We start from the raw sequence: 54,634 nt of genomic DNA on the forward strand, positions 1-54,634 counted from the left end.
CGCGCAGATTCACATCGAGCACGGCGTCGTAGTTGGCGGCCTGGATATCGAGGGTGCATACCGGCTGGGTAATGCCGGCGTTGTTGACCAGCGCGTCGATGCGGCCATAGCGCTGCAACACGGCCTGCGCCGCGCGCTCGCAGGCGGCCTTGTCGGTCACATCGCACGCCAGCCCGAGGTGCTGGTCGCCCAGTTCGCCCGCGGCGGCCTGGGCGTCTTCGAGGCGCAGGTCGAGGATGACCACGGCGGCGCCCTCGGCGGCAAATGCCCTGGCGGTGGCCTTGCCGATGCCGCGTGGCGAGGCGGCGCCGGTGATGATGACTACGTTGTTCTCGACCAGCATCGTTGTCTCCTTTGAGTTTGGAATCGATGGGTCGAGTTTTGTCGCTGGGAGCCTTCCGATCAACGCGGTCTGGCTCAGCCATTGCTGAGAAATTTTCAGGCAATTGCCGGCGCGAACCGCAACCAGGCGGCGCCAGCCGCACTTGCAGTGCCTGCCGGCTTCAGGCAGGCGCCGGCAATTGCCGTTCCATCCAGGCCAGGAAGCGCGCAACCCGCGGCAGCGCCGCGTTCTGTGGCGGATAGACCAGATGGTGGCTGCCGACCTCGATGGCGTGGGCGTCGTCGAACACCGGCACCAGTGCGCCCTTGCGGATCAGGACCGATGCCAGCAGGGTGCTTTCCAGCGCCACCCCCAGCCCCAGCGCCGCGGTCTCGAGCGACATGTAGGAGCGGTCGAAGGTGAAGTCGAAGGTCTTGTGGGCCGCTCCCACGCCGAACCGTGCAAACCATTGCTGCCATTGGACCAGCGGCGACTCCGAATAGATCAGGCGCTGCGCCAGCAGGTCGGCCGGCGACGCGATCGGATGCTTCGCCAGGTAAGCGGGCGCGGCCAGCGGCACAATGGTTTCCCGACGCAGCGTCCTGACCTCGATATCGCGCCAGTGCGCATAGCCGTGGCGGATATCCACGTCGTAATACCCGCTCGTAAACGAAACATCCTCATAGGAACAGGACAGGTTCAACTGGATGTCGCCATTGTCGGCCTGGAACGATTCCAGCCGCGGCAACAGCCACATCAGGCCAAAGCTGGGGCTGGAATGAACCCGCAGGATTTCGATGTTGGCCGGGCTGGAAGCGCGCTCGGTGGCGCGGTTCAGGTCCGCCAGCACACCCGTGACATCGCGCAGGTACTGCGCGCCCACGGGCGTCAGCACCAGCCCGCGCCCCTGCCGGAAAAACAGCGCCTGCCCGAGCGCATCTTCGAGATTGCCGATCTGGTGGCTGACCGCGGACGCGGTCAGGCCCAGCTCCTCCGCGGCACGGCTGACGCTCTTGGTTCTGGCGACGCTTTCGAAGGCAATGATCGCCTTCACGGGTGGGATGCGCATGGACGGAGAGGATCGCAGCGGAGCACGCCGGGACGCGCTCCCGCGCGATCGCGGTCGGGAACATCCGGGGATTCTACTTCGGCTTCGTCAGCGTGCCGGCACGGCTTACAGCGGCCCCGGCAACGTCTTCAGGCCGACCCACAGCACCCCGATGACCACATTGACCGGCACGCACAGCGCGCCGGGCACATAGAACAGCGCCGACAGGGCCGGCGCGGACAGCATCAGCTCCACCGCGCTGCCCAGCCCGTAGAAGAACACGCCGCACCAGAGCCAGCGCCGCATGTAGGTGAGCAGCCAATGCGCGCGCGCCTGGTTGAAGTGCCAGGCGCGCGCGCGTTCGGCGCGGTTGCCCCGGCTCGCGTCCCGGAACAGCCAGCCGAAGAAAAAATAGCGGTATAGCAGGGCGCTAAAGGTCAGCTCTTGCATGGTCACTCCTTTGGCCGCGGCCAGCCGTGGAGTGCAATAGTCACCGGCGCTCAGGTGCATGCAGGGATGGCAGCGGCAGGTATACCGCCAGCGTACCAAAGAAGCGGCGATAACCGGAGCCGCGCGTGCCCCGGCATGACTGGTCGCACTAAGTCAGTGCAACCAGCCGCACGGTGATCACTGGAGACTGATATCCAGTTGCTGCACCACGCGTTTCTCGCGCTCGAACTGTTCGGCCGCGAACCTGGCGTAGTCCGCGCTGTTGAGGTGGACCGGCTCCAGGTCGATGGCCTCGAGCGAGCGCAGATAGGCCGGGTCCTGCGCGGCCCGGAAGAACGCATCGTGCAGCTTCCTGACCACCGCCGGGTCCATGCCGCGGGGACCGACGATGCCCACCAGCGAGCTGGCGCTGATGTCGTAGCCCCGCTCTTTCAGGGTCGGCACCTCCTTGAAGCGGGCAAAGCGCGCGTCGCCGACGATGGCCAGCGGCCGCACCTTGCCGGCCACGGCATATTGCCCCCAGCCCGGATCCAGCACCGCATCGATGTCGCCGCCCAGCAGCGCCATCATTTCCTCGGCGCCGCCCTTGTAGGGCACGAAGGTGAATTTCGCGCCGGCGGCCCGGCCGAGCTTTTCCATCGAGATATGCCCCGAACTGCCGATGCCGACGGCACCGTAGGTCACTTTGCCGGGGTTGGCCTTGGCGTAGGCCAGGAATTCTTCCAGCGTCTTCCAGCGCGCGTCCGCGCGCACCACCAGGCCATAGCGGTAGTTGGTCAGGCCGATGATGTAGGTAAAGTCCTTGAGCGGATCGTATGGCGTTTTCTGCAGGTGCGGCATGCGGAAGATGTTGGCCGCGACCATGGACAGCGTGTAGCCGTTCGGCGCCGCGGTCTGGGACATCACCTGGGCCGCCAGCGTAGCGCCCGCGCCCGGCTTGTTGATCGGCACCACGCGCTGGTCGAGCTCTTTGCCGGCGGCCGCGAGCAGCGTGCGCAGCGAGCCGTCGGTAGGACCGCCGGGCGGGAACGGAATCCAGAACTCGATCGGCTTGGCCGGGAAATCCCCTGCCGCGATCGCGGCCGGCACCGCCGCCGCGGCGATCGCCACTGCCACCATGGCCCTTGCCACGGCGGATAGCACGCGCCTGCACCTGCCTTGCTTTGTGATTGCCATGCGCTGTCTCCTGGTTGTCATTGCCGGTCCTGGCGCACGGTGCGCTGTTGCGCCGGACGCGGCCGTTTTCGACAGACCTTAGAGCGTCGCGCCAGGCGGGCCAATTGCCGTTCTGTTCAATGTCATTGGCAGAAACGCCCGGTGGGCGGGGCTGCGCGCACCGCCCGGTTCACGGCGCCATCGACGCAACCACCGTGGCCAGCGCGCGCACGCCCTGCTCTATCTGCGCCACCGCCAGGCTGGCGTAGCCCAGCACCAGGCCGGCGGCGCGGCGCCGGCCGCGCCCATGCGGCCTGGCGTACAGCGCCGATACCGGGTAAACGCCCACGCCGTGGAGGCGCGCGGCGGCCACCAGCGCCGGCTCGTCCTGTGGCCGCAGCGACGGCAGCCACAGCACCACATGCAGCCCCGCCGCCGTGCCGCTGACCTCGGCATCGCCAGGCAGGTGGCGCGCAATGCCATCCAGCAGGGCCGCGCGGCGGCGCTCGTGCTCGCGGCGCATGCGGCGAACGTGGCGCTCATAGGCGCCGCTGTCGATCAGCGCCGCCAGCACGCGCTGCTCCAGCACGGGGGCGTGGCGGTCGGCGAGCCGCTTGGCCTGCCGGAACACCGGCACCAGCTCCGGCGGCAGCACCAGGTAGCCCAGGCGCAGCTGCGGCGACAGCGCCTTGGAAAAGGTGCCGACATAGATGACGCGGCCATCGGCGTCGATCGCGCGCAGGGTGTCAATCGGGCGCTGGCCGTAGCGGAATTCGCCGTCGTAGTCGTCCTCGACAATCCATGCGTCATGGCGCCGGGCCCATTGCAGCAGGGCCTGGCGCCGGCCGATCGGCAGCACGCCGCCCAGCGGGAACTGGTGCGACGGCGTCACGTAGGCCAGCCGCACCCGCTCGTCCGCGGGAAGGCTGGCGGTATCCATGCCATGCCCATCCACCGGGACCGCCAGGCACCTGGCGCCGGTGGCTTCGAAGCAACGCCGGGCCATCAGGTAGCCCGGGTCTTCAAAGACAAAGCCATCGCCGTCATCCAGCAACAGCCGCGCGCACAGGTCGATGGCCTGCTGCGAGCCATGGACCACCACGATTTGTTCCGCCTCGCAGGCAAGCCCGCGGGCGCGGCGCAGATAGCCCTGCAGCGCGCGCCGCAGCGACGCCTCGCCTTCCGGCGCGGCATAGCACAGCTTGTCCTGCTGGCGCAGCAGCTCGGCCTGCCAGGCGCGCCGCCAGGCCAGCGCCGGAAAGTCCCGCCAGGCCACCGCGCCGTACAGGAAATCGAAGCGAACCGGTTCCGGCGGCGGCGGCGGCAGGGCCAGGCCAGCCACGCGACGGCCGAACTGCGACAGCACCGGCACCGCCCGGGCGCGGCGCGCGACAGCCGGCCTGGCGAGCCTGGGAGCCGCCAGCGGACTGGCAATCCGGGCTGCCCGGCCCCTGGCCGTGACCAGGAAGCCCTCGGCCGCCAGCTGCTCGTAGGCAGCGGTCACGGTGGTGCGCGATACCCCCTGCTCGGCCGCCAGGCCACGTGTGGATGGCGCCGGCGCACCCGGCGGCAGCGTGCCGTCGGCAATCTGGGCACGCAGGAGGTCGTAGATACGGCGTCCCGCGCCTGTGGCGCCGGGCCGGCGGCTGGCTGGCTGGTCAAACTGGCCCATTTAAATTCCCGGAAACTGGTTCTTCCGATTGTGCCAGTTGTCGGCGACAGTATCGAGCATCCGAACGCCCCCAACACCCCGCGATGTACATACCCGAACATTTCGCCGAGCCACGCCCCGAAGCGCTCGCCCGCATCATCCACGCCCACCCGCTGGGCATGCTGGTCACGCACGGCCAGCACGGCCTCGATGCCGACCATATCCCGTTCGAATTCGATCCCGGCGCCGGCGCCGGCGGCGTGCTCACCGCTCATGTGGCGCGGGCCAACCCGGTCTGGCAGCGGTGCCCGACGGGCACGCCCGTGATGGTCGTGTTCCGCGGCGCCGAGGCCTATATCTCGCCGAACTGGTACCCCAGCAAGCATGAGGCGCACCGCCAGGTGCCGACCTGGAACTACGAAGTGGTGCACGCGCACGGCATCCTCACCGTGCGCGACGATGAGCGCTTCGTGCGCGGGCTGGTCGCGCGCCTGACGCGGCGGCATGAGGCGCCCGAACCGCGGCCGTGGAAAATGGGCGACGCTCCGCCCGAGTACCTCGACACCCTGTTGCACGGCATCGTCGGCATCGAGATCGCCGTCACGTCGCTGGTCGGCAAGGTCAAGCTCAGCCAGAACAAGGACGCGCGCGACCGCGTTGCCGCGGCCGACACGCTCGACACGCGCGGCCACCACGACCTGGCCCAGTCGATGCGCAACGCGGTCTGATCCGGTATCGCTGCAATCCTGCTCCGCCATCCAGGAACCCCGAACCATGTCGCTGATCCCCTTCCTGATCGCCGCTGTCGTACTCGCCATTACCCCCGGTCCGGCCATCGCCTATGTCATCGCGCGGACGGTGGCCGGCGGGCGGCCGGAGGGCCTGGCTTCCTGCCTCGGCACCGGCATTGGCGGATTGCTCCATGTATTCGCGGCAGCGGCAGGCCTGTCGCTGCTTATCGCCCGGTCCGCGGTCGCATTCAGCGTGCTCAAGTACCTGGGCGCGGCCTATCTGGTGTACCTGGGCGTGCGACTGCTGTGGCGCAAGGAACCGCCCGCAACGGTCGCGGCAGTGCCGTCGCGAGGCGTGCGCCGCGCGCTGCTCGATGGCGTGATGGTCGAGGTGCTGAACGTCAAGACCGCGTTGTTCTTCCTGGCGTTCCTGCCGCAGTTCGTCGCGCCGGGCCCGGCGGCCGTATCGCAACTGGTGCTGCTGGGCTGCATCTGCGTCACGCTCAACACGCTGGTGGACGTGGTGGTGGTCTTCGCCGCGCATCGGCTGCTCAAGTCGGGTGCCGCGCGCGCGGCGCGCGCACGGCTGATGACCCGTGCTTCGGGTGTCACGATGCTGGGCCTGGGGGCGTTCCTGGCACTGGCGCGGCGCGAGGCATAAAGGCCACGCTCCCGGCCGGCCCGCTGTCAGCCCCTGAAGGGCGGGCCCATCGGCTTGAGCCGGATGTCCGGGGCAAGCCGGGTCCAGGGCAGGTCGGCCGGATCGGCCGTCATCGGGCCCGGCGCCTTGGCCACCAGCACGGCATGCGCAATGCCTTCGAAATCGGCGCGGAAGTGCACCGAGCTCTTGTTGACCAGGATCTTCATCGCCTCGGGCTCGACCCCGCCCACGCGGAACAGGTTGCGGTCGAGCATCTGGGCCTTGCCGGCGCTGACCACCACCTGCACATCGTCGATGCGCAGCAGCGCCACCGGCCCGATATCGGCCTGCATGCCGTGCATCATCGGCCCACCGTAGCGGCAGACGCCGTCGGACAGCTTCAGGACCTCGAAGCGGCCCCGCAGCGGCGCATCGCCGGGCACGCCGGATACGCCGCCGAGCGCGACCTCGATCACCGCACCCACGCCGGCACGGTGCGCCTCGGACGCCACGGCCGGGTCCCAGATCAGGCCGATGGCCGCCTGCCGGGCGCCGTGGCGCAGCAGCGCGCGCAGCATGCCCATGGTGTTCGAATCGCCGCCGGCGCCGGGGTTGTCCTGGGTGTCGGCGATGACCACCGGACGCGTGGCCCCATCGGCCAGCCGCATTGCTTCCAGCACGGCTTCGTCAGGCGATAGGAACGGCACCTCCCAGGCGGGCTCGTCGGCCAGCATGCGCTGGTACAGCGCATGCACCGCCGCTTCGGCCGAATCGGCGTCCTCGCCATAACCCCAGATCACCGGACCGCATTCCGGAAAATCGGCGGCCGGAAAGCCCGGCGCGAACGACAGCGACACCACGGCGCCACGCTCGCGCTGCTGCAACAGCGCATACATGGCGCGCGCCGGCTCCAGCATCGTGCACATGCCGTTGATCGGAATCAGGAACGGCAGCCGGCGCACCGCGCGATGCAGCGGCCCCCTGCCCTGCAGCAGGCGCTGCAGCAATGCCGCGGCGCGTTCGCCAGTCTCGGCCATGTCCACGTGCGGATAGGTGCGGTAGGCCACCAGCGCATCGGCCGCCTGCAGCATGGCCTGCGTGACGTTGGCGTGCAGGTCGAGCGAAGCCACCACCGGCACGCCGGGCCCTACCGCCGCGCGGATGCGCGCGAGCAGCGTGCCCTCGCCGTCGTCGGTATGCTCGGCCACCATGGCACCATGCAGGTCGAGATAGACCGCGTCGAAGCCGCCGGCACGCGCCGCGGCGACGATCTCTCCGGCGATGCGCTCGTACGCGTCCTCGGTCACGTGCGCGGACGGGCTGGCGCCGGCCCAGATCACCGGCAGCAGCGTCCAGCCGTGCCGCGCCGCGGCGGCCATGAAGCCGCCGGCCGGGATGTTGACGTCGCGCAGCGCGCGCATGGCGTCGCCGCGCACCATCGCCGGAAAGCCCTCGCCGCGCTCGAAGCTGGCGTAGGTCGCCTTTGACGGGGCGAAGGTATTGGTCTCGTGCTGGAAGCCCGCGACCAGGATCCGTGTTGCCAAGGTTTTCTCCGTGAAATGAAGGTCCGGCCTCAGGCCGGCGCCACCGCGCCCTCGGGCGACGGCATCCGGTTGGCCACCAGCACCGCCGCGCCGGCCACCAGCAGCGCCACCATCACCAGCAGGCCGGCCTGCATGCTGCCGGTGGCGGTGCGCACGGTGCCGATGATGGTCGGGCTGAGAAAGCCGCCGACCAGGCCGATGGTGTTGATCAGCGCGATGCCGCCGGCCGCGGCATCGCCCTTCAGGTATTGCGACGGAATCGCCCAGAACACGGTGTAGGCGGCCCACATCATCGCCGCGGCAATGGTCATGCACAGCAGCGACACCGGCAGGTTGCCACTCGACAGCGTAGCCCCGGCCAGCGCGACCGCACCGACAAAGGCCGGCACCGCGCTATGCCAGCGGCGCTCGCCGCGGCGATCCGAGCTGCGGCCGATCACGATCATGGCAAGCGCTGCCGCAATATAAGGAATCATCGAATACAGCCCGATCTGCATGGTGTCGGTGACGCCGTCCGCCTTCAGGATAGACGGCAGCCAGAAGCTCACCGCGTAGATGCCGCAGATCATGGTGAAGTAGGCAAAGGCCAGCAGGTAGACGCGTGGATCGCGCGCCACCTGGCCGAACGACTGGTGCCCGCCCGGCGGCGCCTGCAACTCGGCCGCGAGCATGCGCTTCTCCGCGTCGCTGAGCCAGCTGGCCTCGGCCGGCCGGTCGGCCAGCACGCGCAGCGCCAGCGCGCCAAGCAGCACGCAGGGCAGCCCTTCGACCAGGAACATCCATTGCCATCCCGCCAGGCCGTGCGCACCGGACAGGGCTGTCATCAGCCAAGTGGACAGCGGCGAGCCAAAGATGCCGCCGATGGGGCCGGCCAGCATCACCACCGCCATCACCCGGGCCATGCGCCGCTGCCCGTACCAGTAGGTCAGGTAGAAGATCATGCCGGGGGCAAAGCCGGCCTCGAACACGCCCAGCAGGAAGCGCAGCACGTAAAAGGTGGTCTCGTCGCGCACGAACATCATGCCTGCCGAGGTCAGCCCCCACAGCACCAGGATGCGGCTGATGGTCTTGCGTGCGCCAATCCGGGGCAGCAACAGGTTGCTCGGGATCTCGAACAGCACGTAGCCGAAGAAGAAGATGCCGGCGCCCAGTCCGTACACCGCATCGGAAAAGCCGAGCTCGCTCTGCATCTGCAGCTTGGCGAAGCCGATGTTGACGCGATCCAGGTAGGCAAAGGTGTAGCACAGCAGCAGGAACGGCAACAGGCGCCAGTTCAGCTTGCGGTACAGCGCCTGCTGCGCGGCGCTGCCACTTTCCGTCGGGGTGCGTGGGGGCAGGATTGCGGACATGTCGATCTCTCTCCGGTGGTCGGCTCTGGTGGACGCGATGTCTGTCGGTGGCAGCGTTGATCGTCTGGCATCTGAAAAAACAGAGCAAGAGCAACTTAAGTCGGCTATCGTTGCCTGGCCGGCAACACCACGACGCCCGGCGCCTTCCACACCAGACCTTGAGAACCGACATGCGGGAACTGAACCAGCGCAGGCTGCGCTATTTCCACGAGGTACTGACCCACGGCTCGATCCGCGGCGCTGCCGACAGCATCAACACGTCGCCGTCGGTGATCACGCGCCAGATCCGCCTGCTGGAAGAAGAAGTCGGCGCGCCGCTGTTCGACCGCCATGCGCGCGGCGTGCAGCCGACCGAAGCCGCGCTGCACCTGCTGGAGTACTGGCGCGGCTGCCGCGCCCAGCAGGAGCTGTTCGAGGACCGCCTGCAGGCCTTGCGCGGGCTACAGCACGGCCAGGTGCGCATCGCCACCAGCGAGGGCTATGTCGACGGCCTGATGGATGAAGTGCTGACGGATTTCTGCGCGCGCTATCCCCGGCTCGACGTGACCGTCGACATCCTGCCGGTCAACAACGTGCTGCAAGAGGTGGCGGAAAGCCGCGCCCATATCGGCCTGGCCTACAACCCGCCCAGCCATGCCGACATCGCCTGGGTGGCCACGTCATCGCAGCCGGTGGTGCTGCTGGTGCATGCCGGGCATGCGCTGGCACGTCGCGGCGGCAAGGTCGACGTGCATGAGCTGGCGGACTATCCGCTGGCGATGATGCCGCCGGCGTTCGGACTGGGCCAGGTGGTGCAGATGCTGGCGTACGCCGAGAACATCCAGATCCGCCCGACGCTGACCACCAATTCGCTGGCGGTGCTGCGGCACTTCGTCAAGCGCCATGACGGCATCACGCTGATCGGCGGCTTTGCCGCCTACCGCGAACTGCAATCCGGCGAACTGGTGACGCTGCCGATCGCCCATCCGCTGTTCGAAGCCGCCAAGGCGCGCCTGCTGGTGAAAGCGGGCCGGCCGCTGGGCGTGGCGGCCAATACGCTGCTGGACGGCATCCTGCGCGACATGTCGATGTTCGCGGGCGCGCGCCGGCGCAGGAAACGATAGGCCCCCGGCCGGACCGGCTTGCGGCTACTCCGGCACGAAGTGGATCGAGCGCAGCAGTTCCGCCTGCCGCTCGTAGGCCGCGCGCGCTTCCCTGGACAGCGCCTCGCTGCTGAGCGGCTGCCCGTTGTCCATGCCCATGTCTTCCACGTGCTTGCGGTAGCCGGGCTGCTGCACGATGGCCAGCGTGGCGTTGCGGATCTTTTCCTGCACCGCCGCGGGCACGTCCGGCGGCAGCCACACGCCCATCCAGCCGGGCTCCGTCATCGCCGGGAAGCCGACCTCGGCGAAGGTCGGCACATCCGGCAGCGCGGGGATGCGCTTGGGGTAGGCCACGGCATAGGCCTTTAGCTTGCCGGCCTTGATCAGCGGCAGCGAGGTGGCCAGGCCGTCGAACATCAGCGGCACGTGGCCGCCCATCACATCCTGCAACCCCGGCGGCGATCCCTTGTAGCCGACATGGCTCATGTTCACGCCCGCCAGGCGGTTGAACTGGACCCCGAGGGTCTGCCCGCGCATGCCGGCGGCATACGAGGCATAGTCGATCTGCCCCGGCTTGCTCTTGATGTAGGCCAGCAGTTCGCTGAAGTTCTTCGCCGGCAGCCTCGGGTTGCCCACCAGTACCAGGCCGGTGCGCGCCACCTGGGCAATGGGCTTCAGGTCCTTGAACGGATCGAACGAGACCTTCAGCGCCAGCGGCGTCTCGGAGACGATGCCGCCCTGGATCAGCAGCAGCGTATGTCCGTCGTGCGGCGCCGACAGCAGCGTGCTGACCGCGATCGCGCCGGCGCCGCCGGGCTTCTGCTCGACAATCACCGGCTTGCCCAGCGACTGCGTCAGCCCCTCGGCCAGCAGGCGCGCGAGGATGTCGGCGGTGCCGCCGGCGGGGCCGCCCACCACGATCCTGACCACCTTGGCCGGCCACGCCTGGGCATGCGCGCCCGCGGGGAACGCAAGCGGCGCCACGGACAGCGCCAGGCCGATCATGCATGACAGCGTCGCCCTGCGGCGCGCCGACGGTTGTGCTTGCTTCATGGTTGTCTCCGAATATGCGAGGGTGATCCAGGGCCGCGGCCGGCGCCGTCGTGCGCCTTCGTGCGCCGGTCGTTTGCGGCCCTTGCCCTTCTGCCGGCCCATCGCCGGCTTCTGGCCGCTCGGGTCAGGCGGCCTTGCGCAGGAAGCCCTGATTGCCGCCGTTGCGGTTCGGCGCGAAGCCGTTGGCCGCCAGCGTCTCCTCGACCGTGTCGTAGAACACACCGAGCTTCTGGATCTCGCGCGCTTCCTGTGCCGTTGCCACCTTGCGGCCGAATTCGCCCGCGATGCGCACCAGCTGCTCGATCTGCTTGACCGTGCTCATCTTGGCCGTGCGCGACTGGTTCCAGAGGCAGTCCTCGGTCCCGCAGCGCACATGCAGCCCCAGCGCGATGCCCATCATGTTCACCGGCAGCACGTTGCGCACGGAGCTTTCGACGGTCAGCACGGCGCCGTCCGGCACGGCCCGGACGATGTTGGCAAGGTTGAACACGCTCGGCGCATCCATGCCGCCGCTGATCGCGACCCAGTTCATCACCAGCGGCCCCTTGTAGATGCCGCGCCGGATCAGCCGCTCGACGGATTCGAAGCTATTGACGTTGTAGCACTGGAATGCGCTCTGGATGCCGGCCGCGGAAAGACGGCGGATATGCTCTTCGACCCAGCCGGGCTGGGCGGGAACCGTCATTTCCTTGTAGGCGTTGAAGATCGCGGGATTCTCGCGCGAGGTGCCCTTGAAATCCGCCAGTTCGGCATGCTCGGTCACGTTCATCTGCGAGGTGTTCACCGTCACGGTGACCTGGTCCGGCACGGGATCGAGTTCGGCCAGCATGTGGCGCGTGTCGTCGGACAGCCACTTGGCGGCTTCGCCTTCGTTTTCCGGGGCGAAGCTGATCGACCCGCCCACCTGGATGATCATCTCCGGCACGGCCTTGCGCACCCCGGCGATCAGTTCGTTGAACTTGGACAGGCGCTTCGAGCCTTTGCCGTCGAGCTCGCGCACGTGCAGGTGCAGCACCGTCGCGCCCGCGTTGTAGCAGTCAACGGCTTTCTGGACCTGGTCTGCCATCGTCACCGGGATATCTTCCGGAAAATCGGAAGGCAGCCAGCCCGGCGCATACGGTGCCGCGGTGATGATCAGCGGCTGCTGGTTTTCGGGGAACAGGGATCCATCGAGGTAATGCACGGCATGTCTCCATTTGTCATGGCACCGGCCAGGCCTGGCGGCGCTGGCGCGGCTCAGAACGGCTTGTCGCCGATGATGGCGGCGCGCTCCATCTTGCGCGGCGCCGGCCAGTAGTCCTGCACCGCGTAGTGCTGGGTGCAGCGGTTGTCCCAGATGGCCACGCTGTTGGGCTGCCAGCGGAAACGCACCTGGTATTCGGGAATCGCCGCCTGGCTGATCAGGTAGTTCAGCAGATGGCTCGCGCCCGGGGTCTTGTCCTGCCCGTAGCGCACGTTCTCGGGCGTGTGGAAATTGACAAAGTGGGTGGAGAAGCCACAGACATAGAGCACCTTCTCGCCGGTCTCCGGATGCGTGCGCACCACCGGGTGCTCGACCGCGGGGTACTGCGCGGCAAGCCTGGCGCGGTTCTCCGGGCTCATCGCGGCGCCGAAGGAATGCTCGATGCCGTGCTTGGCGCGCAGGCCGGCGATGCGCTGCTTGATTTCGTCGGGCAGGTTCTCGTAGGCCGCGGCCATGTTGACCCAGATGGTGTCGCCGCCGACCGGCGGCGACTCGATGCAACGCAGCACGCAGCCCATGGGCGGGCATTCGCGCCAGCTGCCGTCGGTGTGGTAGCTGTTCTCGTAGTTCTCGCGCTTGTCGCTGCGATAGATCTGGACCAGCCCGGGATGGTCGGGATCGCTCCCCGCCACCGGATGGTCTTCCAGTTCACCGAAGCGCCGCGCGAACGCCACGTGGTCCGCGCGTGAGATGTCCTGGCCGCGCAGGAACAGCACCTTGTGCGCAAGCAGCAGGGACTTGATCTCGGCAAACAGCGTCGCATCGCGCGCGGCGTCGGCCAGGCTGACGCCGCTCACTTCGGCGCCGATGCTGCAGGTAAGTTCTTGGACTCGCATGGGGACGCTCCTTTACAGCGCAAAGATCGAAGAACCGGTGGTCTTGCGCGACTCCAGGTCGCGGTGGGCCTGGACCGCATCCTGCAGCGCATAGCGCTGGTTGATCTCGATGCGGATCCGGCCCGCGGCCACATGGCCGAAGACTTCCGCGGCCAGTTCCGCCTTCTCGGCAGGATCGGCGATGTAGTCGGCCAGCGCCGGGCGGGTCAGGTAGAGCGAGCCCTTTCTTGCCAACCATTGCGGATCGAACGGCGGGATCGTGCCCGAGGCCGTGCCGACGCAGACCATCAGCCCGCGCCGCGTCAGCGAATCCAGCGAGCCCTGGAAGGTGTCCCTGCCGACGCTGTCGAACACCACCGACACGCCCGCGCCGTCGGTCAGCTCGCGCACCCGGCTGGCCACGTCCTCGCGGCTGTAGTCGATGATGTGAGCGCAGCCATGGGCGCGCGCCAGTTCGGCCTTGGCCGCGGTGGACACCGTGCCGATCACGGTCAGGCCGAGCAGCTTGGCCCACTGCGAGACGATCAGCCCCACGCCGCCGGCAGCCGCGTGCAGCAGGATGGTCTCGCCGCCGCTGAAGGGGTAGATGCGGCGCATCAGGTAGGCCGAGGTCAGGCCGCGCATGGTCATCGCGGCGGCGGTCTCGAAGCCGATCGCATCCGGCAGGCGGATCAGCGGCGCGGCGGGCACCAGGCGCTCGGTGCTGTACGCGCCCAGCGTGTTGGTAAAGCCGGTATAGGTGACGCGGTCGCCTTCCGCGATGTGGGTCACGCCGGCACCGACTGCCTGCACCACGCCGGCAGCCTCCACCCCCATGCCGCTGGGCAGCGGCACCGGGTACGTGCCGTTGCGGAAGTAAGTGTCGGCATAGTTCAGCCCGACGGCGACGTGGCGGATCCGTACCTCGCCCGGACCCGGATCGCCGACTTCGGCGTCCTCGTAGCGGAGAACCTCGGGTCCTCCGGTCTCGTACATGCGAATGGCTTTTGCCAAGGCTGTCTCCTGATTGTGGTGTCCTGCCCGCGCCGCTATCATGGGCGCGGCGTGGAACCATTGTCAGACAGCCGCGGCGCAGCACCCTTGACCGGTCGCGCCACGATTTGCCATTTGACGACGGACACGACCGACGCCCCCACCCACCCCCGCGGCAGCCTATGACCGTCCTTGTTCGCAGCGCATCGCTGACCAAATACCTGGCAATTGCCCGGGGCGCGGGCCTGGACCCGGTGCGGATGGTGGCCCAGGCCGGCCTCGACCAGGCCTGCCTGTACACGCCCGACCTGCGCATCCCCGAAGCGCGCCTGGCGGAAGTGCTGGAAGCCTCGGCCCGGGTGACGGGCTGCCATTCGCTTGGCCTGATGGTGGGGGAATCGTGGCGGCTGTCAGACTTCGGTCCGGTCAGCCTGCTGTTGCAGCACCAGCCCACGCTGCGCGACGCGTTGGCCGAGATCGAGCGCTACCGCCACTGGCTCAGCGATTCCATCGCCATCCTGGTCACCGAGTATCCCGGCATCACGGTGCTGCACGTGACCTTGCAGACCGGCCGGCACCAGCCCGGCAGGCAGGCCATGGAACTGACCGTGGCCGCCTTGCAGAGCCTGATCCGCGCCATCCTGGGCGAGTCGTGGATGCCGCACAGCGTGCATTTCGCGCATGCGGCGCCGGCCGACCTGCGGATCCACCGGCGCCTGTTCGGGCAACGCCTCGCATTCGGTTCGGACTTCGACGGGCTGGTGCTCGCCAGCGGCGACCTGGACCGCGTCAACCCGCTGGCCGATGCCAGCCTGGCCGGCTACGCCCGCAGCTTTCTCGACCTGCAGCCGGGGGCCGGCAAGCCTTCCATCGCCGCGGAGGTGCGGCGCACCCTCAACCAGCTGCTGCCGCGCGGACGCGGCGCGGTGGAACAGGTCGCGCAAAGCCTCGGCACCAGCCCGCGCACCCTGCAGCGCCAACTCGAACAGGATGGCATTACCTTCTCCGCGCTGGTCAATGAAGTGCGGCGCGAGCTTGCGCAGCGCCATCTGCAGGATCCGCGGCGGCCGCTGGCGCAGGTCGCCACGCTGCTGGGGTTTTCGGAACCGAGCGCCTTCTCGCGCTGGTTCGCGGCGCAGTTCAGCAAGTCGCCGACGCGCTGGCGCCAGGACGGCGCCTGAGACGGGCCGCCTACTTCAGGTACTTCATCGTGGCAACGCCGGTTGCCACCAGCAGCTCGCCATCCAGCCACACCTCCGCGCGCGAAAAGAAGATCGAGCGCCCGCGGCGGTCGACCATGCCCTTCGCGGTCAGCAGCTTGCCGGTCCCGTTGCTCAGGAAGTTCGAGGTCAGCGACAGCGTGACCGCGTGGCGCGGCGTCTCGCCTGGCGCGGCGTAGAGGCCGGCATAGCCGGTGGCGGCATCGAGCAAGGTGCAGAGCGTGCCGCCATGCACGACGCGGCTGCGGTTGAGCATGTTGGGCGCGAGCGGCAGTTCCAGCTCCACGTAGTCGTCGCGCCAGTGGGTGATCCTGACCCCGATGCTTTCCAGCGCCGGATTGTCGAGGCTGTATGCCCCACCCTGGTGTTCAGCTCTTGCCGCGTCCATCGATTGGATTTCCATTTCACTCGCCAGGCCTCATTTCTGCGCGATGCGCGGGTTTCCGGCAATCTGTATTTCGCAAACCAGACCTTCCGCCTGCATGAATCCCGCCGGCATGGCGGCACGCGCGGCTTTGACTCGGAATTCATAACGACCTAGTCTAGGTAGGCTTCCCGTGCACTCGGCCAGGCGCCAAGTGACGTACCGGCGATGTCGCAGGTCCGGCAGGACCAGGAGGGCTCACCATGAACATGCGGCCAGATCCGACGTTTCACGCCTCGCCGGAGCTTGCGAGCCGTGCCCCCGCGGAATCCTTTGCCTATACGGTGCTGCTCAGCCCCGGCGGGGCGCAGCCCGATGCGCTCGCGGTGATCGACGTCAAGCCCGGATCGCCGACCTACAGCCAGGTGGTGCACACCGTACCGATGACCCACCACGGCGACGAACTCCATCACTTCGGCTGGAACGCCTGTTCGTCGTCGCTGTCGCCGCTGACCGGCCATGCGTTCCTGGAGCGGCGCTACCTGATCATTCCAGGGATGCGCTCGTCGCGCCTGTATATCGTCGACACCAAGCCGCACCCGACCCAGGCGCGTATCCACAAGATCGTCGAGCCGGACGAGATCTTCCGCAAGACCGGCTATTCGCGGCCCCATACCGTGCACTGCGGCCCGGAAGGCATCTATGTCAGCACGCTTGGCGGCGGCGGGACGGACGGCACCGATGGCGCGCCCGGCATCTTCATCATGGACTGCGAGACCTTCGAGGTGCTGGGCCGCTGGGAGATCGACCGCGGCGAGCAGCAGAAGCACTACGATTTCTGGTGGAACCTGCCGCGCGACTACATGGTATCGAGCGAATGGGCCCTGCCGCCGCAGTTCGAGAACGGCCTGGTGCCCGAGGACCTGCTGGGCAACCGCTACGGGCACAAGCTGCATTTCTGGGACCTGCGGGCGCGGCGCAACGTGCAGACCATCGACCTGGGGGCGAATCACCAGATGGCGCTGGAAGTCCGGCCCGCGCATGATCCGGTGCGCGAGTACGGCTTCGTCGGCGTAGTGGTCGACACCACCAACCTGGAAGGCTCGATCTGGACGTGGTGGCGCGAAGACGGCAAGTTCCACGCCGAGAAGACGGCGACGATCCCGGCGGAACCCGCCGATGCCAGCCAGCTGCCGCCGCTGCTGCAAGGCTTCGGCGCGGTGCCGCCGCTGGTGACCGATATCGATCTGTCGCTGGACGACAGGTTCCTCTATGTGTCCTGCTGGGGCACGGGCGAGATGCGCCAGTACGACGTTACCGAGCCGCGCAAGCCCCGGCTCGCCGGCTCGGTCCATCTCGGCGGCATAGTCCGCCGCACCCCCCACCCCAACGGCAAGCCCTTCGCCGGCGGTCCGCAGATGGTCGAGATCAGCCGCGACGGCCAACGCGTCTATTGGACCAACTCGCTATACTCCACCTGGGACCAGCAGTTCTACCCCGGCGGCGTTCCCGGCGCGCAGGTCATGGCGCAGGCCGGGCCGGACGGCGGCCTGACGCTGGCCGACGATTACTGGGTCGAGTTTCCCGAAGGCTATCGCGCGCACCAGATCCGGCTGGAAGGCGGCGACTGCTCGACCGATTCATTTTGCTACCCCTCGGCCAGGGCTTGACCGGTCACGCCTGGGAACAGCTCGGCCTGTGGTCGGCAGTGCTGGCCAGCGGCCTCTACCACGGCATCAATCCCGCGATGGGATGGCCGCTGGCGGTATCGAACGGAATGCTGGCGCACAGCAGCCGCGCCCTGGTGGCCGCGCTGGGGTATCTGGCGGCCGGGCACGCGCTTGCGGTGCTGGCGGTGACGCTGCCGTTCGGCATGCTGGCGGCCCTGGTCGCCTGGCAGGCGCAGATCCGCATCGGCGCCAGCGTGCTGCTGGTCGGCTGCGGCATCGTGCTGCTGCTCAGGCGCGGCCATCCGCGGGCACTGGTGCGCATCGCGCCATCGCGGCTGGCGCTGTGGTCGTTCGCGGTGGCGATCGCGCATGGCGCCGGGCTCATGCTGGTGCCGATCTATCTTGGCCTGTGCCGCGCCGATAACGATCCGGGGCACCAGGCCGCCGCCACGCTCGCCGGTGCCAACCTGGGCATGGCGCTGGTGGTTGCCCTGCTCCATACGCTGGCGATGTTTGCCGTGGGCGGCGCCATGGCGTGGCTGGTCTACCGCTACCTGGGGCTGCGCTTCGTCTCGCGCAGCTGGTTCAACCTGGAGCTGGTCTGGGCACTCAGCCTGATCCTGGTGGGACTGCTGGCGCTGGGCCTGGAAGCCTTCGGCTAGGCGCCGCGCTCAGCCGGCCAGGCGCGCCGCCAGCCGGCCACGGGTGATGGCCGCGATCTGCGCCAGCGCCTCGTCAAGCTCCTGCTGCGTGCTGCGGCCGATGCGGCGCTCGAAGGCGGCGAAGATGCCTTCGCGCGTGTAGTGGCGCACGCAGATGATGAAGGGAAAGCCGTGGCGCGCCTGGTAGTCGGCGTTGAGCTGCTCCAGCGCGGTCTCCTGCTGCACCGACATCGCATCCAGCCCGGCGCTCTTCTGTTCGGCGCTGGAATCCGCCGTCATGGTCCCCGCGCGGATATTGCGCGCCGACAGCTGCGGGTGCAGGTTGAGGAAATCGCGCTGGCGCGGCTCGTCCAGCTTGCGCACCACGTCCATCATGGCGCCATGCAGCGCCGTCACCGAGGCGAACGGCCGCTGCGCCCAGGCGCCCGCCGCGGCCTGCGGAAAGTGTTCGAACACGCTGCCGAAGGCGTCGGCGAAGGCCGCTTCGTCCAGCGCGTTGACCGACGCCAGGTCGAGTGGTTGAGACATGGAGGCTGCTCCCGTAGGGATCCCGCGCAAGGGGGAATCGTTGAATACGGGGCCGAGTATAGGAACGCCCCGCCGCAGCGGCGAGAGCCCGCGCCCTATAGATCGCATAACAGAAACCGATACCGCTAACGATGCATGTCGCGCAGGTCGCGCAGTGCCTGCGAGGCCGCCGTCAGCATGCCGCGCAGCCAGACATGCGCGGCCGAGCGGTGGCGCGACGGATGCCACAGCTGGTAGAAGCGCATGAAGGGGAACTCGATCGGCGGCTCCAGCACCGCCAGCGGCACATGCTGCGCATGGTAGTTGGCGAAGTGGCGTGCCGTGGTCAGGATCAGGTCGGTGCCGGGGATCAGGCTGGGCGCGAGATTGAAGTAAGGACAGCTGACGCGGTTGTCGCGGTGCACGCGCATGGTGCTCAGGCCCGCGTCGACCAGGCCGCGCTGGTCGCGCGAATACGGTGTCGGCACGATATGCGAGGCGCCCAGGTAGGCCTGCGCGGTGAACTTGCCGGGCTGCGCATGCACGCTGTCCTGCGCCACCACGCACACCACCTCGTCTTCCAGCAGCACCGACAGGTGCAGGTGCTCGGGCGGATTGGGCCAGTTGCCGATCACGATATCGACCGCGCCCGCCGACAAAGCCTGCTCATAGTCGAAGCTGGCCCCGAGCGGCAGCGCCGACAGCCGCGCATGCGGCGCGGCGCGGCGCACGGCGCGCACCACGTGCGCGAAGAACGGCGGCGCCAGGTAGTCCGGCATCGCCACCACGAAGCTCTGCTCGGTGGTGGCCGGGTCGAAGCGGTCGTCCGAGACCAGCAGGTTGTCGAGCGCGCTGAGCGCGGCCTGGGCATTGCGCGCCAGCTGCAGCGCGCGCTCGGTCGGCACCATCACGTTTTTCTCGCGCGTCAGCAGCGGGTCGTTGAAGATCGCGCGCAAGCGCTTGAGCGCGGCGCTGATGGCCGGCTGGGACTGGTTCAGGCGGATCGCGGTGCGCGACACGCTCTGCTCGGCGATCAGGATGCACAGCACCCGCAGCAGGTAGGTGTCGAACGGGTCGTCGGCGCGAATCATATTGGGTCCGTGGAAGGAATCGGGAAAGGCCGGGCGCGTGCGGTGGCCGCCGCTACCGGCGGCGCCGGCGCGCCGGCCAATGGCGACTTTGTAGCGTGTCGCGCACCGCACGGCAACCGGTGCAACCCGGACAAGCGCGGCCGGCCAGCCCGCGCGGGTGGTCCCGAACGGCCTGCTCAGGGTAATCCATAGGTCGGGGCAAGGCCGCCGCCGATCGCCGCAAACCCGCGCCAGGCAAGGCATTGCAGCCCATATCGACGCTGCTATGGGGCCTATACCAGCCCCCTCGTTTCGCATCGGCGGGCCATTCATATACTTGCTCCCAACCCGGCGGGCCGCATGCATTTTTGCCGCAAGGCTGGACCTGGCAGAACACACAAGACAGGAGACATCATGTCGATCACGAAACAAGGCGTCCCGGTATTCGCGGGCACCGCCGACGACGCCGAGGACAGCGTCTACCGCAAGGTGACCTGGCGCCTGCTCCCCTTCCTCGGGGTGCTATGGGTGCTGGCCTGGCTGGACCGCGTCAACATCGGCTTCGCCAAGCTGCAGATGCTGGATTCGCTGGGCTTCAGCGAAGCCGTGTATGGGCTGGGCGCCGGCATTTTCTTCCTGGGCTACTTCTTCTTCGAAGTGCCGTCGAACATGCTGCTGCAGAAGATCGGCGCCAAGAAGACGATCATGCGCATCACCATCTGCTGGGGCGTGATCTGCATGCTGCAGACCTTCGTCACCACGCCCACGCAGTTCTACCTCCTGCGCTTCCTGCTGGGCGCATTCGAAGCCGGCTTCTATCCCGGCGTGATCCTGTACCTGACCTACTGGTACCCGTCGCAGCGCCGCGCGCGCGCCTTCGGCACCTTCATGTCGGCGTCGGCCATCGCCGGCGTGCTGGGCGGCCCGCTGGCCGGCTGGATCATGACCAGCATGGGCGGGGTCAACGGCATGCACGGCTGGCAGTGGCTGTTTATCCTGGAAGGCATCCCGTCGGTGCTGGCCGGCATCTTTGCCTGGTTCTACATGACCGACAAGCCCGAGCAGGCGCGCTGGCTGTCCGACGCCGAGAAGCGCGTGGTGCACGACGCGCTCAAGCGCGACCACGCCGCCCAGGGCGAGCGCGGCCACGACTGGCGCACCCTCTTCACCAATCCCAAGGTGTGGCTGCTGATCGCGATCTTCTTCTGCCTGCTATGCGCCAATTCGACGCTGACCTTCTGGATCCCGACCATCATCAAGGACGTGGGCTTCACCACGCCGATGGCGGTGGGCTGGATCGCCGCGGTGGCCTACCTGTGCGGCGCCGCCGGCATGATCCTCAACGGCGCGCATTCCGACCGCCGCAATGAAGTGCGCTGGCATTTCAGCGGCGCGGCGCTGGTCGGCGGCAGCGCCATGGCCGTGCTGGCCGTGCTGCTCGGGGCGCAGGTGCTGTCGCCGGTGATCGCGCTGCTGGCGATGACCGCCGCGCTGGTCGGCACCATGAGCGCGATCCCGGTGTTCTGGCAGCTGCCCAACCGCTACCTGGCCGGCAGCGCCGCCGCGGTGGGCGTGGCGCTGATCAACTCGGTCGCCAACCTGGCCGGCTTCGGCGCGCCGTATGTGATGGGGCTGATCAAGAACACCACCGGCAAGCTCAGCTCCGGGCTGTACCTGGTGGCGGTGATCGAAGTACTGGCCGCGGTACTGGTGCTGGTGGGCATCCGCCAGCTGCGCGGCAAGCCTGCCCGTCAGGGAGCCTGAGATGGACGACCACACCGTTGATCCCGCCCGCCGGCGCTTCGCGCTGCAATCGATCACGCTGGGTGGCGGCGCGCTGCTGGCCAGCGCCAGCTGGGGCGCCACGCCCGACGCGCCGGCCCCCAACCAGACCGCCGCACCGGTGCAGCAAGGCGGCCTGAGCCCGCGCCTGACGCTGCATGCGCTGGACACCTACCACGGCACGCCCGCGGCCGGCATGCGCGTCGAGATGTTCCGCATCGACAATGGCCAGCGCACGCCGCTGCAGTCCGTCACGCTGGCCGCCAACGGCCGCAGCGAACCGCCGCTGCTGATCGGCGACAGCTACCGCACCGGCACCTATGAGCTGATCCTGCACGCCGACGAGTACTTCGCCGCGCGCAAGGCCTGCCTGCCGCAACCGTCGTTCCTGTCGAAGATCCCGCTGCGCGTGCGCGTCACCGACGCCAGCCAGCGCATCCACCTGCCCGTACTGTTCGGGCCGTGGAGCTACAACTACTACCGCGGCAGCTGAGCCCGCCGCCCCACCCGGAGACATCGCATCATGGCAGGTATCAGCACGCATGTGCTCGACGTATCCCTGGGCCGCCCGGTGGCCGGCATGCAGATCGAGCTGTTCGACGTCGCGGTGCAGCCGCCGCGGCTGCTCGCGCGCACCCGCACCAACCACGACGGCCGCACCGACGCGCCGATGCTGCCGCCGGCGCAGGCGCGCACCGGCGAGTTCGAGCTGCGCTTCTGGGTGGCGGACTACTTCCGCACCCCCGACGTCTTTGCCGACATCGTGCCGGTGCGCTTTACCATCGCCGATGCCGCGCAGCACTACCATGTGCCGCTGCTGTGTTCGCCGTGGAGCTTCGGGACGTATCGGGGCAGCTGAAACTCAGGCCCGCTTGCCCGTGCCGCAAGCACGGGCAAACGCACCGCCCCTCAAAGCACAGGCTTGCCTACCGCGGCTTGCGCACCTCCGCGTCCGCGTGCGACAGCACCTCGCCATCGCTGGACCGCGGCATCATCAGCGGCACCGGCTTGCCGGTGCGCTTTTCCACCATCTGCGAGCGGCGCTCGCCGCGCGCGAACAGGTGGCGTTCGCCCCATTGGCGCAACGCCAGCACGATGGGGAACAGGCTCTCGCCCATTTCCGTCAGCACGTACTCCTGATAAGCGCTGCCGTCCGAGGCCGGGCGGGTCGCCAGGATGCCGGCGTCCACCAGCCGGCGCAGGCGGTCCGACAGGATATTGCGCGCCACCGCCAGGCTGCGCTGGAAGTCGCTGAAGCGGTGCATGCCGTCGAAGGCATCGCGCACGATCATCAGCGACCAGCGGTCGCCGACCAGCGCCAGGGTGCGCGCAACGGGGCAGGTATCTTCGCTCGGGTCCTTGCGGGTAACCATGTCTGTTTGCCTTGGGCACATTGCCTTGCCAAAAGTGGTTGCATTTTAAAACCGATAGGCTTACGCTTCAACTGGTTTTATTTTGCAACCACCTGGAAGCGTATGGAAACCTGTTCCTCCACGCCGGACACGGCATCGCCCCCATCCCGCCCCGCCGCAGTGCCAGCACCCATGCCCCGCGCCGCCGTGCTGCTGTTCGCATGCGCCAGCGGCCTGAGCGTGGCTAACGTCTATTACGCGCAGCCGCTGCTGGATGCGCTGATGGCCGATTTCCACATTGGCGCCGCGGCCATCGGCGGCGTGGTCACCGCCACCCAGGCCGGCTGCGCGCTGGCGCTGCTGTTGCTGGTGCCGCTCGGCGACCTGCTGCCGCGCCGCCGCCTGATGCTGGCGCAGGTGCTGGCGCTGGCCAGCGCGCTGGCCGCCGTGGCGCTGGCGCCGTCCGTGACGATGCTGCTGGCGGGAATGCTGCTGACCGGCCTGCTCGGCACGGCCATGACGCAAGGACTGATCGCCTATGCCGCGGCCGCTGCAGCGCCGCGGGAACGCGGGCACGTGGTCGGCACCGCGCAGGGCGGCGTGTTTGCCGGGTTGCTGCTGGCGCGCGTGGTGGCCGGCGGCGTCAGCGACATCGCCGGATGGCGCAGTGTCTATGTCTGCGCCGCCGCCGCAATGCTGGTGCTGGCCTTGCTGCTGTGGCGGTCGCTGCCGGCGTTGCCCGGCCCCGCGCAGCGCATGCGCTATGCCAGCCTGGTGGCATCGATGTTCGCACTGCTGCGCCGCGACCGGGTCTTGCAGATCCGCGGCACGATCGCGCTGCTGATGTTCGCCGCGTTCAACATCTTCTGGAGCGCGCTGGTGCTGCCGCTGAGCGCCCCGCCCTACCAGCTTTCGCACACGGCCATCGGCGCCTTCGGGCTGGTCGGGGCCGCCGGTGCGTTGGCGGCGGCGCGCGCGGGACGCTGGGCGGACCAGGGCTTGGGCCAGCGCACCACGCTCGCGGCCCTGGTGCTGCTGGTGGCCGCCTGGCTGCCGCTGTCATGGCTGGACCACTCGCTGTGGCTGCTGGCTGCCGGCATCGTGCTGCTCGACCTGGGCGGCCAGGCCATCCATGTCACCAACCAGAGCATGATCTTTCGCGCCGATGCCACCGCGCACAGCCGGCTGGTCGGCGCCTACATGCTGTTCTATGCGGCGGGCAGCGGCCTGGGCGCGATCGCCGCCACGGCGACCTACGACGCGGCCGGCTGGCGCGGCGTCTGTACGTTAGGCGCTGGGGTCAGCTTGCTGGCGCTGCTGTTCTGGGCAGGCACGCGGCGATGGATGCCGGCGCCGGCCATGCCATAGCCTAGGCTCACCCATTCAGGCGGCAATGCGGCGGGCCAGCCCATCGCGGGACCAATCGCGGGGCAAGAAAGCCTTAGAATCCTGCCACCAACCCGATTCCTTACCGTGACAGCCCTTTCCCGCCTCAAGATGAAGCCGTTTGCCTTGTTCTGCGCCGCACTGCTGGCCTCCGTTTCCGTCCACGCCGCCACCACCGCTGCCCAGCCAGAGGCGGCCGGCAACACTGCGGCGCCCCTTGGGCTTGAGCTGGGCAAGGCCAGGTGCTCGCGCCTGGCGCCGCCGCAGAATCATGCAAAAACCGGCACGTCCGAGTGGGCCGGTGGCGACACGGTCGAACTGAAGCACCTGGAACGCTTCCATCTGCCGGGCCTGACGCGCGTGGTGCTGAACTGCGACGCCCAGGATGCGGTGGCGCTGATCACCATGACGTTCGAACGCCCGGCACTGGAAGACGTACGCAAAAAGCTGGACGAACGCTATGCCGCCCTGCGCAAGACCGAAGGCGCGGCCGAGAACGGCTACGCCGAATGGAGCGCGGCCAATGGCAGCCTGGAACTGCTCTACGGGCGCGACAGCAAGCACTTCACCGTGGCTTACTGGGCCAGGGGTGCCAAGGCCCGGTACTTCGCTTACAGCGGCGGCGGCAAGAAGCCCGCGGCGCCGCCCCAGCCGGCCCCGCTGTAAGGGCGGGCCTGCGGCGCGGGCTGCCTGGTGCTGTCGCCGCGGGCTTGCGGGAGCCGAGATCATCACTGCCGCGCCTGGTTGCACAGCGCTGGTGATTGTGCCCGGCATGCTGGATTCCTTTGTAAGGACGCCGCCGCGTCGCCTATCCTGTCCAGTGCGGCGAAAGAAAATCCGCGCAGCGTTCAGAACAGACTGAAAAGAAGAAGGGGAAAGTCCCCCAAACGGGTTGCGCCACCCTGCTGGCGCTTCCCGTGCGTTTGCCTTGGCCTAGTCACGGGGTGAGACGATCGCACACGAGCTTGTTGGGGGCTCATGGGCGGGGTACACCGTTGACGACAACATGACAGACGAATTCCTGTTCAGTAAGCCGTTCACGTTTCTCGCCTGCGCCGGCATGACGGAAGTCAGGGACGGCATCGAGGCACTGGAAGCGCTTCCGGGCCATTTGTTCTGGCTCGAGAACGAAGATTTCATACGACGGGTCTATGTGCCCGATTTCCTCGAGCAGAGCCGCGCCGCGCTCGAGGCGGCGATGCCGGGCGGCCAGGCGCTGATCGACGCCATCGCTCCGGAGATGCGGCGCACCGCGGCCGTGTTGCCGGCCCTGCGGCGCCTGTCCGCGGAACAGGCCGCGGCGGCCCACTCATACTGCTACTGGGCCTATTGCGCCGACGTGGTCGGACGCGCCCAGGGCATTCCGCGCAGCGCTATCGCACGCCAGTTCGAGCGCGCCGTGGCGCCGCGCGACGGCGCCCACAAGCTGCAATGGCTGTGCCCATGCTGCGGCGGGCGGGCCCACTACCAGGTCGACGGCCTGCTGGCGACGCAGCGCCCCGTGCGCCAGGGCGGCTTTTCGCTGGAATGCGCGCATTGCGGACACCAGGAACGGCTGTATGCCGGCTTCCTGCACGCCGGCCGGCTTGAGTGCCGCTGCGCCCTGTGCACCGGTTTTGTCCAGTCCCTGGCCGGCCAGCTGGCCCGCGCCGCACGCAAGCTGTGCGCCAGCCTGGAGGACTACGCCTGGATGCACGCGGTGGATACCGCCGCGGAAATCGGCGAACTCAAGGATGCGTCGCTGCAACGGCTGGCACACGGTGACAAGCCGTCCGCCAATGCGATGGCGTTTGCCGCGGCCGTCCAGTCCGGCGAGGCCCGCACCATGCCTGACCTGCTGGCCCGCATCGACCCCACGCTGGAAAGCCGGCTCGACAAGAACCCCCGGGCCTGGGCGCTGCTGTGCGAGCTGCTGGGCGAAGGCGTGGTCGACGGCGAATGCACCATCTATGACCACGACGGCCGCAAGCACGTGGCGCTCGAGATCGCCTTGCTGGAAGACGACCCGACGCTCGACGGCGGCACGGCGCAGGGCTATCTCGAGACGCTGCTGCGCGGCTATCCGCCCACCGAGACGGAGGCCTTCGTCGCCTGGCTGACGGCACTGAAGCGGCTGCGTCTTTGCACCGGCAGGTTCAATGCGGCCGTCGACGTGACGTGGAAGCCCAACCTGGAGCACTGCCGCATCCTGACCGCGCGCTGGCTGCAGGGCACCGCGCCGTCGTCGCCATTGTCCCCATCGGCGCCGCTGGGCGCGCACGGCAGCGGCGGGTGGCCCCCGCCAGCGCAGCGCGCCCGGGCCTCGGAACGGCCGGTGTATCTCGACGCCGAACTGGAAGCCGTGCAGCTGCTCAAGTCGCTGGGCTACATCCTGCTCAGTCCGGAAGACATCCGTTCGCAACGGGATCCCGCCGAGTCCACCGGACTCGATTGAGGCATGGCGGGCGCATGCGGCCCGCCGCGCGTAGCACGCATATCGAATCGCGGATTAATTCGTTGGTGGCCGGGCGCGGGCCGCGTACGTTCGGGGGTCCTGATATCGATCACCCCGTACGCCATGACCGCTTCCCGACGCCAGTTCCTGCGCCGCGGCACCGCCGCCACCGCCGCCCTTGCCTATGGCCCCACCCTTGCCTTCACCACCCTTGCCGCCGGCCATGCGCACGCGCAGGGACGCCAGGTGCTGAAGGCCGGCGACCAGAAGGGCGGCCTGCGCGCCCTGCTCGAATCCGCCAACGCGCTCGAGGGCCTGGGCTACGACATCCAATGGACCGAGTTCCCCGCCGCGGCGCCGCTGGCCGAGGCGCTGAACGCGGGCGCGGTCGACAGCGGCCCGATCGGCGATGCGCCGGCCATCTTCGCGCTGGCGGCGGGCACGCGCATCAGGCTGATCGGTGCGAACCGCTCTGACCCCTACGGCACGGCAGTGCTGGTGCGGCCCGACTCGCCACTGCGGCAGGCAGCCGACCTGAAAGGCAAAAGCATCGGCACCAACCGCGGCTCGATCGGACACCTGATCGCGCTCAAGGCGCTGGAATCCGCGGGGCTGAGGCCTGAGGACGCCAACCTGCGTTTCCTGCCGCCCGCGGATGCCAAGCTGGCGCTCAGCAGCGGCTCGATCGATGCCTGGGCGACGTGGGAACCCTATACCGCGATGGCGGAAACCAGCCAGCACGCACGCGTGCTGGTCAGCGGCCGCGGGCTGTGGTCAGGCCTCAGCTACCTGGCCGCGACCGACACCGCGCTGGCGAGCAAGCGCGCGGTGTTGCAGGATTTCCTGCACCGCGTGGTGCGCGCGCAGCAGTGGTCCTATCAGCATGTGCCGGATTTCTCGGCAGCGCTGGCCCGCATCATCGGCATCTCGCCGCAGGCGGCGCGGCTGCAGTTCGAGCGGCGCCGCACGCAGTGGCGCCCCATCGACGCCGCACTGATCGCCGAGCAGCAGCGTACCGCAGACTTCTACCTGAAGGCCGGCCTGCTGCGGCAGCGGCTCGATGTGCGGCAGACCTTCGACTCCGGGTTCTCCCTGAGCGCCTGAGCGCCGAAGCGCCTCTGGCGCGGCCCCGACGCGCGCCGCAGCCGGTACAGGAATTCCATGATTGACGCCGCCCCGCGCCACCGCTCCCCGCGGCCCGGCGCGGCCTGCGCGCGCGCGGCCGGTTCTGGTCCCAGCGAATCCCGGCAACTGGTCCTATAGGCCCGGAATCGGGCTCACCTATAAAGCCGTGACCCCCAAACCCATTTCTCATCCGAGGAGCACAACCATGCGGTGGATCAAGCAGATCGCGATGTATTTCGCCCTGGCGGCGGCGCTGGCGCCGGCCGCACAGACCGTGCAGGCCCAAAGCAAGAATGTAGTGATTGCTTACCAGGACATGGTGGTGCCCTGGCGCTATGCGCAGGACATGAAGGAACTGGAAAAGCAGACCGGCTATACGGTCTCGTTCCGGCAGTTCGGCGGCGGCGGCGACGTGATCCGGGCCATGGCCTCGGGCCAGATCGCCATCGGCGAAGCGGGCACCTCGCCGATCGCATCCGCCCTGTCGCAAGGCCTGGATGTCGAGCTGTTCTGGATCCTCGACGACATCAACGCGGCTGAAGCCATGGTCGCGCGCAACGGCAGCAAGATCGCCAGCATCGCCGACCTGAAGGGCAAGCGCGTTGGTGTGCCGTTCGTGTCGACCACGCACTACCACACGCTGGTCGCACTGGAGCGCGCCAAGATCAATCCGAAGGACGTGCGTATCGTCAATATGCGCCCGCCCGAGGTGGCGGCCGCATGGGAGCGCGGCGATATCGACGCCACCTTTATCTGGGACCCGGTGCTGGCCAAGCTCAAGCAGTCCGGCACGGTGCTGACCACCTCCGGGCAGATTGCTGCCGACACCGGCAAGGCCACTTTCGACGGCATGATCGCCAACAAGAAGTTTGCGCGCGAGAACCCCGAGTTCATGGTCAAGCTGGTGCGCGTGCTGGCCGCCGCGGACGAGAACTACCGCAAGAACAAGGCAGCCTGGACCGCGGACTCCCCCATGGTGAAGGCCGTGGCCAAGATCTCGGGCGCCAAGCCCGAAACCGTGCCCGCAAGCATGGCGCTGTACAGCTTCCCGACGCTGCAGGAGCAGGTCTCCGAGCGCTGGCTCGGCGGCGGCGCGGCGCGCGCGCTGCAGTCGGCGGCGCAGTTCCTCAAGGAGCAAGGCACCATCCAGGCCGTGCTGCCGGACTATGGTCCGGGCGTCAACGCGGAATGGGCCAAGCGGGCCTTGCGCTGAGACCGCGCCGCGTCACTGAAGCCGGCCGCCGCACGCTGTTTGCAGCGCGGCGGCCCAGCAAGTCCTGTTCGGGGAGCCATCATGTACCAACTCGAAATCGATAATGTCAGCGTCAATTACGGCACGGCGGGCGGCGCGAAGACGCTGGCCCTGTCGCAGGTCAACCTCACCATGGAGCGCGGCGACTTCGTGGTCGCGCTGGGGGCCTCGGGCTGCGGCAAGACCACCTTGCTGTCCTGCATCGCAGGCTTCATGGAGCCGTCGGAAGGCGAGATCCGGCTGAGCGGCAAGCCCGTGCACGGCCCCGGCGCCGAACGCGGCGTGGTGTTCCAGAAGCACGCGCTGATGCCCTGGCTCAGCGTCGAGGACAACGTAGCGCTGGGCCTGCGCCTGCGCGGCGTGGCGCGCGCCGAGCGGCTGCGCATCGCCCATGAAAAGCTGGCGGCGGTCGGGCTGGAAAGCGTCGCCGCCAAGCCGGTCTACCAGTTGTCGGGCGGCATGCAGCAGCGCGTGGGGATTGCGCGCGCGCTCGCCTGTGATCCGGCGGTGATGCTGATGGACGAGCCGCTGGGCGCGCTCGACGCGCTGACGCGCGAGTCGATCCAGGCGCTGATCCTGAAGCTGTGGGCGCGCGAGCAGAAGATCGTCTTCTTCATCACGCACAGCGTGGAAGAAGCGCTGTTCCTGGCCACGCGGCTGATCGTGATGACGCCCTCGCCCGGGCGCATCGCGCATACCTATGAACTGCCGTTCGCACGCCGCTTCATCGAATGCGGCGACGCCCGCGCGGTCAAGTCCGACCCGGAATTCATCCGCTACCGCGAAGAGATCGTCGACCTGATCCATGCCACCGCCTGAGGAGAAGCAGATGTCCGCTACCGTCCAACGCATCGAACCGCCGCCGCATGCGCCCGCCGCGACAGCGGCCGCGCCCGCGCGCCCCATGAAGACCGTGTCGGGCTACCGCCTGCCTGGCGAAGGCTCGAGCTCGCGCATTTCCACCATCACCGTGGTGCTGCTGCTGGCGCTGTGGTGGCTGGCCAGCCATCTGCGCTGGCTGCCGCCGCTGTTCCTGCCCACGCCCGAGTCCATCGTCACCGCCTTCATCGATGCCTGGCAGGGCAACCTGCAGGGCGGCCAGCCGCTGACCGAGCATTTCGCCGCCAGCATGCTGCGCGTGTTCGGCGCCTTTGCGCTGGCGGTCGCCACCGCGGTGCCGATCGGCGTGATGATGGGGGTATCGCGCATCGCCCGCGGCATCTTCGATCCGCCCATCGAGTTCTACCGCCCGCTGCCCCCGCTGGCCTACCTGCCGCTGATCGTGATCTGGTTCGGCATCGACGAGACCTCGAAGGTGCTGCTGATCTTCCTGGCCTGCTTCGCGCCACTGGCGATGTCGGCGCAGGCGGGCGTGCGCTCGGTCACCATCGAGCAGATCAACGCGGCCTATTCGATGGGCGCAAGCCCGTGGCAGGTGGTGCGCCATGTGGTGATTCCGGCGGCGCTGCCCGATATCCTGACCGGCATGCGCATCGCCATCGGCTTCGGCTGGACCACGCTGGTCGCCGCCGAGATGGTCGCGGCCACCGCCGGGCTGGGCCAGATGGTGCTCAATGCCTCCAACTTCCTGCGGACCGACGTGGTGATCATGGGCATCGTGCTGATCGGGCTGATTGCCTATGTGTTCGACCTGCTGATGCGCAAGCTGGCCAAGTGGCTGGTGCCCTGGAAGGGACGGATGTGAAGTTGGCGCCGCCGGTCCCGTTCTGCGGGGCCGGCAGGCGGTAACATGGCGGGACTCTCGCCGGAGCGGATCCGGCATCCCGCCACCTGCCATGACCCGCTGTTCTCCCTTCGCTCGCGCTTGCCTGGTCGCCGCCGGCCTAATCTGCCTTGGCGCCGCCCGGGCCTCCGACATCGACTGCGACCCGGCCGCCACGCCAGCCTCCGCCACCCAGGCGCAGCGGCTGATCTGCGAATCCGCCCTCTTCTCGATGGGCTACCAGCGCATCCACGCCGACCAGCAACGGCTGCTGAAGGCGGGCGCGATCACCGCAGCCGATATCGCGGCGTTCCGCAGCAAGCGGGATCAGTGCGGGACGGCCGCCTGCCTGGATGCGGTGTTCCGCGAGTGGCGCGCCTTCGCCGCCCAGGCCCATGCCCGGCCTTAGGCGCCGCATCCGGCGCATGCGCCCGATGCCGCCGGATGCGCCAGATATGCTTGCGGCCCGGCCTTGATACAATCCCGGTTCACACAACGGCAGACATCATGGGCTTCGAACAACTGGCAGCACTCAGGGACCAACTCGCCAAGAAGGCGGCCGCCGAATCACCGAAGGGCGAACGCAAGGGCCCGCGCAAAGGCGCAGGCAACGGCGCGTCCAAGGGCGCGCCCAACCGCCCTCGTGACGGCGAACGTACCGGCGCGGGTGCAGACGCGCCCACGGGCGCCAAGGGCCGCCGCCCGGCCCCGGCTGCCGCGCAGGGCAAGCCGGTCGATCCGGTGGTGCATTCCATCGCCCGGCTGCAGAAGCACTTCCCCAAGGCCTTCCCGAAAAACCCGGCGCCCAAGGTGCCGCTGAAGATTGGCACCTTCGAAGACCTGACCCAGCATGCGGCCAAACTCGCCCTGAGCGAGGCCGAGCTACGTGAAGCGATCCGCACCTGGTGCAGCGGCACGCGCTACTGGTCATGCATGGTCGAAGGCGCCAAGCGGCTGGATCTGGAAGGCAACGAGGCCGGCATCGTCACCCTGGCCGACGCCAAGCGCGCCCAGCAACTGAAGGCGCGCCGCGCCGGCGGTGCCCGTCCCGCGAAAGCCAAACCGGCCGCGGCGGCCGCCCCTGCCACCGCGGAAACGCCGGTAACGCCTGAAACACCCGAATCGCCTGCAACGTCCGCAATGCCTGCCACGCCTGAAACGCCCGCCACGCCCTGAGTCCCGCAGCCGGCCCCTCTCCGGGGCCAGCACCGCCTTGTGTGCGCCGGTTCGCGGAGGTTAAATAGACTGGCCGCAGGGCAGCGTTGAAGTCGCGCCTGCGTCGCGGGTGCGTCGCGTGTGCCAGCACAGCAGCTTGCCCGGCACGCCCAGGCAATCGATGGCAGGCTTCACGTACTACCGGCCGGGTTGCCGTCGATTCCGGGTGGCACGCCGGCCACTACCGCATGGAGGTGGCATGCCATGAAGCCTCGTCAGGGTCCACGGGAATGGCGCCGCTTCTATATCCTTGACGAGAAGAACCGGCCGATACAGGTGGCCGACCATGATGAATGGTCGCGCTGGATGTCGGAGAACGACCTGGTATTCCGTCGCACGCTGCTGGAGTCATCCGGCGGCATGGTGACAACCCGGTTCCGGGGCGTATCGGAGGCCGCACCGACGGACACGCCCTTGTTCATCACGCGCGTGAGCGGACTGGCCGGGCAGGACAATGCAAGTTATGGCGCGCAGACGCTCGAAGCGGCGCTGGAAGAGCACGAACGGATCGTGCAACAGCTGCTTCGCCAGCTATCCGGCCGCTGACCGGCTGTCCGCACAAACGCGCATCGCTACCTGAGCCCTGGTGCCGGTCGCGCCGCGAATGATCATGCGCCCCTTGCTCGAGGCCCGCCTCGTCAACGATGCTTTCGGCGACCCGGGACTGTTCATAGAATTCGCCGACGAACGGCGCGCGCTGCTGTTCGACCTGGGCGACATCGCCCGGCTGATGCCGCGCGACCTGATGCGCGTGTCGCATGTCTTTGTCACGCATGCGCACATGGATCATTTCTCCGGCTTCGACAAGCTGCTGCGGGTGCTGCTCGGGCGCAAGCCGCGCATCGTGCTGGTCGGCGGGCCGGGCTTCGTGGCACAGGTGGAGCACAAGCTGCTCGCCTATACGTGGAACGTGGTGCATCGCTACACGACCGAACTGGTCATTGAAGCGGTCGAACTTGGACTGGACGGGCAGATGCGGGGCGCCGGCTTTTCCAGCCGCCATGGCTTTGACAGGGAGGACAAGGCACCCGCCGGAATCACCGGCGATATCGTGCACGACGAGGCGACATTTCGGGTGCGTGCCTGCTTTGTCGATCATGGGATTCCATGCCTGGCATACCTGCTGGAAGAAAAGGCCCGGCTCCGCATCGACAAGGAACGCCTGGCCGAATCCGGCCTGACCACCGGCGCCTGGTTGCGCGAACTCAAGCATGCCGTCTTGACCGGGGCAGCCGCCGATGCACCGGTCCTGGTGCAGTGGCGGGACCGCAGCGGCGATCATGCGACGACGCGGACAGTCGGCGAGCTAAGCCGGCTGATCCTGGAGGTCCGGCCAGGCCGGCGCATCGGCTACGTGACCGACCTGCGCTATACCAGCGCCAACGTGCACGCGCTGTCGCAACTGATGCCAAACGTCGACCAGCTTTTCATCGAGAGCGTGTTTCTGGAAGTCGACCGGGCGCACGGCCTGCGCAAGCACCACCTCACTGCTGCCCAGGCCGGCCGGATCGCGCGCCGCATCGGTGCCCGCGCGGTGGTCCCGTTTCATTTCTCGCCCCGCTACCAGGGGCGCGCCGATGAACTGGCTGCCGAAGTGCGGGATGCCTGGGCACCGTGAGCGCCTGCGCCGTTGGCGATCCGGCGGCGCCTAAGCCAGCACCGCGCGCGCGATCACCGTCCGCTGTATTTCCGACGAGCCCTCGTAGATGCGCAGGATGCGCGCATCGCGCACCAGCCGCTCCAGCGGCATTTCACGCGTGAAACCATAGCCGCCGTGGATCTGCAGCGCGGCATCGGTGACAAACCCCACCATCTCGGAGGCATAGAGCTTGGCCATCGACGCCTGCTCGGTAAAGGGTTCGCCATCCCGGCGCCGCGCCGCGGCCTGCAGCGTCAGCAGCCACGCCGCCTCCAGCCGCGTGCGCATGTCCGCGAACATCCATTGCAGGCCTTGCTTGCGCGCCAGCGGCTCGCCGCCCACCTGGCGCTGCCTGGCCCAGTCCACCGCGCACGCCAGCGCGGCCTCGGCGATGCCCAGGCTGGTGGCGGCCACGTCGAGGCGGCTGTTGTCCAGCACCTTCATCGCGGTGCGGAAACCGGTGCCCTCGGGACCGAGCCGGTTGGCGGCCGGCACGAAGCAGTCGAGCGCCACCTCATGCGCCGGGGCGCCGTGGATGCCCATCAGTTTCTCGGCCTGCGCCACTTGCACGCCATCGCTGTGCCGGTCCACCACGAAGGCGCTGATGCCGCGCGTGCCGGCGGCCGGGTCAGTCTTGGCATACACCACGATAAAGTCCGCGGCATCGGCATTGGAGATGAAATGCTTGACCCCGCGCAGCCGGTAGCCATCGCCTTCCGGCGTGGCGCGCGTGGCCATGTCGGCCGGGTTGGAGCCGGCGCGCGGCTCGGTCAGCGCGAAGGCGCCCAGCCGGGTGCCGGCCGCCGCGTCGGGCAGCCAGCGCGCGCGCTGGCTGTCGTCGCCGCCGATCAGGATGGAATCGGTGGCCAGGTAATGCGCGCCGAGCATCGATGAGGTCGAGGCACAGGCCCTGGCGATCTCCGCCAGCGACAGGATCAGCGCCACCGGCGAAGTATCCGTCCCGCCCCAGCGTTCCGGCAGGTTCATCCCCATCAGGCCGAGTTCGGCCAACTGCGGCACATAGCGCGTGGTAGACGTCTCCGCGCGGTCCACTTCGGCCGCCTTCGGCGCCAGTTCGCTCTGCGCGAAGCGGCCGATGGCATCGGCGATCTCCAGGTCGCCCGGCTCGACGCCCAGTCGTTTAAGCATGCTGTGTCTCCTTGGTGAAATCGTGCGCGGCCAGGATGGCCTCGGTGTGCTGCCCCAGCGCCGGCGCGGGCGTGACGCGATTGGGGCCATAGCCCGAGAACTTCACCGGCTGCGACGGCAGCCGCACGGTGCTGCCATCCGGCCCGGCCACTTCGGTCAGCAGGCCGCGATGGACGGCATGCTCGCTTTCCATTGCCTGCCTGACATTGCGGATCGGGGCGACCGGAATGCCCGCGGCGCCCAGCAGGCGGTTCACCTCGGCGACGGAACGGCCCGCCGACCACGCCTCCAGGCCGGCGCGCAGTGCGGGCTCGAAGCGGCAGCGCGATTCGTCATCGGCAAAACGCGGGTCGTGCGCCATCTGCGGGCAGCCGATGGTCTCTGCCAGCGTATGGAACAGCTTGTTGTTGAGCACCGCCACCACGTAGAAGCCGTCCGCGGCGCGGTATACGCCGAACGGCGCGGACGAGGGATGCCGGTTGCCCACCCGTTGCGGCGCCCGCCCGGTGGCGGCATAGCGCGCGACCAGCGTGGCGCTCAGGCTCAGCGTGGCGTCGAACATCGACACATCGACATGCGTGCCCCGGCCGTTCTTCTCGCGCGCCAGCAGCGCGGCCAGCACGCCCCATGAGGCAAAGAGGCCGCTGACCACATCGGACACCGCCTCGCCGAGCATGGTCGGGGCACCGTCCGGCGCGCCAGTGGCGTCCATCAGCCCGCACATCGCCTGCAGGATGATGTCGTAGGCGGGCCGGTGCGATTCCGGCCCGGTCTGGCCAAATCCCGACACGCTCGCATAAACCAGCGACGGATTCAGCGCCCGCAGCGCCTCGTAGCCGATGCCGAGCTTGTCCGCCACGCCCGGACGGAAGTTCTCCACCACCACGTCGGCGCGCGCGCACAGCGTGCGTGCCAGTTCCAGGCCAGCCGCCGTCTTCAGGTCGATCACGATGCTCTGCTTGTTGCGGTTCATCGCCGAGAACAGTCCGCTGCGGCCGTCGACGAAAGGACCCACGGCGCGATAGTCGTCGCCGCCGGGCGGCTCGATCTTGATCACCTCGGCCCCCAGGTCGCCCAGCAGCGCCGTGCAATAGGGGCCGGCCAGCACCCGCGAAAAGTCGATCACGCGGATGCCGGCGAGCGGCAGGTCGGAATGGCTGGAATGGCTGGAATCGTCCAAGGCTGGCTCCTCGATGGCTGGCAAGCGCATGGGCTTGCGTTTCAGTGGCTCGATTCTGCGCAGCGCGACCTATCAAGTAAAATATGGAATTCGACTAGCACCTATAGGATTTCCTGATGCGTGTCTCGCTGCGGCTGTTGCGCTACTTCGCCGCCACCGCGGAAACCGGCAGCACCACCGCCGCGGCGCGGCTGCTCAACGTCTCGCAGCCGTCGATCTCCGTCGCCATCCGCGAACTGGAGACGCTGTTCGACGAAGCCCTGTTCGCCCGCGACGCCGGCGCGCGGATGACCCTGACCCGCTTCGGCGTGCGCAAGCTGGCCGAAGCGCGCCAGATCCTCGGCGCGGCCACCGCATTTGAAGTCGACAAGAGCGGCGACGGCGCCGCCGGCGAAGTGCAGATCGGGGTCTTCCGCACGCTGGCGCCGGTCTACCTGCCGGTAGTGCTGCGCCTGGCGCGCGAGCGCTATCCGCGGCTGGCGGTGCGTTTTGTCGAGGGCGACCTGGCGCAGCTGGAAGACTGGCTGCATGGCGGGCAGATCGAACTGGCGCTGAGCTACGACGTCGGCATGCCCGATGACCTCGAGCGCGAACTGCTGGCCGAACTGCGGCCCTACGGGCTGGTGCCCGCGGGCTCGCGGCTGGCCCGGCGCCGGGGCGGCCTCTCGCTGCATGAACTGGCGCAGGAGCCGCTGATCCTGATCGACCTGCCCCACAGCCGCGAATTCCTGATGGCGCCGTTCTGGCAATACGGGCTGCAGCCCGAGGTACGCTACCGCGCCACCTCGCTGGAACTGGCGCGCGGCATGGTGGCCAACGGCCTGGGCGTGGCACTGCTGATCACCCAGGCGCCGGCATCATCCCAGATCACTGCCGTGGTGGCAAAACCGATACGGGAAGACACCGTGCGCCAGCCGCTGGTGATTGCCCGCGCGGCGCGCGCAAGCCGGTCCCGGGCCTCCGAACTGCTGGCCGAGTGCGTGCGCGCCGCCGTGGCCGAAGCAGCGGCCGCAAGCGCCCCGCCGCGCCCACGCACTGCCTGAGCCCGCGCTCGCGGCCGCGTCTGTGGTAGCGTGGCGCTTTCCGACTGGCTCGCTCCCATGACCGATTTCGACGCAGACGCCCTGAAACGGCTGGTCACCGTCACCATGCCCTTTGGCAAGCACAAGGGCACGCTGATCGCCGACCTGCCGGGCAACTACCTGAACTGGTTCGCGCGCGAGGGCTTTCCGCCGGGACAGATCGGTGCGCTGCTGGCGCTGATGCATGAACTGGATCACAACGGACTGTCGCATTTGCTGAAGCCGTTGCGCGGGCGGGCATAGCCCCCGCAGGCGATGGCTCAGGTCACCGGCGCCGGATTGAACAGCACCAGTGCATTGCGGATCTTCCAGTGTTCCGCCCATGACTTCTTGCCGCTGGCCACGGCCAGCAACGTGTGGAACAGCTCCCAGCCCACATCCTCGATGGTGGCTTCGCCGGTGGCGATGCGGCCGGCGTTGACGTCCATCAGGTCGTGCCAGCGCCGCGCCAAGTCGTTGCGGGTAGACACCTTGATCACCGGCACCTCGGCCAGCCCGTATGGCGTGCCGCGCCCGGTGGTGAACACGTGCAGGTTCATGCCGGCGGCCAGCTGCAGCGTGCCGCAGACGAAGTCGCCGGCGGGCGTGGCGGCGTAGATCAGGCCTTTCTGCGTGACCTTTTCGCCGGGGCCGCTGACGCCGTGGATGGGGCCGGTGCCGGACTTGACGATCGAGCCCATCGCCTTCTCGACGATGTTGGACAGGCCGCCCTGCTTGTTGCCGGGCGTGGTGTTGGCACTGCGGTCGACCTGGCCCTGCGCCAGGTAGCGGTCGTACCAGGCCATCTGCCGCACCAGCGCCTCGGCGACCTCGGGCGTAGCCGCGCGCGCGGTGAGCTGGTCGATGCCGTCGCGCACCTCGGTCACCTCCGAGAACATCACGGTGGCGCCGGCGCGCACCAGCAAGTCCGTGGCAAAGCCCACCGCCGGGTTGGCGGTGACGCCGGAGAACGCATCGCTGCCGCCGCACTGGACGCCGACCACCAGGTCCGACGCCGGGCAGGTCTCGCGCCGGCGCGCGTTCAGGCGCGCCAGGTGCCTGTCCGCCGTGGCCATGATCGAGTCGATCATGGAGGCAAAGCCGACGTGCTGCGCGTCCTGCAGGCAGACCACGTCGGGCTCGCCCGCCTGCTGGATCGGAATGGTGCCGGCGCCGATCAGGCGCGCGGGCTGCAGCTTCTCGCAGCCCAGGCTGACGATCATGACCTCGCCGCCGAAGTTCGGGTTCAGCGCAATATTGCGGATGGTGCGGATCGGGATGCCGGCATCGGGCGCGTCGATCGCGACGCCGCAGCCATAGGTGTGTTCCAGCCCGACCACGTCGTCGACATTGGGATAGTTCGGCAGCAGCTCTTCCTTGATGCGTCGCACCGCGAACTCGACCACGCCCTCGACGCACTGCACCGTGGTGGTAATGCCGAGGATATTGCGCGTGCCGACCGAGCCGTCGGCATTGCGATAGCCTTCAAAGGTATAGCCGTCCAGCGGCGGCAACGGCGCCACCCGCGTACCGACCGGCAGGTGATCCAGGCCGGGCGCGGCGGGCATGCGCAGCACGCGCTCGTTGACCCAGCTGCCGCGCGGCAGGTCCTTGAGCGCATAGCCGATCACCACGTTGTAGCGGATTACCGCGTCGCCCTCACGCAGGTCGGCCAGCGCGACTTTGTGGCCTTGCGGCACGCCCTCTACCAGCACCAGCCCGCACGGGAATGTGGTGCCCGCCGGCAGGCCGCCGTCATTGGCGACGATGGCGACATTGTCGTCCGCGTGCATCGCGATGTAGAGGGGACGCGCCGCCTGTGCGACTGCCGTGGGGCTTTCTTCCATATCATCTCCAGCCCGATGGCTTGCATCGGGTCAGTGTTACGTTGTCTGACAACATTCTATCCGCATATACGTGCCAATGACCCGGGGAAATCCCTAGGTTTTTCCACAATGCAGGCCATGAAAGGACCACAAAGCCAGTATGTTGTATGACGACGACACACATCCTGCGTTCGGCATTGCTCTGTCTGATAACGCAGTGAGCCTGATCTGCTGCACTGCAAAATGACCGCTCCGGCCGACATGGCCTATAAGTGTGCAACCGGTTTCATGGCGCACATGGGCCGGCCTATCGCGCGCCGGGCCCGAAACCCATTGCCCGGCCCGCTTGCGAATCCCCTTCGCCGGTCGCTTGCCGCGGCCAGCCACACCACAGGAGGCACGACTCATGCGCTGGAAGCAACGTCCGCAAGGTTCCAACTGGGGAGACTTCGGCCCCGATGACCAACTGGGGCGCATCAACCTGATCGGGCCCGAACAAGTCATCAAGGGCGCCCGCGAGGTGCAGGCCGGGCTGAGCTTCTGCCTGTCGCTGCCGCTGGACTACCCCGGTGGCAACAAGCTCAATCCGCGTCGCCATCCGCCGGTGCTGCGGCCGACCTTCCGCGACGACGCGCCGTACACCAACTTCCCGCTGGCCAAGATGGACCCCGCCGCGACCGATGTCATCAGCGACGACCAGGTGCTGATGTGCCTGCAGTACAGCACGCAATGGGACGCGTTGGCGCACGTGGGCGCACTGTTCGATGCCGATGGCGATGGCCGGCCCGAGCGCGTCTACTACAACGGCTACCGCGCCAACGAGCATGTCGTCGGCCCGGTCGACTATGCCGAGGACGACAATTTCGCGGCGCACCCGTGCGGCCACGACCACAGCGCCGCGCATGCGCTCGGCATCGAGAACTTTGCAGTCAGGGGCATGCAGGGCCGCGGCGTGCTGGTGGACCTGGCGCACGTGTTCGGCATGGACTTCCGCAACGTTGGCTACGACGACCTGATGCACGCGCTGGAGGCCGGCAAGGCGGAAGTCGAACCCGGCGACATGCTGCTGCTGCGCACCGGCTTTGCCGAGGTCGTGCTGTCGATGCAGCGCGAACCCGATGAAGCCGTGCTGCACCACAGCTGCTGCGCGCTCGACGGCCGCGACGACAAGCTGCTGAACTGGATCACCGACGCCGGCATCGCAGCGCTGATCGCCGACAACTACGCGGTGGAACGCTACCCCGCCCGCCCGGCACCCGATGGCGACACGCACCACCCGCTGCTGCCGCTGCACCACCACTGCCTGTTCAAGCTGGGGCTGCCGCTGGGCGAGTTGTGGTATTTGCGCGAACTGGCGGACTGGCTGCGCGCCAACGGTCGCACGCGCTTCCAGCTGACCGCCCCGCCGCTACGGCTGCCAGGCGCGGTCGGGTCGCCGGTGACGCCGGTCGCCACGGTATGACGCAACCACAATAAAGCCAACCACAATAAACCAGGGAGACACCATGAACCATCGCCACGCCATCCGCCGCATTGCCGCCGGCGCCCTTGCCTTCGCCGCGGCGCTGGCCTGCGGCACGGCCCAGGCCCAGCCCAAGGGCGCCGTCTCCGACGATGTCGTCAAGATCGGCATGCTGCTCGACATGAGCGGACTGTATGCCGATGTCACCGGCCGCGGCAGTGCCACGGCGGCACAGATGGCGATCGACGACTTCGGCGGCAAGGTGCTGGGCAAGAAGATCGAGCTGGTGGTGGTCGATCACCAGAACAAGGCCGACATCGCCGCCAACAAGGCGCGCGAATGGTTCGACACCGCCAACGTCGACGCCATCCTCGACGTGGCCGCGTCGGCGCCGGCGCTGGCGGTGCTGGAGGTGGCCCGGCAGAAGAACCGCATCGTCGTGTTCTCCGGCCCGGGCACCGAGCGCATCACTAACGACCTGTGCACGCCGGTGTCGGTCCACTACGCCTACGACACCTACGCGCTGGCCAACACCACCGCGCGCGCGATGGTGCAGCGTGGCGGCAAGTCATGGTTCTTCCTGACCGCGGATTACGCCTTCGGGCACACGCTGCAGGACTCGGCCACCGCGGTCATCAACGAGACCGGCGGCAAGGTGCTGGGCGCCGCGCGCCATCCGCTGGGCACGAGCGACTTTGCCTCTTACCTGCTGCAGGCGCAGGCCAGCAAGGCACAGGTGGTGGGCCTGGCCAATGCCGGCGGCGACACTGTCAACGCCATCAAGGCCGCGTCGGAATTCGGCCTGACCCGCAACAATGCGCAGCGCATGGCGGGCTTGCTGCTCTATATCAACGATATCCATGCGATCGGGCTGAAGACGGCCGCCGGACTGGTGCTGACGGAAGCGTTCTACTGGGACATGAACGACGCCACGCGCGCCTGGTCGCGCCGCTATTTCGACAAGCTGAAGAAGATGCCCAACATGAGCCAGGCCGGCGCGTATTCCTCGGTGACGCACTACCTGAAGGCGGTGCAGGCGGCCGGCACCGACGACACCGCGGCGGTGATGAAGAAGATGAAGTCGATGCCGGTCAACGACTTCTTTGCCAGGAACGGCCGCATCCGCGAGGATGGCCGCATGATCCACGACATGTACCTGTTCGAAGTCAAGACGCCGGCCGAATCCAAGTATCCGTGGGACTACTACAAGGTGCTGGCGACGGTGCCGGGAGAGCAGGCGTTCATGCCAGTGGCGAAGTCGCAGTGCCCGTTGCTCAAGCGCTGATGGCGACAGTGGCAGGGTGCAGAGGCAGCCGGTTACAGGGGAAAGTGCATGCCGATCTGTGACCGACTGCGACATTGAGCATCACAGCGATCCATGTCCGATCGTTTCGTTAATGCTGCCGAGCCACGACTTGGCTCGGCAGCAGTGTTCCGGATGAGAAATGAACGTCGCCCTCGACGATCGCAACAGCCCACCCGCCGGCTTGCGCCAGCGCCTCACGCCATCTTCTTCGCCCTTGCCCGCACGCGAAGGTCACTCACCAGCGGCCACACCAGCACGAAAATCGCCAGCCCCATGATGGTCCCCACCAGACCGTTGGACCAGAAGATATCCAACGCGCCCGACGACACCAGCATGGTCTGGCGGAAGGCATCCTCGGCGCGATCGCCCAGCACCAGCGCCAAGACCATCGGCGCCAGCGGATAGTCGAGCTTCTTCAGCACATAGCCGACCACGCCGAAGCCGAGCATCAGCCAGACATCGAACAGCGCCCCGTTCACGGTGTACGCGCCGATGGCGCAGATCACCAGGATCAGCGGCGCGATGATCGAGAACGGGATGCGCAGGATCGCCGCGAACAGCGGTACGGTCGACAGCACCACGATCAGGCCAACGATATTGCCCAGGTACATGCTGGCGATCAGCCCCCACACGAACGGCCCTTGCTCGGCGAACAGCAGCGGGCCCGGCTGCAGGCCCCAGATCATCAGGCCGCCCAGCAACACCGCCGCGGTGGCGGAACCGGGAATGCCCAGGGCCAGCATCGGCAGCAGCGCGCTGGTGCCGGCCGCGTGCGCGGCGGTCTCGGGCGCGACCACGCCCTCGACATTACCCTGCCCGAACGAGTCGGGTTCCTTCGCCATGCGCTTGGCCACGCCATAGCCCATGAACGAGGCCGCGGTCGCGCCGCCCGGGGTGATGCCCAGCCAGCAGCCGATCACCGACGAGCGCAGCACGGTCAGCCAGTAGCGCGGCAGTTCGGCCCAGGTCTTCAGCACCACCTTCAGGTCGATGCGGGCCTGCTTGCCGCGGAAGGCCACGCCCTCTTCCATGGTCATCAGGATCTCGCTGATGCCGAACAGGCCAATCACCGCCACCAGGAAGTCAAAGCCGCGCAGCAGCTCGGTCGAGCCAAAGGTCATGCGCAGCGTGCCCGATACCGTGTCCATGCCGACCGCAGCCAGCACGAAGCCCAGGCACATCGCGATCAGGATCTTGGGCTTGGACTCCTTGCCCATGCCGACAAAGCTGCAGAACGTCAGCAGGTACACCGCGAAGAACTCGGGCGGGCCGAAGCGCAGCGCAAACTTTGCCACCATCGGCGCCAGGAACGTGATCAGCAGCACGCCGGCCAGCGCCCCCACGCACGACCCGGTGAAGGCCGAGGTCAGCGCCTTGCCGGCTTCGCCACGCTGCGCCATCGGGTAGCCGTCGAAAGTGGTGGCGACCGACCAGGCTTCGCCGGGAATATTGAAGAGGATCGAGGTGATCGCCCCGCCAAACAATGCGCCCCAGTAGATGCAGGACAGCATGATGATGGCGGACACTGGCTCCATCGAGAACGTCAGCGGCAGCAGGATCGCCACGCCGTTGGGACCGCCCAGGCCGGGCAGCACGCCCACCACGATGCCGAGCAGGATACCGGCAAACATCAGCCCCACGTTATGCCACGACAGCGCCACGGCAAAGCCGCCCATTAATGCATTGATCTCATCCATGTTCCGCTCTCCCTAGTAGCCCAGCGCCGCTTCCAGCGGGCCTTTGGGCAGCGGCACACGGAACTGGATCTCGAATATCCAGAACAGCAAGGCGTTGACGCCGACCCCGATCAGGGCCGCCTTCCACCATGCTGACTTGCCCACCCAGACCATGAAGCCTGCCATGAAGGCGGCCGACGCCACGTAGATGCCGAGCACCCCGATCAGGCCGACATACACAGTCAGCGGCCCCAGGATGACGCCCACCTGCCGCAACTGCTGCCACGTCACGAACACTGCCGTGCCCTCCGCGCGCAGCGCCTGCACGCCCACCAGCATGCTGCAGACCAGAATGATGATGCCGACCCGCATCGGGAAATAGCCCGCCTCCGGCCCGTCCGGCGCCCAGCCGGCGCCGATGCCGTAATTGCTCACGATCACGACCAGCGCGCCGGCCAGCAGGCACAGCGCCACCGCCAGTTCCACCGCCTTGACCGAGAGGCCGGCGCCCGCATGCGCCGCTACCTGTTGAGAATCCATGTTGTCCCCCGCCTTCCTTCAGGCCATCGGCTGCGCCACGCGGCGCAGCCCGTTGGTGATCCGTGCCAGCGTCAGCGCGAGGCGACGAAGCCGGCCTCCTTGATGATGTCGCGGTGCGCGGCTTCATCGCGCGCCAGGAAGTCGGTCAGCGCCTTGCCGGTGAGGAAGTCGTTCTTCAGCGCGTTCTTCTCCAGGTACTCTTTCCATTCCGGCGTGGCCACGATCTTCTGCATCAGGTCGACGTAGTACTTCTGCTGCTCGGGGGTCACGCCGCCCGGCATCATGAACACGCGCAGCATCTGGTATTGCACGTCCAGCCCCTGCTCCTTGCAGGTCGGCACGTCATGCCAGCTCTGGGTCTGCGTGACCTTGCCGTTGTAGGCCATGCGCTCCGGCGCGAACACGCACAGCGCGCGATGCTCGCCGGCGCGCCACTGGCCGATCGACTCGGACGGATTGTTCACGTTGGCGTCGATATGCTGGCCAGACAGCTGCGTGGCCGCCTCGCCGCCGCCCTTGTACGGCACGTAGATGAAGCGGGTGCCGGTCTTCTTCTGGACCAGCGAGGCGATGATCTGGTCTTCGCGCTTGGAGCTGGTGCCGCCGACCTTGATCTTGCCCGCGCTGGCCCTGGACGCGTCGATGAACTGCGCGACAGTTTTGTACGGTGCCGCGGCATTGGTCCACAGCACGAACTCATCCTGCGCAATCATTGCCACCGGCGTGAGGTCGCGCCAGCTGAACGGCAGGTGGCTCACCATCGGCACCGTGTAGAGCGCCGACGAAGCCACCAGCAGCTTGTGCGGATTACCCTGCGATGCCTTGGTATCCATCAGCCCTTCGGCGCCGCTGGCGCCCGCCTTGTTCAGCACGATCACCGGCTGGCTCATCAGCTTGTGCTTGGCGATGATGCCCTGGATCGACCGCGCCATCTGGTCCGAGGCGCCACCGGCGCCGAACGGCACCACGATCTCGACCGGCTTGGCCGGTTCCCATGCCCATGCGCTGAGGCAGGCCGTGGCACCCACCACGGCCGCCAGGGTCTTCCTGACTGTGTTGCGTTGCATCGTTGGTCTCCTTTGGCTTTGACTACCCGGTGCCGCTTTGCGCGGCTCTTCTCTCTTCTTCATGATTGGCGCGGCGGCTGCGCCAGCTGCGGCTCCCGCGGCGTCAGCGGCTCAGGCCACGCGCCGCGATGTCCCACAACTCGGCGACGTACCCGTCGCGGCAGCACACGTACTGCGCGTGCAGGTTCGCGGTGGGATCGCAGTGGCCGGGCACCAGCCAGAGCTTGCTCCCCAGCAGGGCCTGGCCGTCTTCTTGCAGTACCTGCAGCACGCCGTGTTCATCGTTGGCCGCGACATAGCGCAGCCACTCGCTGCCCTGGCCGGACCACAGCCGCGGCAGGCCGGAGTCCACCGCGACCGACTTCAACCCCGCGTCGCACACCGCCACGCCGGCGCGCGCGGTGCTCATCACCGTGGTCGACAGGAACAGGGCGTGGCGGGGCTGGAAGCGCCCCGGCCATTCGCTGGCGCCATAGTGGCCGTCCAGGAACAGGTAGCTGCCGGGCTGGATCTCGGTATAGACGCCGCTCTCGCAATCGAACTCGGCGGTGCCGCTGCCGCCGCCAGTGACGACCGGGCAGGCGATGCCGCGGGCATCGAGATGGCGCACATAGGCGTGCGCCTGCTCGGCGGCGTGGCGCGCGGCGTCCCGGCGCTGGGTCCAGTGCGCCAGGTGCTGCGCGCCGCCGTGATACGCCTGCAGCCCGCCGAAGCGCAGCGACGGCGCAGCGCCGATGGCATCGGCGAGCCGGCTCAACGCTTGCGGACTGTCGACGCCGCAACGCCCCTGCCCCACGTCGACTTCCGCGAGCGCGGTGATACGCACCCCGCCGGCCGCCGCAGCGGCTGCCATCGCGGCCACCTGGCGCACGTCGTCGACGCAAATGCTCAGGTCCACGTGCCGGGCCAGCTCCACCGCCATGACCAGCTTGTCGGCCCCGACGAACTCGTTGCTGATGTGGATGCTGGCAATGCCGGCGGCGGCAAACGGGTACGCCTCGCTGAGCTTCTGGCAGCAGATGCCGACCGCGCCAGCGGCGATCTGCCGCTGCGCGATCGCGACCGACTTGTGCGCCTTGGCATGCGGGCGCAACGCCACGCCGCCGGCATCGGCAAGGGCCTGCATCCGCGCGAGGTTATGGTCGAAGGCATCGAGATCGACCAGCAGCGCGGGCGAGCCCACGTCCTCGACGCGGTCGCCTATTCTTGCCAGCGCAGGCGGCCGCAGCAGGGCACGGGCCTGGGCCGGGTTGTGCATCGGCTCAGACATGGCGCCCCCCTTCCAGCGCCATCGCCAGCACCCGCGCCACATGCAGCGCCTCGGTGTCGGCACCGTCGCGGATCTGGTGGCGGCAGCTGGTGCCGTCCGCCACCACGAGGGCGCCAGCCGCGCGCCGGCGCACCGCCGGCAGCAGCGACAGCTCGGCCATCGCCTGCGACGCCGCGAAGTGCTCCGCCTCATAGCCGAAGCTGCCTGCCATGCCGCAGCACGACGACTCCACCGGCGCCACCTTCAGGCCGGGGATCCAGCCCAGCACGGTCTGCACCGGCGTGAACGCATCGAACGCCTTCTGGTGGCAGTGGCCATGCACGATGGCCTCGGAGACCTGCAGCGGCTGCAGCGGCAGGTCCAGCCGGCCGGCCTGCCGCTCGCGCACCAGGAACTCCTCGAACAGGAACGACAGGCCGGCGAGCTTGCGCGCCTCCTCGCCATAGCCATAGCCCAGGAACTCGTCGCGCAGCGACAGCAGGCACGACGGCTCCAGGCCCACCACCGGCACGCCGCGCTCGACGAACGGGCGCACCGCATCCAGCAGCCGCCGCGCCTCGGCCTTGGCCTGCTCGATCAGGCCCGCGGCCAGGAAAGTCCGGCCGCAGCACAGCGGGCGTTCGCCCGCGCGGGCGTTGAAATGCACCGTATATCCCGCGGCTGCCAGCACCGCCTGCGCGGCGCGCGCGTTGTCGGGCTCCATGTAGTTGCTGAAGGTATCGACGAAGAGCAGCACTTCGCGGCCATCGGTCTTGCCGCCTGCGTCATGGCCCGCGGCGCGCCCCGCCAGGAACGGCGCGGTGAAACGCGGCAGCGACCGCTGTGGGGCAAACCCCAGCGCGCGCCGGATCCAGCCAGACACCACGGGCACGCCGTCGGCCAGCGCCAGCAGGCCCGACACGCGGCTGGCCAGCGGCGCATAGCGCGGCAGGAACGCCACCATGCGCTCGCGCAGGCCGATGCCGTGCCGGCTGGTCCATGCGTGGCGCGCCTCGATCTTGAACCTGGCCATGTCGACGCCGGTCGGGCAGTCGCGCTTGCAGCCCTTGCAGGAGACGCACAGGTCCAGGGCCTCCTTCACTTCGGTACTGGCGAGCCCGTCCGTGCCGAGCTGCCCGGACAGCGCCAGCCGCAGCGTGTTGGCGCGGCCGCGCGTCAGGTGCTGTTCGTCCTTGGTCACGCGATAGCTGGGGCACATGGTGCCGGCGTCGAACTTGCGGCAGTGGCCGTTGTTGTTGCACATCTCCACGGCTGAAGCGAGGCCGTGCGTGGCGGTATCGTTGCCGGTGCCCGGCGCGGTCTCGACGCCCGTGATCGGATCGCGCTGCACGTTCCACGCCGACCAGTCCAGCGCGGGCGTAAGCGGCAGCGCGGCGTAGCCGGGCGCGAAGCGGAAGTTCTCGCGCGCGTCCATCTTTGGCGGCCGCACGATCTTGTCGGGATTGAAGCGGTTGTCCGGATCGAACAGCGCCTTGATCTCGCTGAACGCGGCGTTGATGCGCGGGCCGTATTGCCACGCCACCCATTCGCCGCGGCACAGGCCGTCGCCGTGCTCGCCGGAGTAGGCGCCCTTGTACGCGCGCACCAGCTCGGCCGCCTCTTGCGCAATCTCGCGCATGCGCAGCGCGCCGTCGCGGCGCATGTCCAGGATCGGCCGCACGTGCAGCGTGCCGACGCTGGCGTGGGCATACCAGGTGCCCTCAGTCTCGTGCTTGTGGAAGACTTCGGTCAGCCGGCGGGTGTACTCGGCCAGGTGCTCGAGCGGCACCGCGCAGTCCTCGATGAACGAGACCGGCTTGCCGTCGCCCTTCATGCTCATCATGATGTTCAGGCCGGCCTTGCGCACCTCCCACAGCGCCTTCTGCGCCTTCTCTTCGGGCATCTTGACCACCGAACCTGGCAGGCCGAGATCCGCCATCAGTTCGGCAAGCTGGTCCAGCTGCGCCAGCAGCGCCTGCCGGTCCTCGCCGGCAAACTCCACCAGCAGGATGGCTTGCGGATCGCCGGCCAGCGCGCGCTCGACCACCGGGCGGAAGGCGGGGTTTTCCATCGACAGGTCGATCATGGTGCGGTCGACCAGTTCCACCGCCACCGGGCGCAGCCTGACGATATGCTGCGTCATCTCCATGGCCTGGTAGAACGTGGGGAAGTTGACCACGCCCAGCACCTTGTGCGCCGGCAGTGGCGACAGCTTCAGCGTGAGCTGGCGGCTGCAGGCCAGCGTGCCTTCGGAACCGACCAGGATATGCGCCAGGTTGGCGTGGCCGTCGTCGGTATAGGCGCGCGGGTTCTGGCAATCGAACAGGTCGATGTTGTAGCCGGCCACGCGGCGCAGCACCTTGGGCATGCGTTCCGCGATCTCGTCGCGCTCGCGCGTGGCGATGCGCTGCAGGCCGCGCAGGATGCCCTCGGCGCGCCCTGCCGCCACCGGCTGCGCCAGCGAACCGAAGTGGCATGCGCTGCCGTCCGCCAGCACCGCATCGATGGCCAGCACGTTATGCACCATGTTGCCGTAGGCGATCGAGCGCGAGCCGCACGAGTTGTTGCCGGCCATGCCGCCGATGGTGCATTGCGCCCCCGTGGAAACATCGACCGGAAACCACAGCCCGTGCGGCTTGAGCCAGGCGTTCAGGTGGTCCAGCACGATGCCGGGCTCGACCGTCACCGTGCGCGCGACGGCATCGAAGGCGACCACGTTGTTGAGCCACTTGCTGGTGTCGATGACCAGCGCCTCGCCCACGGTCTGGCCGCACTGGCTGGTGCCGGCGCCGCGCGCCAGCACCGGCACGCGCTGGTCCCGCGCGATGTCGAGCGCGCGCACCAGGTCAGCCTGGTCGCGCGGCACTACCACGCCGACCGGCATGATCTGGTAGATCGAGGCATCGGTGGCGTAGCGGCCGCGCGCGGCGCGGTCGAACAGCACGTCGCCGCGCAACTCCTTGCGCAACAGCGCCGATAGCGGCGAGGTGGCCCGCTGCTGCGCTGGCACCAGGTGGATCGGCTTGACCAGCAAGGGAGACGAATTCATGTTCATGGCATGCAAGAAGCAAGGGCTGCGCGCCCATGGCGATGCATGCGGCCACCACCCCGGCGGACGCATGCGCGGGTAACGCTCCGGCGCGGATGGCTGGCGGCAGCGGACCGCGCCGCCTGCTGCCCGGATCGGCGCCGCTCAATCGACGCCGCTCAGGCAGCGGCCTTGAGCGCCGGCGTGTCAGCGTGCGCGGCCAGCGACGCCATCGCTGCGGCCACGCCGCTGCCGGCAAGCGGCACGCCCGCCAGCTTCAGCCCCATCTCGCAACCGGCCAGCGTGGCCATCAGGGTCAGGTCATTGCAGTCGCCAAGATGGCCGATGCGGAACATGCGGCCGCGCATCTTGCCCAGCGCCTGTCCCAGCGACATGTCGAAGCGCTCATAGATCAGCTTGCGCACCGCATCCGCGTCGACGCCGTCGGGCATCATCACGCCGGTCAGCACCGGGCTGTACACCGCGGGATCCGCGCACTGGATTTCCAGGCCCCAGACGCGCACGGCGCAGCGCGTCGCTTGCGCCAGGCGCTGGTGGCGGGCAAAGACCTGGTCCAGGCCCTCGCCCAGGATCATGTCGAGCGCTTCGGACAGGCCGTACAGCAGGTTGGTGTTCGGCGTGTACGGCCAGTAGCCGTTCTTGTTGGCCTCGATGATCTCGGCCCAGCCCCAGAATGCGCGCGGCAGCCTGGCGTGCTGGCTGGCGGCGATCGCCCTGGGCGAGAGCGCGTTGAAGCTGATGCCCGGCGGCAGCATCAGGCCCTTTTGCGAGCCAGACACGGTCACGTCCACGCCCCACTCGTCATGGCGATAGTCGGCCGAACCGAGCCCCGAGATGGTGTCCACCAGCAGCAGCGCCGGATGCCCGGCCGCGTCGATGGCCCGCCGCACCGCCGCGATATCGGAAGTCACGCCGGTCGAGGTCTCGTTGTGCACCACGCAGACCGCCCGGATCGCGTGGCCAGTGTCCTGGCGCAGGCGCGCTTCGATCATGTCCGGCTGCACCCCGCGGCGCCAGCCCTCGATGCCGGGCAGGCCCAGGAATTCCGGCCGCAGGCCCAGCGCCTCGGCCATCTTCTTCCACAGCGTGGCGAAGTGGCCGGTCTCGAACATCAGTACCTGGTCGCCCGGGCTGAGCGTATTGGTCAGCGCCGCTTCCCAGGCGCCGGTACCAGAGGCGGGATAGATGATCACCGGGTGCTGCGTCTTGAAGATTTCCTTGATGCCGGCCAGCACCTTGCGGCCCAGCGCGCCGAACTCCGGCCCACGGTGGTCGATGGTCGGGTAGCTCATCGCGCGCAGGATGCGGTCGGGCACGGAGCTCGGGCCAGGGATCTGCAGGAAATGGCGGCCTGAGGGATGGAAATCGAGGTGAACCATGGGATCACGCCTCCTTGTTGGATTATGGATTTTGAATGCAATCGAATATAGCAGACCGGTTGGGGTGAACCAAGGCGGAATTTGCGCGATTTTGTTGTGGTTAACCCGCGTTTTTGAGGCAGGTAGCGGCATGCAGTAGAATCTGCGCCAAATGCATAGAGGACATTGAATGCAAAACTCACAGAACAACGGCGTCCAAGGGCAGCCAGGTCCCCCGCCCTCCCTGCCCCGGCTGGCACGCCCGCGCCTGCATGACACCGTGGTCGAGCACCTCCGGCAGTTCATCGTCGAAGGGGTATTCGCTCCGGGTACCAAGCTCAATGAACGCGAGTTGTGCGAAACCCTCGGCATTTCGCGCACGCCGTTGCGCGAAGCGCTAAAGGTGCTGGCGGCCGAGGGCCTGATCGATCTGTTGCCCAACCGCGGCGCCAGCATCTCCCGCATGAGCGAGGCCGAAGTCAGGGAGAGCTTCGAGCTGATGAGCGGCCTGGAGGCGTTTTCCGGCGAACTGGCCTGCGAGCGCATCACGGCGGCCGAACTGGCGCAGATCAAGGCCTTGCACTACGGCATGCTGGCCTGCCGCGCCCGCAACGACCTGCCGGGCTACTACAGCCGCAACCAGGAGATCCACGACCGGATCAACGAGGCCGCGCGCAATGGAGCGCTGCGCCAGACGTACCAGTCGATCAACCGCCGCCTGCAGGCCCTGCGTTTTCGCTCCAACCAGCAAAGCGGCAAATGGGACGAAGCCGTCAAGGATCACGAACAGATGATCCAGGCGCTGGAAGCCCGCGACGGCAAGCGGCTGGCCGCAGTACTGAAACGCCACTTGCTGGAAAAGCGCGATGCGGTGCTGCCACTGGTGTCCGGTGACGGCGCTATAGGTGCTACGGACAGACCTTCTGAAGAGAGATCCTTCTGAAATCGACGCCCGCGTGACCGCAGCGCAGCGTTTTGCCCCGCCAGGGCCGGATTTTTCTTGCCTCCACGCCGATACTGTATATATTTACAGTACCTGTATGGATGAACAGTGGAGTCACGGCATGGAACACCTGATCCGCGTGCAAAACGACTATGACCGCCAGGTCCTGGCATGGCTGCGCGGGCGCATCGGCGACGCCGCGCTGCAGGCCGCGGCGCAACGCCTGGCTGGCCCGCGCAAGCCCTATCTGTCCACCCTTTGCCGCAGCCTGGGCATCCGCCCACCCAGCAGGCGCCAGTTCGCCGCCGAGGCGGCGCGCCTGCACCGCGCGGTGGGCGACAGCTACCTGGCCCGCATCCGGGAAATCCTGGCACAAGCCCCGGCGCACGAAGCCACGCACCAATAGGGATTTGCCGATCACCGGCCACGCCTGCGCCAGCGAGCGCGTACCGCACGTATCATGAAAGCCCCGTTGCCGTCACACGGCACGGGGCTTCTTGCTTCGCAGCGTTTTCATCCTCCAAGGCCGATATGAGCGAACACCGCATTCCCACGGACGCCCTGCACCAGTGGGTGACCGAACTCTGGCTTGCCGCCGGCAGTAACGCACAAGAGGCGCAGCTGACCGCCGACCACCTGGTCGGCGCCAACCTGAGCGGGCATGACTCCCACGGCGTCGGCATGATCCCGCGCTATGTACTGGCATGGCAGGCCGACGAGCTGCAACTGAACCGGCAGGTCAGCGTGCTGCACGACGCCGGCAGCCTGCTCAGCCTGGACGGCAACCGCGGCATGGGGCAGGCGGTGACGGCGCAAGCCATGCAGATGGCTATCGCCCGCGCCCGCGAGCACGGCGCCTGCGTGATGGGGCTGCGCCAGTCGCACCATCTGGGACGCGTCGGCCACTGGGCCGAGCAGGCCACGGCCGCGGGCCTGATCTCGATCCACTTCGTCAACGTGCTGTCCAAGCCGATCGTGGCGCCCCACGGCGGCTACGACGCGCGCTATGGCACCAATCCGTTCACCATCGGCGTGCCGATGGCGGGCGAGCCGCCGCTGGTGCTGGACTTTGCCACCAGCGCCATCGCGCTGGGCAAGGTGCGCGTGGCCCATAACAAGGGCGTGCCCGTGGCGCCGGGCTGCCTGCTCGATGCGCAGGGCGAGCCCACCACCGATGCCGCCGTGATGTACCCGCCCGCTGGCTCGCCGCAGGGCGCCTTGCGGCCCTTCGGCGAGCACAAGGGCCATGTGCTGGCGGTGATGTGCGAACTGCTCGGCGCCGCGGTCACGGGCGGCCATACCATCCGCCCGGAAACGCTGCGGCATGAGCATGCGGTCTGGAACAACATGCTGGCGATCGTATTCGACCCCGCGCGGCTCGGCACCAGCACCTCGTTCGGGCATGAAGTCGCGGCCTTCGCCGACTGGATGAAAAGCGCGCGCCTGCAGCCCGGCCAGCACGGCATCCAACTGCCTGGCGAACCCGAGCGTGCCTGCCGCGCGGCCCGCGCCCAACAGATCCCGATCGATGCCGGTACGCTGGCGCAACTGGACGACGCCGCCGTACGCGTGGCGACGGCACGCGCCGGCGCCCATCCGGCGCCCGGTCCGTTGTCTGCGCTGGCGTGCGACTGACTATCATCAGATATGCGCGCGGCGCGGTGCACGACGCACTCTCGCCGGCTCGGCGCCTGAACCCCACCGGACACTGACATGAGCAAGATCGGCTTTATCGGGCTTGGCGTGATGGGCAAGCCCATGGTGCGGCACCTGGTCGACGGCGGGCATACCGTGTTCGCCCACAGCCGCAGCGGCGTGCCGCAAGACCTGCAGGATGCCGGCGTGAAGGCCTGCGCCAGCGCACAAGAGGTGGCGCAGCAGTCGGAAACCATCATCCTGATGCTGCCCGACACGCCCGACGTGGAACGCGTGCTGTTCGGCGAAAAGGGCGTTGCCGACGGCCTTGTCGACACCGCGGGCGGCGTCACGGTGATCGACATGAGCTCGATCTCGCCGATCGCCACGCGCGAGTTTGCCCGTTGCATCGAGGCCATCGGCGCCGACTACGTCGACGCGCCGGTGTCCGGCGGTGAGGTCGGGGCCAAGGCCGGGACCTTGTCGATCATGGCCGGCGGCAAGCAGGAGGTGTTTGACCGCGTGCTGCCGATCCTGCAGCTGATGGGCAAGAACATCACGCGCGTGGGCGCGGCCGGCGATGGCCAGGTGGCGAAGGTGGCCAACCAGGTGATCGTGGCGCTGACCATCGAGGCCGTCAGCGAAGCCCTGGTACTGGCGGCCCGCGCTGGCGCCGATCCGGCCCGCGTGCGTGAGGCGCTGATGGGCGGCTTTGCCAGTTCGCGCATCCTCGAAGTGCACGGCGAGCGGATGATCCGGCGCACCTTCGACCCTGGCTTTCGCATCGCGCTGCACCAGAAGGACCTGGAGCTGGCACTCTCCACCGCGCGCGAGCTTGGCGTCGGCCTGCCCAATACGGCGTCGTGCCAGCAGCTGTTCAATGTCTGCAGCGGGCTTGGCGGTGCGGCGTGGGACCATTCCGGGCTGGTCCGCGCGATCGAGCATTTGTCCTCGTACGCTATCGGCGACGCGCCGCCCGCCAGCTAAGCGCCAGGCCCGCATGCCGCACGCAAACACCGCGTTGCTGACCGCGCTGGCGATGCTGGCGTTCGCCGGCAATTCGCTGCTGTGCCGGCTGGCGCTGAAAGGCACCACCATCGACGCCGGCACCTTCACGCTGGCACGCGTCGCCGCGGCGGCGGCGGTGTTGTGGCTGATCGTGATGGCGCGGCGGCAGGCCGGGCGCAATGGCGCGGGCGCCATGGTGCTGGGCGGCAACTGGGTGTCGGCGCTGGCCCTGTTCTGCTATGCCGCCGCGTTCTCGTTCGCGTATGAGCGCCTGAGCGCCGGCACCGGGGCCTTGCTGCTGTTTGCCGCGGTGCAGGCCACCATGATCGGCTACGGGCTCTACACCGGCGAGCCGCTGCGCCCGCAGCAGTGGGTCGGCCTGGCGCTGGCGCTGACCGGCCTGGTCTGGCTGATGCTGCCGGGCCTGGCGACACCGCCGCTGGCCTCGTCGTTGCTGATGGTTGCGGCAGGCATTGCGTGGGGCGTCTATTCGCTGCGTGGCAAGCGTGCCGGGGATCCGGTCGAGACCACCGCGGGCAACTTCGTGCGCGCCGTGCCCATGGCGCTGGCCCTCGGTGCCGTGATCCAGGCACAGCGCTCGCTGGATGTCCCGGGGCTCGCCTATGCGGTGGCTTCCGGTGCCCTTAC

53 protein-coding genes (2 of these 53 only partly in view) are annotated in these 54,634 nt (G+C 68.2%); 29 read left to right on the plus strand and 24 right to left on the minus strand.

What is annotated here, in order from left to right; translation table 11 throughout:
- From ACOCMH_RS10610 to ACOCMH_RS10630, 5 genes are all read right to left on the minus strand, one after another.
- On the minus strand, window positions 1-343 hold the 5' end (the start) of the coding sequence (locus ACOCMH_RS10610) for an SDR family NAD(P)-dependent oxidoreductase (protein WP_427306935.1). The gene continues 407 nt to the left of window position 1, outside the view; only the first 343 of its 750 coding nucleotides appear in the window; it begins with the start codon at window positions 341-343; the stop codon falls past the left edge of the window.
- Window positions 344-503: 160 nt separating this feature from the next.
- On the minus strand, window positions 504-1,391 hold the full coding sequence (locus ACOCMH_RS10615; RefSeq protein WP_171513177.1) for a LysR substrate-binding domain-containing protein: 888 nt from the start codon (window positions 1,389-1,391) through the stop codon (window positions 504-506).
- A gap of 105 nt (window positions 1,392-1,496) precedes the next feature.
- Complete coding sequence (locus ACOCMH_RS10620) at window positions 1,497-1,820, minus strand: hypothetical protein (RefSeq protein ID WP_171513176.1); 324 nt, start codon at window positions 1,818-1,820, stop codon at window positions 1,497-1,499.
- 177 nt (window positions 1,821-1,997) lie between these two features.
- Window positions 1,998-2,996 carry a tripartite tricarboxylate transporter substrate binding protein gene (locus ACOCMH_RS10625; protein ID WP_427306936.1) on the minus strand — a complete coding sequence of 333 codons (999 nt, stop codon included), beginning with the start codon at window positions 2,994-2,996 and terminating at the stop codon, window positions 1,998-2,000.
- A gap of 169 nt (window positions 2,997-3,165) precedes the next feature.
- The gene (locus ACOCMH_RS10630) at window positions 3,166-4,647 is read right to left on the minus strand and encodes a PLP-dependent aminotransferase family protein (protein ID WP_427306937.1); all 1,482 of its coding nucleotides are present in this window, start codon (window positions 4,645-4,647) and stop codon (window positions 3,166-3,168) included.
- A gap of 83 nt (window positions 4,648-4,730) precedes the next feature.
- Between ACOCMH_RS10630 and ACOCMH_RS10635 the strand changes: the two genes are divergently transcribed.
- Window positions 4,731-5,354: an FMN-binding negative transcriptional regulator gene (locus ACOCMH_RS10635; RefSeq protein WP_427306938.1), complete on the plus strand. Its 624-nt coding sequence runs from the start codon at window positions 4,731-4,733 to the stop codon at window positions 5,352-5,354.
- Window positions 5,355-5,400: 46 nt separating this feature from the next.
- Entirely contained in the window at window positions 5,401-6,018 is a 618-nt protein-coding gene (locus ACOCMH_RS10640; RefSeq protein ID WP_427306939.1) for a LysE family translocator, read from the plus strand.
- A 26-nt stretch (window positions 6,019-6,044) separates the two neighbouring features.
- Here ACOCMH_RS10640 and ACOCMH_RS10645 read toward each other — a convergent pair whose 3' ends face one another.
- Window positions 6,045-7,541 (minus strand): M81 family metallopeptidase, encoded by a 1,497-nt coding sequence (locus ACOCMH_RS10645; protein ID WP_427306940.1) that lies wholly within the window; start codon window positions 7,539-7,541, stop codon window positions 6,045-6,047.
- Between the two features lie 29 nt (window positions 7,542-7,570).
- Window positions 7,571-8,890 carry an MFS transporter gene (locus tag ACOCMH_RS10650; RefSeq protein WP_427306941.1) on the minus strand — a complete coding sequence of 440 codons (1,320 nt, stop codon included), beginning with the start codon at window positions 8,888-8,890 and terminating at the stop codon, window positions 7,571-7,573.
- Between the two features lie 170 nt (window positions 8,891-9,060).
- Here ACOCMH_RS10650 and ACOCMH_RS10655 point away from each other — a divergent pair, with 170 nt between their 5' ends.
- Window positions 9,061-9,993, plus strand: a complete 933-nt coding sequence (locus ACOCMH_RS10655; protein WP_427306942.1) for a LysR family transcriptional regulator — start codon at window positions 9,061-9,063, stop codon at window positions 9,991-9,993.
- 24 nt (window positions 9,994-10,017) lie between these two features.
- Here ACOCMH_RS10655 and ACOCMH_RS10660 read toward each other — a convergent pair whose 3' ends face one another.
- From ACOCMH_RS10660 to ACOCMH_RS10675, 4 genes are all read right to left on the minus strand, one after another.
- A complete protein-coding gene (locus ACOCMH_RS10660) occupies window positions 10,018-11,025 on the minus strand; it encodes a Bug family tripartite tricarboxylate transporter substrate binding protein (RefSeq protein ID WP_427306943.1) in 1,008 nt (335 codons plus the stop codon).
- 124 nt (window positions 11,026-11,149) lie between these two features.
- Window positions 11,150-12,208, minus strand: a complete 1,059-nt coding sequence (locus ACOCMH_RS10665; RefSeq protein WP_427306944.1) for a 3-keto-5-aminohexanoate cleavage protein — start codon at window positions 12,206-12,208, stop codon at window positions 11,150-11,152.
- Between the two features lie 53 nt (window positions 12,209-12,261).
- The gene (locus ACOCMH_RS10670) at window positions 12,262-13,104 is read right to left on the minus strand and encodes a TauD/TfdA dioxygenase family protein (protein WP_427306945.1); all 843 of its coding nucleotides are present in this window, start codon (window positions 13,102-13,104) and stop codon (window positions 12,262-12,264) included.
- A 12-nt stretch (window positions 13,105-13,116) separates the two neighbouring features.
- The gene (locus ACOCMH_RS10675) at window positions 13,117-14,097 is read right to left on the minus strand and encodes a quinone oxidoreductase family protein (RefSeq protein WP_427306946.1); all 981 of its coding nucleotides are present in this window, start codon (window positions 14,095-14,097) and stop codon (window positions 13,117-13,119) included.
- 161 nt (window positions 14,098-14,258) lie between these two features.
- Here ACOCMH_RS10675 and ACOCMH_RS10680 point away from each other — a divergent pair, with 161 nt between their 5' ends.
- Window positions 14,259-15,257, plus strand: coding sequence for an AraC family transcriptional regulator (locus tag ACOCMH_RS10680; RefSeq protein ID WP_427306947.1), 999 nt, complete (start codon window positions 14,259-14,261; stop codon window positions 15,255-15,257).
- 10 nt (window positions 15,258-15,267) lie between these two features.
- Here the strand turns inward: ACOCMH_RS10680 and ACOCMH_RS10685 are convergent, their stop codons facing one another.
- Window positions 15,268-15,699, minus strand: a complete 432-nt coding sequence (locus ACOCMH_RS10685) for a PaaI family thioesterase (RefSeq protein WP_427306948.1) — start codon at window positions 15,697-15,699, stop codon at window positions 15,268-15,270.
- A 224-nt stretch (window positions 15,700-15,923) separates the two neighbouring features.
- On the opposite strand from ACOCMH_RS10685, the gene ACOCMH_RS10690 reads away from it, so the two are divergent.
- Together ACOCMH_RS10690 and ACOCMH_RS10695 are read left to right on the plus strand one after the other, a co-directional pair.
- Complete coding sequence (locus ACOCMH_RS10690) at window positions 15,924-17,330, plus strand: selenium-binding protein SBP56-related protein (RefSeq protein ID WP_427306949.1); 1,407 nt, start codon at window positions 15,924-15,926, stop codon at window positions 17,328-17,330.
- On the plus strand, window positions 17,327-17,992 hold the full coding sequence (locus ACOCMH_RS10695) for a hypothetical protein (RefSeq protein ID WP_427306950.1): 666 nt from the start codon (window positions 17,327-17,329) through the stop codon (window positions 17,990-17,992). The genes ACOCMH_RS10690 and ACOCMH_RS10695 overlap by 4 nt, the downstream gene beginning before the upstream one ends.
- 9 nt (window positions 17,993-18,001) lie before the next feature.
- On the opposite strand, the gene uraD is transcribed toward ACOCMH_RS10695, so the two are convergent.
- Both uraD and ACOCMH_RS10705 read right to left on the minus strand, forming a co-directional pair.
- On the minus strand, window positions 18,002-18,520 hold the full coding sequence (gene uraD, locus ACOCMH_RS10700) for a 2-oxo-4-hydroxy-4-carboxy-5-ureidoimidazoline decarboxylase (protein WP_427306951.1): 519 nt from the start codon (window positions 18,518-18,520) through the stop codon (window positions 18,002-18,004).
- Between the two features lie 125 nt (window positions 18,521-18,645).
- Window positions 18,646-19,590, minus strand: a complete 945-nt coding sequence (locus ACOCMH_RS10705; protein ID WP_427306952.1) for a LysR family transcriptional regulator — start codon at window positions 19,588-19,590, stop codon at window positions 18,646-18,648.
- A gap of 393 nt (window positions 19,591-19,983) precedes the next feature.
- Here ACOCMH_RS10705 and ACOCMH_RS10710 point away from each other — a divergent pair, with 393 nt between their 5' ends.
- From ACOCMH_RS10710 to uraH (ACOCMH_RS10720), 3 genes are read left to right on the plus strand one after another with little or no spacing between them, the layout of a single operon-like run.
- On the plus strand, window positions 19,984-21,333 hold the full coding sequence (locus ACOCMH_RS10710; protein WP_427306953.1) for an MFS transporter: 1,350 nt from the start codon (window positions 19,984-19,986) through the stop codon (window positions 21,331-21,333).
- A gap of 1 nt (window position 21,334) precedes the next feature.
- Window positions 21,335-21,844 carry a hydroxyisourate hydrolase gene (uraH, locus tag ACOCMH_RS10715; protein ID WP_427306954.1) on the plus strand — a complete coding sequence of 170 codons (510 nt, stop codon included), beginning with the start codon at window positions 21,335-21,337 and terminating at the stop codon, window positions 21,842-21,844.
- Window positions 21,845-21,874: 30 nt separating this feature from the next.
- A complete protein-coding gene (gene uraH, locus ACOCMH_RS10720; protein WP_427306955.1) occupies window positions 21,875-22,210 on the plus strand; it encodes a hydroxyisourate hydrolase in 336 nt (111 codons plus the stop codon).
- 67 nt (window positions 22,211-22,277) lie between these two features.
- On the opposite strand, the gene ACOCMH_RS10725 is transcribed toward uraH (ACOCMH_RS10720), so the two are convergent.
- Window positions 22,278-22,724 (minus strand): winged helix-turn-helix transcriptional regulator, encoded by a 447-nt coding sequence (locus ACOCMH_RS10725; protein ID WP_427306956.1) that lies wholly within the window; start codon window positions 22,722-22,724, stop codon window positions 22,278-22,280.
- A 102-nt stretch (window positions 22,725-22,826) separates the two neighbouring features.
- On the opposite strand from ACOCMH_RS10725, the gene ACOCMH_RS10730 reads away from it, so the two are divergent.
- The 11 genes from ACOCMH_RS10730 to ACOCMH_RS10780 all read left to right on the plus strand — a co-directional run bounded on the left by ACOCMH_RS10730 (window position 22,827) and on the right by ACOCMH_RS10780 (window position 33,456).
- A complete protein-coding gene (locus ACOCMH_RS10730; RefSeq protein ID WP_427306957.1) occupies window positions 22,827-24,071 on the plus strand; it encodes an MFS transporter in 1,245 nt (414 codons plus the stop codon).
- A 129-nt stretch (window positions 24,072-24,200) separates the two neighbouring features.
- The gene (locus ACOCMH_RS10735) at window positions 24,201-24,755 is read left to right on the plus strand and encodes a hypothetical protein (protein ID WP_427308431.1); all 555 of its coding nucleotides are present in this window, start codon (window positions 24,201-24,203) and stop codon (window positions 24,753-24,755) included.
- A 340-nt stretch (window positions 24,756-25,095) separates the two neighbouring features.
- A complete protein-coding gene (locus tag ACOCMH_RS10740) occupies window positions 25,096-26,523 on the plus strand; it encodes a hypothetical protein (protein WP_427306958.1) in 1,428 nt (475 codons plus the stop codon).
- Window positions 26,524-26,646: 123 nt separating this feature from the next.
- Window positions 26,647-27,627: an ABC transporter substrate-binding protein gene (locus ACOCMH_RS10745; RefSeq protein ID WP_427306959.1), complete on the plus strand. Its 981-nt coding sequence runs from the start codon at window positions 26,647-26,649 to the stop codon at window positions 27,625-27,627.
- Between the two features lie 226 nt (window positions 27,628-27,853).
- Window positions 27,854-28,861, plus strand: coding sequence for a taurine ABC transporter substrate-binding protein (gene tauA / locus ACOCMH_RS10750; RefSeq protein ID WP_427306960.1), 1,008 nt, complete (start codon window positions 27,854-27,856; stop codon window positions 28,859-28,861).
- A gap of 81 nt (window positions 28,862-28,942) precedes the next feature.
- Complete coding sequence (locus ACOCMH_RS10755) at window positions 28,943-29,719, plus strand: taurine ABC transporter ATP-binding protein (protein WP_012355630.1); 777 nt, start codon at window positions 28,943-28,945, stop codon at window positions 29,717-29,719.
- A 10-nt stretch (window positions 29,720-29,729) separates the two neighbouring features.
- A complete protein-coding gene (locus ACOCMH_RS10760; protein ID WP_427306961.1) occupies window positions 29,730-30,605 on the plus strand; it encodes an ABC transporter permease subunit in 876 nt (291 codons plus the stop codon).
- A gap of 91 nt (window positions 30,606-30,696) precedes the next feature.
- Window positions 30,697-31,032 carry a hypothetical protein gene (locus ACOCMH_RS10765; RefSeq protein ID WP_427306962.1) on the plus strand — a complete coding sequence of 112 codons (336 nt, stop codon included), beginning with the start codon at window positions 30,697-30,699 and terminating at the stop codon, window positions 31,030-31,032.
- A 98-nt stretch (window positions 31,033-31,130) separates the two neighbouring features.
- On the plus strand, window positions 31,131-31,799 hold the full coding sequence (locus tag ACOCMH_RS10770; protein ID WP_427306963.1) for a ProQ/FinO family protein: 669 nt from the start codon (window positions 31,131-31,133) through the stop codon (window positions 31,797-31,799).
- Window positions 31,800-32,042: 243 nt separating this feature from the next.
- Window positions 32,043-32,384, plus strand: a complete 342-nt coding sequence (locus ACOCMH_RS10775; protein ID WP_427306964.1) for a hypothetical protein — start codon at window positions 32,043-32,045, stop codon at window positions 32,382-32,384.
- 64 nt (window positions 32,385-32,448) lie between these two features.
- Window positions 32,449-33,456: a ribonuclease Z gene (locus ACOCMH_RS10780; RefSeq protein ID WP_427308432.1), complete on the plus strand. Its 1,008-nt coding sequence runs from the start codon at window positions 32,449-32,451 to the stop codon at window positions 33,454-33,456.
- Between the two features lie 30 nt (window positions 33,457-33,486).
- Here ACOCMH_RS10780 and ACOCMH_RS10785 read toward each other — a convergent pair whose 3' ends face one another.
- Together ACOCMH_RS10785 and ACOCMH_RS10790 are read right to left on the minus strand one after the other, a co-directional pair.
- A complete protein-coding gene (locus ACOCMH_RS10785) occupies window positions 33,487-34,626 on the minus strand; it encodes an acyl-CoA dehydrogenase family protein (protein WP_427306965.1) in 1,140 nt (379 codons plus the stop codon).
- Complete coding sequence (locus ACOCMH_RS10790) at window positions 34,619-35,836, minus strand: CaiB/BaiF CoA transferase family protein (RefSeq protein ID WP_427306966.1); 1,218 nt, start codon at window positions 35,834-35,836, stop codon at window positions 34,619-34,621. Before ACOCMH_RS10790 ends, ACOCMH_RS10785 begins: the two co-directional genes overlap by 8 nt.
- 86 nt (window positions 35,837-35,922) lie before the next feature.
- On the opposite strand from ACOCMH_RS10790, the gene ACOCMH_RS10795 reads away from it, so the two are divergent.
- Window positions 35,923-36,849 carry a LysR family transcriptional regulator gene (locus ACOCMH_RS10795; RefSeq protein ID WP_427306967.1) on the plus strand — a complete coding sequence of 309 codons (927 nt, stop codon included), beginning with the start codon at window positions 35,923-35,925 and terminating at the stop codon, window positions 36,847-36,849.
- Window positions 36,850-36,906: 57 nt separating this feature from the next.
- Window positions 36,907-37,131 carry a DUF3820 family protein gene (locus ACOCMH_RS10800; protein ID WP_427306968.1) on the plus strand — a complete coding sequence of 75 codons (225 nt, stop codon included), beginning with the start codon at window positions 36,907-36,909 and terminating at the stop codon, window positions 37,129-37,131.
- A gap of 17 nt (window positions 37,132-37,148) precedes the next feature.
- Here ACOCMH_RS10800 and garD read toward each other — a convergent pair whose 3' ends face one another.
- Window positions 37,149-38,714 carry a galactarate dehydratase gene (gene garD, locus ACOCMH_RS10805; RefSeq protein ID WP_427306969.1) on the minus strand — a complete coding sequence of 522 codons (1,566 nt, stop codon included), beginning with the start codon at window positions 38,712-38,714 and terminating at the stop codon, window positions 37,149-37,151.
- A 385-nt stretch (window positions 38,715-39,099) separates the two neighbouring features.
- Here garD and ACOCMH_RS10810 point away from each other — a divergent pair, with 385 nt between their 5' ends.
- Both ACOCMH_RS10810 and ACOCMH_RS10815 read left to right on the plus strand, forming a co-directional pair.
- Window positions 39,100-40,155: a cyclase family protein gene (locus tag ACOCMH_RS10810; protein ID WP_427306970.1), complete on the plus strand. Its 1,056-nt coding sequence runs from the start codon at window positions 39,100-39,102 to the stop codon at window positions 40,153-40,155.
- A gap of 43 nt (window positions 40,156-40,198) precedes the next feature.
- On the plus strand, window positions 40,199-41,440 hold the full coding sequence (locus tag ACOCMH_RS10815) for an ABC transporter substrate-binding protein (RefSeq protein ID WP_171513140.1): 1,242 nt from the start codon (window positions 40,199-40,201) through the stop codon (window positions 41,438-41,440).
- Window positions 41,441-41,655: 215 nt separating this feature from the next.
- Here ACOCMH_RS10815 and ACOCMH_RS10820 read toward each other — a convergent pair whose 3' ends face one another.
- From ACOCMH_RS10820 to ACOCMH_RS10845, 6 genes are all read right to left on the minus strand, one after another.
- Window positions 41,656-43,158, minus strand: coding sequence for a tripartite tricarboxylate transporter permease (locus ACOCMH_RS10820; protein WP_427306971.1), 1,503 nt, complete (start codon window positions 43,156-43,158; stop codon window positions 41,656-41,658).
- Between the two features lie 12 nt (window positions 43,159-43,170).
- Window positions 43,171-43,677: a tripartite tricarboxylate transporter TctB family protein gene (locus ACOCMH_RS10825; protein ID WP_427306972.1), complete on the minus strand. Its 507-nt coding sequence runs from the start codon at window positions 43,675-43,677 to the stop codon at window positions 43,171-43,173.
- A 71-nt stretch (window positions 43,678-43,748) separates the two neighbouring features.
- Window positions 43,749-44,744 (minus strand): Bug family tripartite tricarboxylate transporter substrate binding protein, encoded by a 996-nt coding sequence (locus ACOCMH_RS10830; protein ID WP_427306973.1) that lies wholly within the window; start codon window positions 44,742-44,744, stop codon window positions 43,749-43,751.
- 103 nt (window positions 44,745-44,847) lie between these two features.
- Window positions 44,848-46,014 carry a DSD1 family PLP-dependent enzyme gene (locus ACOCMH_RS10835; RefSeq protein ID WP_427306974.1) on the minus strand — a complete coding sequence of 389 codons (1,167 nt, stop codon included), beginning with the start codon at window positions 46,012-46,014 and terminating at the stop codon, window positions 44,848-44,850.
- Window positions 46,007-49,048: an FAD-binding and (Fe-S)-binding domain-containing protein gene (locus ACOCMH_RS10840; RefSeq protein WP_427306975.1), complete on the minus strand. Its 3,042-nt coding sequence runs from the start codon at window positions 49,046-49,048 to the stop codon at window positions 46,007-46,009. Before ACOCMH_RS10840 ends, ACOCMH_RS10835 begins: the two co-directional genes overlap by 8 nt.
- Window positions 49,049-49,200: 152 nt before the next feature.
- The gene (locus ACOCMH_RS10845) at window positions 49,201-50,421 is read right to left on the minus strand and encodes a pyridoxal-phosphate-dependent aminotransferase family protein (RefSeq protein ID WP_427306976.1); all 1,221 of its coding nucleotides are present in this window, start codon (window positions 50,419-50,421) and stop codon (window positions 49,201-49,203) included.
- 169 nt (window positions 50,422-50,590) lie between these two features.
- Between ACOCMH_RS10845 and ACOCMH_RS10850 the strand changes: the two genes are divergently transcribed.
- The 5 genes from ACOCMH_RS10850 to ACOCMH_RS10870 all read left to right on the plus strand — a co-directional run.
- Window positions 50,591-51,343, plus strand: coding sequence for a GntR family transcriptional regulator (locus ACOCMH_RS10850; RefSeq protein WP_427306977.1), 753 nt, complete (start codon window positions 50,591-50,593; stop codon window positions 51,341-51,343).
- Between the two features lie 121 nt (window positions 51,344-51,464).
- Window positions 51,465-51,749, plus strand: a complete 285-nt coding sequence (locus tag ACOCMH_RS10855) for a hypothetical protein (protein ID WP_427306978.1) — start codon at window positions 51,465-51,467, stop codon at window positions 51,747-51,749.
- Between the two features lie 125 nt (window positions 51,750-51,874).
- The gene (locus ACOCMH_RS10860; RefSeq protein WP_427306979.1) at window positions 51,875-52,978 is read left to right on the plus strand and encodes a malate/lactate/ureidoglycolate dehydrogenase; all 1,104 of its coding nucleotides are present in this window, start codon (window positions 51,875-51,877) and stop codon (window positions 52,976-52,978) included.
- Window positions 52,979-53,056: 78 nt separating this feature from the next.
- Window positions 53,057-53,965, plus strand: a complete 909-nt coding sequence (locus ACOCMH_RS10865; protein WP_427306980.1) for a 2-hydroxy-3-oxopropionate reductase — start codon at window positions 53,057-53,059, stop codon at window positions 53,963-53,965.
- A gap of 13 nt (window positions 53,966-53,978) precedes the next feature.
- On the plus strand, window positions 53,979-54,634 hold the 5' portion of the coding sequence (locus ACOCMH_RS10870) for a DMT family transporter (protein ID WP_427306981.1). 214 nt of this gene lie beyond the right edge of the window; only the first 656 of its 870 coding nucleotides appear in the window; its start codon is at window positions 53,979-53,981; its stop codon lies off the right edge, out of view.

Origin of the sequence: Cupriavidus sp. H39 (assembly GCF_050271075.1) — a bacterium.
GTDB classification, from domain to species: Bacteria; Pseudomonadota; Gammaproteobacteria; order Burkholderiales; family Burkholderiaceae; genus Cupriavidus; species Cupriavidus necator_B.

What these genes read in the sequence shown, in the direction of transcription:
- ACOCMH_RS10615 (WP_171513177.1), bottom strand. Translation starts at nt 1,391, where the DNA reads ATGCGCATCCCACCCGTGAAGGCGATCATTGCCTTCGAAAGCGTCGCC.
- ACOCMH_RS10620 (WP_171513176.1), bottom strand. Translation starts at nt 1,820, where the DNA reads ATGCAAGAGCTGACCTTTAGCGCCCTGCTATACCGCTATTTTTTCTTC.
- ACOCMH_RS10625 (WP_427306936.1), bottom strand. Translation starts at nt 2,996, where the DNA reads ATGGCAATCACAAAGCAAGGCAGGTGCAGGCGCGTGCTATCCGCCGTG.
- ACOCMH_RS10630 (WP_427306937.1), bottom strand. Translation starts at nt 4,647, where the DNA reads ATGGGCCAGTTTGACCAGCCAGCCAGCCGCCGGCCCGGCGCCACAGGC.
- ACOCMH_RS10635 (WP_427306938.1), top strand. Translation starts at nt 4,731, where the DNA reads ATGTACATACCCGAACATTTCGCCGAGCCACGCCCCGAAGCGCTCGCC.
- ACOCMH_RS10640 (WP_427306939.1), top strand. Translation starts at nt 5,401, where the DNA reads ATGTCGCTGATCCCCTTCCTGATCGCCGCTGTCGTACTCGCCATTACC.
- ACOCMH_RS10650 (WP_427306941.1), bottom strand. Translation starts at nt 8,890, where the DNA reads ATGTCCGCAATCCTGCCCCCACGCACCCCGACGGAAAGTGGCAGCGCC.
- ACOCMH_RS10655 (WP_427306942.1), top strand. Translation starts at nt 9,061, where the DNA reads ATGCGGGAACTGAACCAGCGCAGGCTGCGCTATTTCCACGAGGTACTG.
- ACOCMH_RS10660 (WP_427306943.1), bottom strand. Translation starts at nt 11,025, where the DNA reads ATGAAGCAAGCACAACCGTCGGCGCGCCGCAGGGCGACGCTGTCATGC.
- ACOCMH_RS10670 (WP_427306945.1), bottom strand. Translation starts at nt 13,104, where the DNA reads ATGCGAGTCCAAGAACTTACCTGCAGCATCGGCGCCGAAGTGAGCGGC.
- ACOCMH_RS10680 (WP_427306947.1), top strand. Translation starts at nt 14,259, where the DNA reads ATGACCGTCCTTGTTCGCAGCGCATCGCTGACCAAATACCTGGCAATT.
- ACOCMH_RS10685 (WP_427306948.1), bottom strand. Translation starts at nt 15,699, where the DNA reads ATGGAAATCCAATCGATGGACGCGGCAAGAGCTGAACACCAGGGTGGG.
- ACOCMH_RS10690 (WP_427306949.1), top strand. Translation starts at nt 15,924, where the DNA reads ATGAACATGCGGCCAGATCCGACGTTTCACGCCTCGCCGGAGCTTGCG.
- uraD (WP_427306951.1), bottom strand. Translation starts at nt 18,520, where the DNA reads ATGTCTCAACCACTCGACCTGGCGTCGGTCAACGCGCTGGACGAAGCG.
- ACOCMH_RS10705 (WP_427306952.1), bottom strand. Translation starts at nt 19,590, where the DNA reads ATGATTCGCGCCGACGACCCGTTCGACACCTACCTGCTGCGGGTGCTG.
- ACOCMH_RS10710 (WP_427306953.1), top strand. Translation starts at nt 19,984, where the DNA reads ATGTCGATCACGAAACAAGGCGTCCCGGTATTCGCGGGCACCGCCGAC.
- uraH (WP_427306954.1), top strand. Translation starts at nt 21,335, where the DNA reads ATGGACGACCACACCGTTGATCCCGCCCGCCGGCGCTTCGCGCTGCAA.
- uraH (WP_427306955.1), top strand. Translation starts at nt 21,875, where the DNA reads ATGGCAGGTATCAGCACGCATGTGCTCGACGTATCCCTGGGCCGCCCG.
- ACOCMH_RS10725 (WP_427306956.1), bottom strand. Translation starts at nt 22,724, where the DNA reads ATGGTTACCCGCAAGGACCCGAGCGAAGATACCTGCCCCGTTGCGCGC.
- ACOCMH_RS10730 (WP_427306957.1), top strand. Translation starts at nt 22,827, where the DNA reads ATGGAAACCTGTTCCTCCACGCCGGACACGGCATCGCCCCCATCCCGC.
- ACOCMH_RS10735 (WP_427308431.1), top strand. Translation starts at nt 24,201, where the DNA reads ATGAAGCCGTTTGCCTTGTTCTGCGCCGCACTGCTGGCCTCCGTTTCC.
- ACOCMH_RS10740 (WP_427306958.1), top strand. Translation starts at nt 25,096, where the DNA reads ATGACAGACGAATTCCTGTTCAGTAAGCCGTTCACGTTTCTCGCCTGC.
- ACOCMH_RS10745 (WP_427306959.1), top strand. Translation starts at nt 26,647, where the DNA reads ATGACCGCTTCCCGACGCCAGTTCCTGCGCCGCGGCACCGCCGCCACC.
- tauA (WP_427306960.1), top strand. Translation starts at nt 27,854, where the DNA reads ATGCGGTGGATCAAGCAGATCGCGATGTATTTCGCCCTGGCGGCGGCG.
- ACOCMH_RS10755 (WP_012355630.1), top strand. Translation starts at nt 28,943, where the DNA reads ATGTACCAACTCGAAATCGATAATGTCAGCGTCAATTACGGCACGGCG.
- ACOCMH_RS10760 (WP_427306961.1), top strand. Translation starts at nt 29,730, where the DNA reads ATGTCCGCTACCGTCCAACGCATCGAACCGCCGCCGCATGCGCCCGCC.
- ACOCMH_RS10765 (WP_427306962.1), top strand. Translation starts at nt 30,697, where the DNA reads ATGACCCGCTGTTCTCCCTTCGCTCGCGCTTGCCTGGTCGCCGCCGGC.
- ACOCMH_RS10770 (WP_427306963.1), top strand. Translation starts at nt 31,131, where the DNA reads ATGGGCTTCGAACAACTGGCAGCACTCAGGGACCAACTCGCCAAGAAG.
- ACOCMH_RS10775 (WP_427306964.1), top strand. Translation starts at nt 32,043, where the DNA reads ATGAAGCCTCGTCAGGGTCCACGGGAATGGCGCCGCTTCTATATCCTT.
- ACOCMH_RS10780 (WP_427308432.1), top strand. Translation starts at nt 32,449, where the DNA reads ATGCGCCCCTTGCTCGAGGCCCGCCTCGTCAACGATGCTTTCGGCGAC.
- ACOCMH_RS10785 (WP_427306965.1), bottom strand. Translation starts at nt 34,626, where the DNA reads ATGCTTAAACGACTGGGCGTCGAGCCGGGCGACCTGGAGATCGCCGAT.
- ACOCMH_RS10790 (WP_427306966.1), bottom strand. Translation starts at nt 35,836, where the DNA reads ATGCGCTTGCCAGCCATCGAGGAGCCAGCCTTGGACGATTCCAGCCAT.
- ACOCMH_RS10795 (WP_427306967.1), top strand. Translation starts at nt 35,923, where the DNA reads ATGCGTGTCTCGCTGCGGCTGTTGCGCTACTTCGCCGCCACCGCGGAA.
- ACOCMH_RS10800 (WP_427306968.1), top strand. Translation starts at nt 36,907, where the DNA reads ATGACCGATTTCGACGCAGACGCCCTGAAACGGCTGGTCACCGTCACC.
- garD (WP_427306969.1), bottom strand. Translation starts at nt 38,714, where the DNA reads ATGGAAGAAAGCCCCACGGCAGTCGCACAGGCGGCGCGTCCCCTCTAC.
- ACOCMH_RS10810 (WP_427306970.1), top strand. Translation starts at nt 39,100, where the DNA reads ATGCGCTGGAAGCAACGTCCGCAAGGTTCCAACTGGGGAGACTTCGGC.
- ACOCMH_RS10815 (WP_171513140.1), top strand. Translation starts at nt 40,199, where the DNA reads ATGAACCATCGCCACGCCATCCGCCGCATTGCCGCCGGCGCCCTTGCC.
- ACOCMH_RS10820 (WP_427306971.1), bottom strand. Translation starts at nt 43,158, where the DNA reads ATGGATGAGATCAATGCATTAATGGGCGGCTTTGCCGTGGCGCTGTCG.
- ACOCMH_RS10825 (WP_427306972.1), bottom strand. Translation starts at nt 43,677, where the DNA reads ATGGATTCTCAACAGGTAGCGGCGCATGCGGGCGCCGGCCTCTCGGTC.
- ACOCMH_RS10830 (WP_427306973.1), bottom strand. Translation starts at nt 44,744, where the DNA reads ATGCAACGCAACACAGTCAGGAAGACCCTGGCGGCCGTGGTGGGTGCC.
- ACOCMH_RS10835 (WP_427306974.1), bottom strand. Translation starts at nt 46,014, where the DNA reads ATGTCTGAGCCGATGCACAACCCGGCCCAGGCCCGTGCCCTGCTGCGG.
- ACOCMH_RS10840 (WP_427306975.1), bottom strand. Translation starts at nt 49,048, where the DNA reads ATGAACATGAATTCGTCTCCCTTGCTGGTCAAGCCGATCCACCTGGTG.
- ACOCMH_RS10845 (WP_427306976.1), bottom strand. Translation starts at nt 50,421, where the DNA reads ATGGTTCACCTCGATTTCCATCCCTCAGGCCGCCATTTCCTGCAGATC.
- ACOCMH_RS10850 (WP_427306977.1), top strand. Translation starts at nt 50,591, where the DNA reads ATGCAAAACTCACAGAACAACGGCGTCCAAGGGCAGCCAGGTCCCCCG.
- ACOCMH_RS10855 (WP_427306978.1), top strand. Translation starts at nt 51,465, where the DNA reads ATGGAACACCTGATCCGCGTGCAAAACGACTATGACCGCCAGGTCCTG.
- ACOCMH_RS10860 (WP_427306979.1), top strand. Translation starts at nt 51,875, where the DNA reads ATGAGCGAACACCGCATTCCCACGGACGCCCTGCACCAGTGGGTGACC.
- ACOCMH_RS10865 (WP_427306980.1), top strand. Translation starts at nt 53,057, where the DNA reads ATGAGCAAGATCGGCTTTATCGGGCTTGGCGTGATGGGCAAGCCCATG.